Consider the following 57671-nt stretch of genomic DNA (forward strand, 5'->3'; position numbering starts at 1 on the left):
GGCCGTGCTCGCGCATTGCCGGCGTCACGGCATCTGGGTGGTCTCCGACGAGGTGTACGAACGGCTCGCGTTCGGCGCGGACGGCGCGCCGTCGTTTCTCGACATCGCGTCGCGCGACGAGCGGGTCATCGTCGTGAATTCGTTCTCGAAGGCCTGGGCGATGACGGGCTGGCGGCTCGGATGGTTAGTCGCGCCGGCGTCGATCATGGGCGATTTGTCGAAGCTGGTCGAATACAACACGTCGTGTGCGCCGGGTTTCATCCAGGCCGCGGGGGAAGTCGCGCTGCGCGACGGCGAATCGTTCGTGCAGTCGTTCGTTGCGGCGCTGCGTGGCGCGCGCGACCACCTGGTCGCCGCGCTGCGCACGTTGCCGGGCGTCGATGTGCCGCCTCCGCCGGGCGCGATGTACCTGTTCCTGCGCCTGCCGGGCGCGGACGACAGTCTCGCGTTCTGCAAGTCGGTGGTGCGCGAGGCCGGGCTTGGGCTGGCGCCGGGGCGCGCGTTCGGCCCGGAGGGGGAAGGGTTCGTGCGCTGGTGCTACGCGTGCGATCCGGTGCGGCTCGACGCAGGCGTCGAGCGCTTGCGGGCGTTCCTCGCGCGCGGCGCGGGCCTGCGTTGAAGCGGGGGCGGAGCTGCTGCGGCGTGCGGGCGACGGGCCGTTCGGCTCATCTTTACGCACCGGGCAATTTTGCGTAAGATGGCGCTCAGTCACGCGGTTCCGTCGTTGAGCCGTGCTGTTCCGTCCGGTTTGGGCCTGGCTTGAAGTTGGTTCGCCGCCCCCGGTTCGTGCTCCCATCAATATGACCGATCAGAATCGGGCGAGCGCGTCTTCCGTTCCTTTCGTCTGTTTGTTGATCCGGTTCGTTTGACCACAGGGTCTGGCCTAGCTGCATGAATACCCAAGAGGCGAAGATCGTCCTCGAGACTGCCTTGATCTGCGCGCAAGAACCGCTGAAACTCGGCGATTTGCGCAAGCTCTTTGCCGACGGCGTGTCGGCTGACACGGTCCGCACGTTGCTCGAAGATCTGAAACAGGATTGGTCCGGCCGCGGTGTCGAACTGGTGGCGCTGGCAACCGGATGGCGCTTTCAGAGCAAGCCGGCGATGCGCCATTATCTGGACCGGCTGCATCCCGAGAAGCCGCCGAAATATTCGCGCGCGGTGCTCGAAACGCTCGCGATCATCGCGTATCGGCAACCCGTCACGCGCGGCGACATCGAAGAGATTCGCGGCGTCACGGTCAATACGCAGGTGGTCAAGCAGCTCGAGGACCGCGGCTGGATCGAGGTGATTGGGCATCGCGACGTGCCGGGGCGTCCGGCGCTGTACGCGACGACCAAGCAGTTCCTCGACGATCTCGGCCTGAAGGCGCTCGACGACCTGCCGGCGCTCGAGGAGCCGGCCGCGAACATCGAGGCCGCGCTGCTCGCGCAGCAGGCGATGGACTTCGATGGCGACGCGCCGGTAGCGGACGCGGTGCCGGAAGCCGGCGAAGCGGCGGCCGACGTCTCGCACATGCAGCCGGATGAATTGCCGGGCGACGCCGCAGCGGAAGGTGCGGCGTCGCAGGAAATGCCGAACCGCGATACGCTGGAAGCTGATCGCGTTCAGATGGAACAGGGCGGCGCCGAAGTAGCGCCGGCCGGCGAGCAGCCCGAGCCGCTGCGCGCGGAAGGGAACGAGGAAGATCGCAAGCCGGCCGCCGACGCGGTTGCCGGAGACGGAGCGGAAGCGGCCGGCGACATGCCGGGCGAGCCTGGCCACGCTGACGCCTCACGCTCCCGTCCCGCGGACGGCGAACTGCTGGACGATACGTCCGACAGCCTCGCTGATGCCGTACGCAGTGCCAGCGCGCCCATCGGCGCCGACGCATTGCCGGACGACGAAGCAGAACCCGAACAGCGCCGCGCCTGATCGCGGCCGACTTCTTGCCGCGCCCGAGCCGGGCGCGAGACCTGACATTTTGAGGTTGTTTTGACTGATATCCACGATATTGAATCGTCCGCGCCTGCCGTGCAGGCCGCGCGTGCCGACGATGCGCCGGAGCAGGATGCTCCGGCCGCGGGTGGTGACGAGCGTCCCCGCCGCGGCCTGCGACGCGGCCCGCGCAGCCTGATCGCGCGCCGCCGTGCGGCGGCCAAGTCGAAGGGCGATGGCGAGTCGCAGGGCGGCGAAGGCGCGGATGCGCAGCCGGCCGCGGAAGCTCAGCCCGCACGCGCGCCGCGCAAGGAAGGCGCGGCCAAGGGCGGCCGCAAGCCGGCCGGCAAGCGCGAAGGTGCGGCCAAGGGTGCCCAGGGCGGCCAAGGCGGCCAGGCGCGGCGCGGCGGTTCGGCGAAGGCCGAGGGCGGCGCAGCGAAGGCCGACGGCGAAGCGGCGTCGCAGGACGACCTGTTCGCCTATGTGACGTCGCCGGCGTTCGATGCGGACAATTCGGCCGGCGGCAGCGGCGTACGTGCGCCGATGCTGCGTCGCGGCCGCAGCCAGCCGACGAACAAGCGCGTGCTGTCGCCGGACGACGACGCGCCGAAGCTCCACAAGGTGCTGGCGGAAGCCGGCATGGGCTCGCGCCGTGAAATGGAAGAACTGATCGTCGCCGGCCGCGTGTCGGTGAACGGTGAGCCCGCGCACATCGGCCAGCGCATCATGCCGACCGACCAGGTCCGCATCAACGGCAAGCCGGTCAAGCGCAAGCTGCCGAACAAGCCGCCGCGCGTGCTGCTGTACCACAAGCCGACGGGCGAGATCGTCAGTCACGCGGACCCGGAGGGTCGTCCGTCGGTGTTCGATCGCCTGCCGCCGATGAAGACGGCGAAATGGCTCGCGGTGGGTCGTCTCGACTTCAACACCGAAGGTCTGCTGATGCTCACGACGTCGGGCGATCTCGCAAACCGTTTCATGCATCCGCGCTACAGCGTCGAGCGCGAGTATGCGGTGCGCGTCGTCGGCGAACTGTCCGAAGGGATGCGGCAGAAGCTGCTGCACGGCGTCGAACTCGATGACGGCCCGGCGAACTTCCTGCGCATCCGCGACGGCGGCGGCGAAGGCACGAACCATTGGTATCACGTCGCGCTGGCCGAAGGCCGCAACCGCGAAGTGCGCCGGATGTTCGAGGCGGCCGGCCTGATGGTGAGCCGCCTGATCCGTACGCGTCACGGTCCGATTCCGCTGCCGCGCGGCCTGAAGCGCGGTCGTTGGGAGGAGCTCGACGAAGCGCAGGTGCGCAAGCTGATGGCGACCGTCGGCCTGAAGGCGCCGTCCGAGGAAAAGGGCAAGCGCGGTGGTGGTGGGCAGGCCGAGCGCCGCCAGCCGGATCCGATGCAGACGTCGATGGGCTTCATCGGCCGCGAGCCGGTGCTGACGACGCATGGTCAGCTCGATCAGCCGCGTCGCGGTGGTGGTCGACGTGGCGCCCCGGGCTTGCCTGGCCTGAGCGGCTACGGCAGCCTGCCGGTTTCGCCGTCGGGCTACGGCAACCGCTCGGGTGGCGGTCGCGATGTCGATGGCAATCGTGCGTCGTATGGCGCCGGCCCCAAGCGTGAAGGCGTGGGCGGCAAGCGCGGCGGCGGCAAGGGCGGCAACCGCAATCCGAACGGCAATCGCGCCGAAGGCGCCGGCAACGGTGGCGGTGGTACGCGCGGCGGCCAGCGTCCGCAGCGTAATCGCTCACGCGGTCGCTGAGCGTTTCCGGCGGTCGGCGGCGTGACGCCGCCGGTGTGCCGACAATATCGACGCGAGTCGGGTTGCGTCGGCACCTCGCGTTGCGTGGTTTGCTTTTGACTGTATATATACGCGCTGCCGGATTGTGCCGCCTGGTCGGACAGTCCGGTTTCGCATTTTTGGTCGGTAATGGCGGGCTGGGCGCTGCTTTTACCGGCTGGCTTGGCGTTTGCGCCAAAAATCGCTATAATCGCGGAGTCGCTGGGCGTACGGATTCAATGTGCGGCTCAGGTGCGACCACCAGTAAGAAGATGGGCGTTCCGCCCATTTTTTTTTGCTGAAACGGTTAGGCATCTCGGGTAGCGCTTCCTGCGCCGGCTAAGGCGCGCGCCCGCGGGTGAATCGCGAGCGGCGGGCGCGAACACCTGAGAGGACACTGTGCAACTGACGGAACTGATAGAAACCACGGTCACCGGGCTCGGCTACGAGCTGGTGGATCTCGAGCGCACCGGGCGCGGCATGCTTTGCATCTATATCGATCAGCCTGCCGGCATCTCGCTCGAAGATTGCGAAAAGGTCACGCGTCAGCTCCAGCACGTCTTGACGGTCGAAAACATCGATTACGAACGGCTCGAAGTCTCGTCCCCGGGGCTCGACCGCCCGTTGAAGAAGCTGGCCGACTTCGAGCGCTTCGCCGGCAGCGAAGTTTCCGTGACCTTGAAAAAGCCGCTGGACGGGCGCAAGACGTACCGGGGCATTCTGCACGCGCCGAATGGCGAAACGATCGGTTTGGAATTTGAGAGGAAGAAGGGCGAGGCAGCCATGCTGGAGTTCACGCTGGCCGATATCGACAAAGCCCGCCTGATTCCGCAAGTTGACTTTAGGAGCCGCAAATAATGAGTCGCGAAGTGTTGATGCTGGTGGATGCGCTGGCGCGCGAGAAAAACGTCGACAAGGATGTGGTGCTGGGCGCCCTCGAGGCTGCGCTCGCGTCCGCTTCCAAGAAGCTGTTCGACGAAGGCGCCGAAATCCGCGTCCATATCGATCGCGAAAGCGGCGAGCACGAAACCTTCCGTCGCTGGCTCGTCGTGCCCGACGAGGCAGGCTTGCAGGAGCCGGATCGCGAGATCCTGCTGTTCGAAGCGCGTGAGCAGAACCCCGACGTCGAAGTCGGCGAATTCATCGAGGAGCCGGTGCCGTCGATCGAGTTCGGCCGTATCGGCGCGCAAGCCGCCAAGCAGGTGATTCTGCAGAAGGTGCGCGATGCCGAGCGCGAGCAGATCCTGAACGATTACCTCGAGCGCGGCGAAAAGATCATGACGGGCACGGTGAAGCGCCTCGACAAGGGCAACTTCATCGTCGAATCGGGCCGTGTCGAAGCGCTGCTGCGCCGCGACCAGCTGATCCCGAAGGAAAATCTGCGCGTGGGTGACCGCGTGCGTGCATACATCGCGAAGGTCGACCGCACCGCGCGCGGCCCGCAGATCGAACTCTCGCGCACCGCGCCCGAGTTCCTGATGAAGTTGTTCGAGATGGAAGTGCCGGAAATCGAGCAGGGCCTGCTCGAGATCAAGGCAGCCGCTCGCGATCCGGGCGTGCGCGCGAAGATCGGCGTGATCGCCTACGACAAGCGGATCGATCCGATCGGCACCTGCGTCGGCATCCGCGGTTCGCGCGTGCAGGCCGTGCGCAACGAGCTCGGTGGCGAAAACATCGACATCGTGCTATGGTCCGAGGATCCCGCCCAGTTCGTGATCGGCGCGCTCGCGCCGGCAGCCGTCCAGTCGATCGTCGTCGATGAAGAAAAGCACTCGATGGACGTCGTCGTCGACGAAAACGAGCTGGCTGTCGCGATCGGCCGCAGCGGTCAGAACGTTCGCCTTGCCGGCGAGCTGACCGGCTGGCAGATCAACATCATGACGCCGGACGAATCCGCCCTGAAGCAGGGTGAAGAGCGCGATCGACTGCGTTCGCTGTTCATGGCGCGTCTCGACGTCGACGAAGAAGTTGCCGACATCCTGATCGACGAAGGCTTCACGAGCCTCGAAGAGATCGCTTACGTGCCGCTCAACGAAATGCTCGAAATCGAGGCGTTCGACGAGGACACCGTGCACGAGCTGCGCAACCGCGCACGCGATGCACTGTTGACGATGGCGATCGCGAACGAAGAAAAGGTCGAAAACGCAGCGCTGGATTTGAAGGGCCTCGACGGCGTCACGCCGGAGTTGCTCGCGAAGCTGGCCGAACACGGCATGCAGACGCGCGACGATCTCGCCGAGCTGGCTGTGGATGAACTGGTCGACATGACCGGGATGGAAGAGGATGCCGCTAAGGCGTTGATCATGAAAGCACGTGAACACTGGTTCCAGTGAGAAATGACCATGGCGCACTGATTTGATGGCGGCCGTATGGCCTGACCCGATGCTAACCGCAAGGAATCGGTCCTTGCACTAAGAGGAATGAATGGCGAGTAACAACGTAGCCCAATTTGCCGCGGAACTGAAAATGCCTGCTGGTGTGCTGCTCGAACAGCTGCAGGCAGCGGGCGTCCAGAAAGCGAGTGAAGACGATGCGCTGTCCGAGGCGGACAAGGCGCGTCTGCTCGATCATTTGCGCAAGTCGCACGGCGCAACCGACGGCGACAAGCGCAAGATCACGCTGACCCGCAAGCATACGTCGGAGATCAAGCAGTCTGACGCGACGGGCAAGGCTCGCACCATTCAGGTCGAGGTTCGCAAGAAGCGTACGTTCGTCAAGCGCGACGACGTGGCCGAGGGTGCGGAACAGGGTCAGGTGCAGGTTGCCGAAGCGGATGACGATGCGGATCTGAAGCGTCGCGAGGAAGAAGCGCGCCGCGAGGCCGAGCTGCTCGAAAAGCAGGCGCAGGAACTGCGCGAGCGTCAGGAACGCCTCGAGCGCGAGGAAGCCGAGCGCCGTGCCCGCGAGGAAGCGGCCGAAGCCGAGCGCCGTCGTGCCGAGGAAGAAGCAGCGGTGAAGCGCGCCGCTGCCGAAGCCGCAGCGGCACAGCAGGCTGCTGCCCAGCAGGCCGCCGAAGCCCAGCAGGAAGCAGCCGGTGCGCAGTCCGCGCAGGACGAAGCGCGCGCGGCCGCCGAACGTGCGGCCCAGCGTGAAGCGGCGAAGAAGGCCGAGGACGCTGCCCGCGAGGCGGCCGACAAGGCGCGGGCCGAGCAGGAAGAGATCAGCAAGCGTCGTGCGGCGGCAGAAGCCGAGGCTCGCGCGATCCGCGAAATGATGAACACGCCGCGCAAGGCCGTGGTCAAGGCAGTCGAGCCGCCGAAGCCGGTGGAACCGCCGAAGCCGGCCGAAGCGAAGGGCACGCTGCACAAGCCGGCCAAGCCAGCAGGCGCAGGCGCGCAGGCACGTCCGGCCGTGAAGAAGCCGGCCGGCGCAGCGCCGGCGACGACGCAGGCGCCGGCAGGCGCGGGCGACCGCAACAAGAAGCCGGGTGGCGGCAAGGGCGGCTGGCAGGACGACGCAGCCAAGCGCCGCGGCATCAAGACGCGCGGCGATTCGAGCGGCGGTGTCGACCGCGGTTGGCGCGGCGGCCCGAAGGGGCGCGGCCGTCACCAGGACAGCGCATCGACGTTCCAGGCGCCGACCGAGCCGATCGTGCGTGAAGTGCACGTGCCGGAAACCATCTCGGTTGCCGATCTCGCGCACAAGATGTCGATCAAGGCCTCCGAAGTCATCAAGGTGATGATGAAGATGGGCCAGATGGTCACGATCAACCAGGTGCTGGACCAGGAAACGGCGATGATCGTCGTCGAGGAACTGGGCCACCGTGCGGTCGCCGCAAAGCTGGACGATCCGGAAGCACTGCTGGTCGAAGGCGAGACCGGTACCGATGCGGAGCAACTGCCGCGTCCGCCGGTCGTCACCGTGATGGGTCACGTCGACCACGGCAAGACCTCGCTGCTCGACCACATCCGCCGCGCGAAGGTTGCAGCGGGCGAAGCGGGCGGCATTACGCAGCACATCGGCGCATACCACGTCGAAACGCCGCGCGGTGTCATCACGTTCCTCGATACGCCGGGTCACGAGGCGTTCACGGCAATGCGTGCACGCGGCGCGAAGGCGACCGACATCGTCGTGCTGGTGGTGGCTGCGGACGACGGCGTGATGCCGCAGACGAAGGAAGCCATCGCTCACGCGAAGGCGGGTGGCGTGCCGATCGTCGTGGCGATCAACAAGATCGACAAGCCGGAAGCGAACCCGGACCGCGTCAAGCAGGAACTGGTCGCGGAAGGCGTCGTGCCGGAAGAATACGGTGGCGATTCGCCGTTCGTGCCGGTGTCGGCGAAGACGGGTGCCGGTATCGACGACCTGCTCGAGAACGTGCTGCTTCAGGCCGAAGTGCTGGAACTGAAGGCACCGGTCGAGGCGCCGGCCAAGGGCATCGTGATCGAAGCGAAGCTGGACAAGGGCAAGGGCCCGGTCGCGACGATCCTGGTGCAGTCCGGTACGCTGAACCGCGGCGACATCGTGCTGGCAGGTACGGCTTATGGCCGCGTGCGTGCGATGCTCGACGAGAACGGCAAGCCGACGAAGGAAGCCGGCCCGTCGATCCCGGTCGAAATCCAGGGTCTGTCGGAAGTGCCGGGTGCGGGCGAGGAAGTGATCGTGCTGCCGGACGAGCGCAAGGCGCGCGAAATCGCGCTGTTCCGTCAGGGCAAGTTCCGCGACGTCAAGCTGGCGAAGCAGCAGGCCGCGAAGCTGGAAAGCATGCTCGAGCAGATGGGCGAAGGCGAAGTGCAGAACCTGCCGCTCATCATCAAGGCGGACGTGCAGGGCTCGCAGGAAGCACTCGTGCAGTCGCTGCTCAAGCTGTCGACCGACGAAGTGCGCGTGCAGATCGTGCACAGCGCGGTGGGCGGCATCAGCGAAAACGACGTCAACCTCGCGACGGCATCGAAGGCGGTCATCATCGGCTTCAACACGCGTGCGGATGCACAGGCGCGCAAGCTGGCCGAAGCGAACGGTATCGATATTCGCTACTACAACATCATCTACGACGCAGTGGATGAAGTGAAGGCCGCGATGTCGGGCATGCTGGCGCCGGAGAAGCGCGAAGTCGTGACGGGCATGGTCGAGGTGCGTCAGGTGTTCAAGGTGCCGAAGGTCGGTACGGTTGCCGGCTGTATGGTCACCGACGGTATCGTCAAGCGCTCGTCGTCGGTTCGCGTGCTGCGCAACAACGTCGTGATCTTCACGGGCGAACTCGAATCGCTGAAGCGCTTCAAGGACGACGTGAAGGAAGTCAAGCAAGGCTTCGAATGCGGTATGTCGGTGAAGAACTTCAACGACATCATCGAAGGCGACCAGTTCGAAGTCTTCGAAGTGACCGAAGTCGCACGTACGCTGTAATCGTCGCGTATCGGCTCGTGGGCGGGGCAGGCTTGGGCCTGTCCCGCCCATTTTCATGGTGGCGCGCCAGCGGCGCACCGCTTTATCCTGATAAACGGATCACGGATCGATCATGTCCAGGAAACGTACTTCCCCCAATCGCAACGTTCAGATTGCAGACCAGATTCAACGCGATCTGTCCGAGCTCATCATGCGCGAGGTCAAGGACCCGCGCATCGGCATCGTGACCATCCAGAGCGTGGAGCTCACGCCGGACTATGCGCACGCGAAAGTTTATTTCACGGCGCTCACCGGCGATCCGGACAAGACGCAGGAAGCGCTGAATCACGCGTCGGGTCACCTGCACAACCTGCTCTTCAAGCGCCTGCACATTCATACGGTGCCGACGCTGCATTTCCATTACGACCAGACGATCGAAAAAGCGGTGGAAATGTCGCGTCTGATCAAGGAAGCCAACTCGACGCGCGCGAAGGACGACGACGAAGCCGACGCGCCCGCGAAGGACGAGTGAGCGCGCGCGCCCCATGAAGACTGCAGCTCCTCAGCGTCCACGCGTGCCGCGGCGCGCGCTGGACGGCGTGCTCCTGCTGGACAAGCCGGTCGGCCTGTCGAGTAACGACGCCCTGATTCGCGCGAAGCGCCTGCTTCTCGCGAAGAAAGCCGGCCATACCGGCACGCTCGATCCGCTGGCCTCGGGGCTGTTGCCGCTGTGCTTCGGCGAGGCGACGAAGTTCTCGCAGGACTTGCTCGAAGCGGACAAGACCTACGAAGCGACGATGCGTCTCGGCGTGCGCACGACCACCGGCGATGCCGAAGGCGACGTGCTCGACACGCGCGTCGTCGAATGCGACCGGACGGCGGTGGAGGCGGCACTCGCGCACTTTACCGGCGAGATCGTGCAGGTGCCGCCGATGTATTCGGCGCTCAAGCGCGACGGCAAGCCGCTGTATGAATATGCGCGCGCGGGCCAGACAGTCGAACGGGAAGGCCGCAACGTGACGATCCATGCGCTCGATCTGCTGGCCTGCGACCTGCCGGACGTGACCTTTCGAGTGACTTGCAGCAAGGGGACGTATGTACGCACGCTGGCGGAGGATATCGGCGAAGCGCTCGGCTGCGGCGCGCATCTGACGATGCTGCGTCGCACGGGCGTCGGCGCGCTGACGCTCGAACATGCGGTGACGCTCGACGCGCTGTCCGACGCCGCCGAAGCGGCGCGCGACGCGTGGCTTCAGCCGGTCGACGCGCTGCTGTCGACGTTTCCGCTGGTGCGTCTCGACGAAGCCTGCGCGAAGCGGTTCCTGCACGGCCAGCGTCTGCCGCTGTCGGCGCTCGATTCGATCGACGCGGCGGAGGGCGAGCGTGTGCGCGTGTACGACGCGGCACGGCTGCTCGGCGTGGCTCGCAAGGCCAACGGCGTGCTCGCACCTGAGCGCCTCGTCGTGACGGCAGCGTGATGCGCGGCGCGCAAGCGCCGTCGGCATGAAAGAAAGCCCGGTCGAAATCGACCGGGCTTTTTGTTTGGCGTGTGCGTTCGAGCGCGGTGCTCAGTGTGCAGCCGACGCCGCCGCACCCGCATCGCCGCCGCCCGCGCGTTCGGGCTTCGTGATCCAGATCAGTCCGATCAGCAGCACGAAGATCGCCGCGGAGATGTAGAACAGGTCGTTCACGCCGAGTTGCGCGGCCTGCTGCGTGGCCATGTTGTTGATGAGACCGTGCGCCTGGTCCTGCGTCAGCCCGAGGTTGCCCATCTGCGTGACGGCCTGGTTGAACGTCGGATTGTACGGGTTGGTCTGCTCGACCAGTTGCGCGTGGTGGAAATTGTTCCGGTGGTCCCACGCGGTCTGGAAGATCGACGTGCCGATGCCGCCGCACATGATTCGCACGAAGTTCGACAAGCCCGATGCCGCGGGGATGCGGTGGCCGGGCAGGCCGGACAGCGTGATCGACACGAGCGGGATGAAGAAGCCGGCCATCGCGATGCCTTGCACGAGCGTCGGCAGCGTCAGCGACCACTCGTCGACGCCGGTCGTGTAGCGCGAGCGCATCCAGAAGCACAGCGCGAACGTCAGGAATGCGGCGGTCGCGATGTAGCGTGGGTCCGTGCGCGGCAGGAACTTGCCAGTCAGCGGCGACAGCAGGATCGCGAACAGCCCGACGGGCGCCATCACGAGGCCTGCATCGGTTGCCGTGTAGCCGATCTGGGTCTGCAGCCACAGCGGCAGCAGCACGAGGTTGCCGAAGTAGAGCCCGTAGCCGACCGCGAGGGCAATCGTGCCGCCCGTGAAGTTGCGCATCCGGAACAGCGACAAGTCGACGACCGGATGTTCGGCGGTCAGCTCCCAGATCACGAAGAACGCGAACGAAATGACCGCGATCAGCGCGAGCGCGATGATCGTCGTCGACGCGAACCAGTCGAGATCCTTGCCCTTGTCGAGCATGATTTGCAGCGAGCCGACCCACAAGACGAGCAGCGCGAGGCCGACGCCGTCGATCGGCGCGCGACGCACCGTGGATTCGCGCGTGCGATAGATCGACCAGGTGGCCAGCGCGGCGGCGATGCCGACCGGGATGTTCACGTAGAAGATCCACGGCCAAGAATAGTTATCCGAAATCCAGCCGCCGAGGATCGGGCCCGCGACCGGTGCGATCAGCGTCGTCATCGACCATAGCGCGAGCGCCATCGGCGCTTTCGCGCGAGGGTAGCTCGACAGCAGCAGCGATTGCGACAGCGGAATCATCGGCCCGGCGACCGCGCCCTGGAGCACGCGCGACGCGAGCAGGAACGGCAAGCTCGGCGCCAGCCCGCACATCCACGACGAGATGACGAACAGGATGATCGACGCGAGGAACAGACGAACCTGCCCGAAGCGGTCGGTCAGCCAGCCGGTCAGCGGCACGGAGATCGCGTTCGCGACGGCGAACGACGTGATGACCCACGTACCCTGGTCGGACGATACGCCGAGGTCGCCCGAGATGGTCGGGATCGCGACGTTCGCGATGGACGTGTCGAGCACGTTCATGAACACCGCGAGCGATACCGCGATCGTTCCGAGCACGAGTTGCCCGCCCTGCAGGGGCGGGTGGGAGACAGGAGCCTGTGCCATGTCGGTAGTTTTCCGGAATCGGAGCCGTTACATCATCTTTGCGGTGCCGTTCGACTTCGCCGCGGCCGGTGCCGGCGCGTTGCCGCCGGCATTCTCGGCGATGATGCGCGCGATCTCGGCGTCGGCTTCGTCGCCGTACTTCGCGAACACGCTGGTCTCGTAGACTGTGTTCTTTGCGTTGACCAGCTGGTCGCCGCGCTCGTCCTTGATGTCGACGTCGACCTGCATCGACAGGCCGATGCGCAGCGGGTGCTTTTCCAGGTCCTTCGGATCGATCTCGATACGCACCGGCAGGCGCTGCACGACCTTGATCCAGTTGCCCGTCGCATTCTGCGCCGGCAGCAGCGAGAACGCCGAACCCGTGCCGGCCGAGAAGCCGACGACCTTGCCGTGGTAGACGGCCGACGAGCCGTAGATGTCGGCGGTCAATTCGACCGGCTGGCCGATGCGCATGTGCTTGAGCTGGACTTCCTTGAAGTTGGCGTCGACCCACACCGCGTTCAGCGGCACGACCGACATCAGCGGGTTGCCCGGCGACACGCGCTGGCCGACCTGCACCGAGCGCTTCGCGACATAGCCGGTGACCGGCGCGGGCAGCACGTTGCGCGCGTTCGCGAGGTATGCGTCGCGAACTTTCGCTGCCGCGGCCATCACGTTCGGGTGCGACGCGATCGTCGTGTTCGCGGTCAGTGCGCGGTTCGATGCGAGCTGCTGTTGCGCCGCGTCGACCGACGCCTGCGCGGCGCGCACCGCGTCGCGTGCGTGGGAAATTTCCTCCTGCGATACGGCGCCCGTTTGCGCGACGGCCATCCGGCGGCGCAGGTCGTCCTGCGCCTTCGACAGGTCGGACTGACGCAGCGCGACCTGCGCGCGGTACTGGTCGTCGTTGACGAACAGGCCGCGCACCTGGCGTACCGTCTGCGCAAGGTTGGCCTCGGCCTGCTGCAGCGCGACTTGCGAGTCGGCCGGATCGAGCACGACCAGCGGATCGCCGGCCTTGACCGTCTGCGTGTCGTCGGCCTTCACGGCGATCACGGTACCCGTGACCTGCGGCGTGATCTGCACGACGTTGCCGTTCACGTACGCGTCGTCGGTCTCTTCATGGAAGCGCGCGACCAGGAAGTAGTACAGACCGTACGCGATGGCAGCGATCACGATGACCGCGATCAGCAGCGTCATCATCCGTTTGCGCTTCCCGTTGTTCTGCGCCTGTGCGCTGGCGGCGTTTTGTTGAGGGTCGCTCATGGCGATTTTCTCCGTCCGTTATTTCGAGTGTCTGCGTAGTGGTGGCGCCGGATCAGTTGGCGGCCTGTTTTGTCTGCTTGTCGGCGTCGGGCGCGGCGAGCCGCGTGCCGGTCGCGTCGAACCCGCCGCCGAGCGCCTTGATCAGCGCGAGCTGCATGTCGCGCCGGCGCATCTTCAGGTTCGTCACCGTCTGTTCGGACGCGAGGCGGTTGCTGTCGGCGGTCAGCACCTGGAGCTGCGGCGACAGGCCGGCCTTGTAGCGGATCACGGCAAGGTCGTATGCACGCGTCGACGCGTCGAGTGCACGCTGCGCGTCGTCCATCTGGCGATCGACCGCGCGGATCGACGCGACCTGCGTCGCGACGTCGTTCAGCGCGCTGATGAGCGTCTGGTTGTAGTTCGCGACCGACAGGTCGAAGTCTGCATAGCGGCCCTTGAGCTGCGCGCGCAACGCACCGGCATCGAAGATCGGCAGGTGGATGGCGGGGCCGAACTGCGCCTGGCGGCTCGCGAAATTCAGGAATTTGCCCCAGCCGAACGCGTCGAAGCCGAAGCCGGCAGCGAGGTTGACGTCGGGGAAGAATTCGGCCTTCGCTTCCTTCACGTCGTGCATCGCGGCCTCGACCTGCCAGCGCGCGGCGACGATGTCGGGACGGCGCGACACGAGGTCGGCTGGCAGGTTGCCGGGCAGTGCGACTTCGCCGGTCGGGTTCATCACGGGCGCGGCGATCTGCAGCCCACGGTCCGGCCCCTTGCCGAGCAGCGCGGCGAGTTGGTAGCGCACGGTCGTGATCTGGCCGTCGAGGTCGGACAGCGACGCCTGGGTCGTCGCGATGTTGCCCCGCGCGGTCTGGCGCTCCACGTTGGTGTCGAGGCCGGCCGATACGCGGCCGTCGGTGATCTTGCCGACCGTCTGACGGTTGGTGATCTCGCGCTGCGCGATGTCGCGCAGCGCATACAGTTGCGCAAGCGAGTTGTAGGTGCGGGCGACCGACGACGCGAGCGTGATGCGCGCCTGCTGCATGTCGGCTTCGGCGGCTTTTTCCTGCGACACGGCCGTATGCAGGCGCTCGCGATTCTTGCCCCACAGGTCGAGATCCCACGACGCGCTCGCGAGCGCGTTGTTCTCGCTATACCACTGGCCGCCGTACGGAGGCGGGAACAGCGCATTCGACGAATACAGCTCACGCGTCCACGAATAGCTGGCTTCGGCCTTCGGCATCAGGTTCGAGCGCGACGATTCGATGTACGACGACGCCTTCGCGATGCGCGCCTGTGCCTGCGCGATCGACGGGCTGCCCTGGAGCGCCTCGTCGATCAGCTTCGGCAGCTGCGGATCGCCGAACTGGTTCGCCCAGTCGAGTGCCGGCCACTGGCCGCCCTGGGCGGGCAGGCTCTGGGCGGTTTCGAATTGCGACGCGGGAGCGATCTGCTTGTCGCTCTTGATGCCGATGTAGTTTGCGCAGCCCGCCAGTGCCAGCGCGGCGACCGCGGCGGCAACGGCGGCGCGGCACGACCCGGCGCGCACGGACAACGGGGAGGATTTCATCGCGCTGTTCCCTGACTCGGAATGAATGATGGACACTGCAAGGATTTCCTTACATTAATCTGTCAAAAGTAATTGTTATGGCAACTATTCCGTGACGCTACCGCCGGCGGTCTCGCAATAGTTGCTGAGAATGCGGCGCAGCATGCTCTTCAGGAACCCGACTTCTTCAGGCGTAAAACCGTCCAGCAATTGGTCCAGTACGCTGCGAAACACCGGCGGCAGCCGCTCTGCCAGCGCGCGGCCTTCGTCGGTCAGCTCGAGACGCACGACCCGCCGATCCTCGATGCTGCGCACACGGGACAGCAGGCCGCGCTTCTCGACGCGATCGAGCAGGCGCGTGACCGCGCTCGCGTCGATCCCGTATTCCCGAGCGAGTTCCGCGGCCGTCGAGCATTTGCCGACCGCGATCATGAACAGCATGCTCGCCTGCGTGCCCGTGATGCCGAGCTCTTCCTGCGTGCGCTGTGTGACGAGGTTGGTCATCACCGATTTCACGCGCGACATCAGATAACCGACGCTGTCGTTCATCTGGTACGAGGACAGCGGCGAAACAGGCGATTGGGAAGGAGAATCCGACATAAAACCCTGAGGCTGCAATAGTTGACTAGGCAGCAGTATAGGCACAATTGCTTGCCGCGGCAAATGTTAATCGAACGGGCGAGGGCGCGCTCCGCGTCCCGAAATTCCCGTGTCGTCGTCAGGGTTTTCGGTTTGCCGTCGGCGGTGTCGGCCGGTCGATCTGCCGGCTCGATTTACCCGTCTGCGACGAGGACAGGGAGGCGTCGTTTGCTGCGTTGCAAAGGCAGTCCGGCTTTCGACATCCTCACGTGCTATAATTTGCGGTTTCCAAGCTGCAACGCGCGCGCACGTGTCCCGGTGACTGACGAGCGTGCGCGTTTGCGCGTTCAACGATTTCCAGGTTTCTATGACCCGCGCCCTTCGTAACATCGCCATCATCGCTCACGTCGACCACGGCAAGACCACGCTCGTCGACCAACTGCTTCGCCAGTCCGGCACCTTCCGCGAGAACCAGCAGATTGCCGAGCGGGTGATGGACTCGAACGACATCGAAAAAGAGCGCGGGATCACGATTCTCGCGAAGAACTGCGCGGTCGAATACGAAGGCACGCACATCAACATCGTCGACACGCCGGGGCACGCGGACTTCGGTGGCGAGGTGGAGCGCGTGCTGTCGATGGTCGACTCGGTGCTGCTGCTGGTCGACGCCGTCGAGGGTCCGATGCCGCAAACGCGCTTCGTCACGAAGAAGGCGCTCGCGCTCGGTCTGAAGCCGATCGTCGTCATCAACAAGATCGACCGTCCGGGCGCGCGGATCGACTGGGTCATCAACCAGACCTTCGATCTGTTCGACAAGCTTGGCGCGACCGAAGAGCAGCTCGACTTCCCGATCGTCTACGCATCGGGCCTGAACGGCTACGCCTCGCTCGATCCGGCGACCCGCGAAGGCGACATGCGTCCGCTGTTCGAGGCGATCCTCGCGCACGTGCCGGTTCGCCCGGCCGACCCGGAAGCGCCGCTGCAGCTCCAGATCACGTCGCTCGACTTTTCGACGTACGTCGGCCGGATCGGCGTCGGCCGCATCACGCGCGGCCGCATCAAGCCGGGTCAACCGGTCGTGATGCGCTTCGGTCCGGAGGGCGACGTGCTGAACCGCAAGATCAACCAGGTGCTGTCGTTCAAGGGCCTCGAGCGCGTGCAGGTCGAGTCGGCGGAAGCCGGCGACATCGTGCTGATCAACGGTATCGAAGACGTCGGCATCGGCGCGACGATCTGCGCGGTCGATACGCCGGAAGCGCTGCCGATGATCACCGTCGACGAGCCGACGCTGACGATGAACTTCCTCGTCAACTCGTCGCCGCTGGCCGGTCGCGAAGGCAAGTTCGTGACGAGCCGCCAGATCCGCGACCGCCTGATGAAGGAACTGAATCACAACGTCGCGCTGCGCGTGAAGGATACCGGTGACGAAACGGTGTTCGAAGTGTCGGGCCGCGGCGAACTGCACCTGACGATTCTCGTCGAGAACATGCGCCGTGAAGGCTACGAACTGGCCGTGTCGCGTCCGCGCGTCGTGATGCAGGAAATCGACGGCGTGCGGCACGAGCCGTACGAGCTGCTGACCGTCGACGTTGAGGACGAGCATCAGGGCGGCGTGATGGAAGAGCTCGGTCGCCGCAAGGGCGAAATGCTCGACATGGCGTCGGATGGCCGCGGTCGCACGCGTCTGGAATACAAGATCTCGGCGCGTGGCCTGATCGGCTTCCAGAGCGAATTCCTGACGCTGACGCGCGGCACGGGCCTGATGAGCCACATCTTCGACTCGTACGCACCGGTCAAGGACGGCTCGGTGTTCGAGCGCCGCAACGGCGTGCTGATCTCGCAGGACGACGGCGCTGCCGTGGCGTACGCACTGTGGAAGCTGCAGGATCGCGGCCGCATGTTCGTGAAACCGGGCGATGCGCTGTATGAGGGCATGATCATCGGTATCCACAGCCGCGACAACGACCTCGTCGTGAACCCGATCAAGGGCAAGCAGCTGACCAACGTGCGTGCGTCGGGCACCGACGAAGCCGTGCGTCTCGTGCCGCCGGTCCAGATGTCGCTCGAATACGCGGTCGAATTCATCGACGACGACGAACTCGTGGAAGTGACGCCGCAGTCGATCCGTCTGCGCAAGCGCTTCCTGAAGGAGCACGAGCGTCGCCGCGCGAGCCGCGAAGGCGCGGTCGACTAAGCATCGGCTGTTCCCGTGCATGACGAAAAAGGCTGCCTTCGGGCGGCCTTTTTTGCATCTGCGCAGTGTGCAATCGAGCGGGTTGCAAAACACTGTTCCCGCGAGTCGCGGCAATCCGGCGAAACCCCGTCACGCGGCGCTTTCAGCCGCATTTCGCCGTGAACTTCGGTATCGGTTCTGTGATATGCTGCGCGCACGCAAGTTTTAGGTCCTTCCAAGCAAGACTTGATTCGCAATCCGCTAAACGGTCAGGCCGTGTCGCGGAAGGTTGAGTAACCCGCTATTTCTCGAGAAGCTCGAAGAAAGGTGAGCGTAAAATGTCAGATGTAATGAAGCAGTTTCAGCTGAACTCCTATCTGTTCGGCGGCAATGCTTCGTACGTTGAAGAACTGTACGATGCATACCTCAACAATCCGGCATCGGTGCCGGAGAACTGGCGAGAGTATTTCGACGCGCTGCAGAACGTGCCTGCAACCGACGGCTCGAACGCCAATGACGTTGCTCATTTCCCGATCGTCGAATCGTTTGCCGAGCGTGCGAAGGCCAATGCCTTCATCCCGCGCGAAAGCACGAGCAATCTGGCGACCGCGCGCAAGCAGGTCCACGTCCAGTCTCTCATCAGCGCATATCGCTTCCTCGGCTCGCAATGGGCCAATCTGGATCCGCTGAAGCGTCGCGAACGTCCCGCCATCCCCGAACTCGAACCCGCGTTCTACGACTTCTCCGAAGGCGACCTCGACCAGACGTACAGCGCAAGCAACCTGTATTTCGGTTTCGACCAGGCTTCGCTGCGCGACATCGTCAAGGGCCTGCGTGACACGTACTGCGGCACGATCGGCGCCGAATACATGTACATCAGCGATCCGGAGCAGAAGCGCTGGTGGCAGGAGCGCCTGGAATCGACCCGCGCGACGCCGTCCTTCTCGATCGACAAGAAGAAGCACATCCTGAATCGCCTGACGGCAGCGGAAGGCCTCGAGCGCTATCTGCACACCAAGTACGTCGGCCAGAAGCGCTTCTCGCTCGAAGGCGGCGAAAGCTTCATCGCGGCGATGGACGAAGTCGTCCAGCACGCAGGCAAGACCGGCGTGCAGGAAATCATCATCGGCATGGCGCACCGCGGCCGTCTGAACGTGCTGGTCAACACGCTGGGCAAGATGCCGGCCGACCTGTTCGCCGAATTCGAAGGCAAGCACGTCGACGACCTGCCGGCAGGTGACGTGAAGTACCACAAGGGCTTCTCGTCGGACGTGTCGACCGAAGGCGGTCCGGTCCACCTGTCGCTCGCGTTCAACCCGTCGCACCTCGAAATCGTGAACCCGGTGGTCGAAGGTTCGGCGAAGGCACGGATGGACCGCCGCGGCGACGAAGACGGCCTGCAGGTGCTGCCGGTGCAGATCCACGGTGACGCGGCCTTCGCTGGCCAGGGCGTCGTGATGGAAACGCTGAACCTCGCGCAGACGCGCGGTTACGGCACGCACGGCACGCTGCACATCGTCATCAACAACCAGATCGGCTTCACGACGTCCGACCCGCGCGACGCGCGCTCGACGCTGTACTGTACCGACGTGGTCAAGATGATCGAAGCGCCGGTGCTGCACGTGAACGGCGACGATCCGGAAGCCGTCGTGCTCGCGATCCAGATCGCGATCGACTACCGGATGCAGTTCCACAAGGATGTCGTGATCGACATCGTCTGCTTCCGCAAGCTGGGTCACAACGAGCAGGACACGCCGGCGGTCACGCAGCCGCTGATGTACAAGAAGATCGCGCAGCACCCGGGCACTCGTGCGCTGTACGCCGAGAAGCTCGTGCAGCAGGGCGTGATCACCGCCGAAGACGCCGACAACTACGTGAAGGCGTACCGCAAGGCGATGGACGACGGCCACCACACCGTCGATCCGGTCCTGTCGAACTACAAGAGCAAGTATGCGGTCGACTGGGTTCCGTTCCTGAACCGCAAGTGGACGGATGCAGCCGATACGGCCGTGCCGCTCGCCGAACTGAAGCGCCTCGGCGAACGCATCACGACGGTCCCGGAAAACTTCAAGGTCCACCCGCTCGTCGAGCGCGTGATCAACGACCGCCGCAACATGGCGCGCGGCGACCAGCCGCTCGACTGGGGCATGGGCGAACACCTCGCATTCGCGTCGCTCGTCGCATCGGGCTACTCGGTGCGCCTGACGGGCCAGGACTCGGGCCGCGGCACGTTCACGCACCGTCACGCGGTGCTGCACGACCAGAACCGCGAGCGCTGGAACGACGGCACGTACGTGCCGCTGCAGAACATCGCCGACGGTCAGGCGAAGTTCACGGTGATCGACTCGGTGCTGTCGGAAGAAGCGGTGCTGGGCTTCGAATACGGTTACTCGACCGCCGAGCCGAACACGCTCGTGCTGTGGGAAGCCCAGTTCGGCGACTTCGTCAACGGCGCGCAGGTCGTGATCGACCAGTTCATCTCGTCGGGCGAAGTGAAGTGGGGCCGCGTGTCGGGTCTCACGATGCTGCTGCCGCACGGCTACGAAGGCCAGGGTCCGGAACACTCGTCTACGCGTATCGAGCGTTTCCTGCAGCTGTGTGCCGATCACAACATGCAGGTCGTTCAACCGACGACGCCGGCACAGATTTTCCACCTGCTGCGTCGCCAGATGATCCGTCTGTTCCGCAAGCCGCTGATCGTCGCAACGCCGAAGTCGCTGCTGCGCCACAAGGAAGCGGTGTCGGACCTGTCGGAACTCGCGAAGGGTTCGTTCCAGCCGGTGCTGGGCGAAACCGACGGCGGCATCGACGCGAAGAAGGTCAAGCGCGTGCTGGCGTGTTCGGGCCGCGTGTACTACGACCTCGTCGCGCATCGCCGCGAAGCGAAGGCGAACGACGTCGCGATCATCCGTATCGAGCAGCTGTATCCGTTCGCGCACAAGCAGTTCGAAGCCGAAATGAAGAAGTACGAGAACGCGACTGAAGTGGTCTGGGTGCAGGACGAGCCGCAGAACCAGGGCCCCTGGTTCTACGTCGAGCACCACCTGAAGGAAGGCATGAAGGAAGGGCAGAAGCTGGCATACAGCGGCCGTCCGGCTTCGGCCTCGCCGGCGGTTGGCTACTACGCGAAGCACTACGAGCAGCAGAAGGCCCTCATCGAAGGTGCGTTCGGCCGCCTGAAGAGCGCATCGATCGCGAAATAATCGACGTCAAGCGAAACGGGAAGGCGCGCAGCGCTTTCCCGTGTCTTTTGGCCCGCCGGGCGCGTCGCGCGCCGCATCGGCCGAAGGAATCGCACGAACCTCGTCATTACCCAGATTAAGCATCCAGGAAAATCACATGGCTATCGTAGAAGTCAAAGTCCCCCAGCTTTCGGAGTCGGTTTCGGAAGCCACCATGCTGCAGTGGAAGAAGAAGCCGGGCGAAGCAGTCGCGCAGGACGAAATCCTGATCGAACTCGAGACCGACAAGGTCGTGCTCGAAGTGCCGGCACCGGCCGCGGGCGTGCTCGCGCAAGTGCTGCAGAACGACGGTGACACGGTCGTCGCCGACCAGATCATCGCGACGATCGACACCGAAGCGAAGGCAGGTGCTGCCGAAGCAGCGGCGGGCGCCGCCGAAGTGAAGCCGGCCGCAGCACCCGCTGCAGCCGCACCGGCAGCACAGCCGGCTGCCGCGGTTGCATCGAGCTCGGCAGCCGCATCGCCGGCCGCAGCGAAGCTGCTGGCCGAGAAGGGCCTGTCGGCAGGCGACGTCGCCGGTTCGGGCCGCGACGGCCGCGTCACGAAGGGCGACGCGCTGGCCGCAGGCAGCGCACCGAAGGCTGCTCCGGCCGCCGCACCGGCGAAGACCGCCGCTGCAAAGCCGTCGCTGCCGGAAGTGAAGGTGCCGGCGTCGGCCACGACGTGGCTCAACGATCGTCCGGAACAGCGCGTGCCGATGTCGCGTCTGCGTGCGCGTATCGCCGAGCGTCTGCTCGAGTCGCAGCAGACCAACGCGATCCTGACGACGTTCAACGAAGTCAACATGGCTCCGGTCATGGAGCTGCGCAACAAGTACAAGGACAAGTTCGAGAAGGAACATGGCGTGAAGCTCGGCTTCATGTCGTTCTTCGTGAAGGCGGCCGTGCATGCGCTGAAGAAGTTCCCGCTCGTGAACGCGTCGATCGACGGTAACGACATCGTCTATCACGGTTACTTCGACATCGGTATCGCCGTCGGCTCGCCGCGCGGCCTCGTGGTGCCGATCCTGCGCAATGCCGATCAACTGAGTCTCGCGGACATCGAGAAGAAGATCGCCGAATTCGGCCAGAAGGCGAAGGACGGCAAGCTGTCGATCGAGGAAATGACGGGCGGTACGTTCTCGATCTCGAACGGCGGCGTGTTCGGCTCGATGCTGTCGACGCCGATCATCAACCCGCCGCAGTCGGCCATCCTCGGCGTGCACGCGACGAAGGAGCGCCCGGTCGTCGAAAACGGCCAGATCGTGATCCGTCCGATCAACTACCTGGCACTGTCGTACGACCACCGGATCATCGACGGCCGCGAAGCCGTCCTGTCGCTCGTCGCGATGAAGGATGCGCTGGAAGATCCGGCACGCCTGCTGCTCGACCTGTAAGCCGAGTCTCACTGCATTGACCCGCTCCGCACGCTCGCGTACACGCGCGGCCGTGCGGGCGTACAAGTAGAAAGGATTGTCATGTCCAAGGAATTTGACGTCGTCGTGATCGGCGCCGGCCCCGGCGGCTACATCGCCGCGATTCGCGCCGCGCAGCTCGGCAAGACCGTTGCCTGTATCGAGAAGTGGAAGAACCCGGCCGGCGCGCTGAAGCTCGGCGGTACCTGCCTGAACGTCGGCTGCATCCCGTCGAAGGCGCTGCTCGCCTCGTCGGAAGAGTTCGAGAACACGTCGCATCACCTGGCCGACCACGGCATCACGGTCGACGGCGTGAAGATCGACGTCGCGAAGATGCTCGGCCGCAAGGATGCGATCGTCGAGAAGATGACGAGCGGGATCGAGTTCCTGTTCAAGAAGAACAAGATCACCTGGCTGAAGGGCCATGGCAAGTTCACCGGCAAGACCGACGCCGGCGTGCAGATCGAAGTGAGCGGCGAGGGCGAGGCCGAAGTCGTCACCGCGAAGAACGTGATCATCGCGACGGGTTCGAAGGCGCGTCACCTGCCGAACATCCCGGTCGACAACAAGATCGTGTCGGACAACGAAGGCGCGCTGACGTTCGACTCGGTGCCGAAGAAGCTCGCCGTGATCGGCGCAGGCGTGATCGGCCTCGAACTCGGCTCGGTGTGGCGTCGCCTGGGCGCCGAAGTGACGGTGCTCGAAGCGCTGCCGGCGTTCCTCGGCGCAGCCGACGAAGCGCTCGCGAAGGAAGCGGCCAAGCTGTTCAAGAAGCAAGGCCTCGACATCCATCTCGGCGTGAAGATCGGTGACGTGAAGACGACGGCGAACGGCGTGTCGATCGCCTACACCGACAAGGACGGCAACGCGCAGACGCTCGACGCCGACCGCCTGATCGTGTCGGTCGGCCGCGTGCCGAACACCGACAACCTCGGCCTCGAGGCGATCGGCCTGAAGGCGAACGAGCGCGGTTTCATCGACGTGGACGACCACTGCCGTACCGCGGTGCCGAACGTCTATGCGATCGGCGACGTGGTGCGTGGCCCGATGCTCGCGCACAAGGCGGAAGACGAAGGCGTGCTGGTCGCGGAAGTGATCGACGGCCAGAAGCCGCACATCGACTACAACTGCATTCCGTGGGTGATCTACACGTACCCGGAAATCGCATGGGTCGGCAAGACGGAACAGCAACTGAAGGCCGAAGGCCGCGAGATCAAGTCGGGCAAGTTCCCGTTCTCGATCAACGGCCGCGCGCTCGGCATGAACGCGCCGGACGGTTTCGTGAAGATGATCGCGGACGCGAAGACCGACGAACTGCTCGGCGTGCACGTGATCGCCGCGAACGCGTCGGACCTGATCGCGGAAGCCGTGGTGGCGATGGAGTTCAAGGCGGCGTCGGAAGACATCGCCCGCATCTGCCATCCGCACCCGTCGATGTCGGAAGTGATGCGCGAAGCGGCGCTCGCCGTCGACAAGCGCTCGCTGAACAGCTGAGCGCGATATAGCGCCGGCCGACCATCGGCCGGCGCAGCCGTCTCATGACGAAGGCGGGCGGGGTTTCCCGTCCGCCTTCGTTTTTTCCGGTTTGCCCGATGAACGTCACCGAATACTACACGCGCGAACTGACCACGCGCGGCTATCAGTCCGATCCCGCCCAGCGCGCGGCCGTCGATCGCCTGCAGTGCTGTTTCGACGAGTGGGTCGAATACAAGGCGCGTCGCTCGAACGCATTCAAGAAGCTCATCAATCATCCGGACCTCCCGCGCGGCGTCTATATGTGGGGCGGCGTCGGTCGCGGCAAGAGCTTCCTGATGGACAGCTTCTACGCGGTGGTGCCCGTGCAGCGCAAGACGCGCCTGCATTTCCACGAATTCATGCGTGAGGTACACCGCGAACTCGAGGAGCTGAAAGGGCAGGCCGATCCGCTCGACGAGCTCGCGCGACGCATCGCGAAGCGCTACCGGCTGATCTGCTTCGACGAATTCCATGTGTCGGACATCGCGGACGCGATGATCCTGTACCGGCTGCTCGATCGCCTGTTCAACAACGGCGTGCAGTTCGTGATGACGTCCAACTACGATCCCGACGATCTGTATCCCGACGGCCTGCATCGCGACCGCATGCTGCCGGCGATCGCGCTGATCAAGCAGAAGCTCGACGTGCTGAATGTCGACGCGGGCGTTGACTATCGCCAGCGCACGCTCGCGCAGGTGCAGATGTACCACACGCCGCTCGGCGCGGATGCCGATCGCGAACTGCGTCATGCATTCGCGAAGCTTGCCGCGGTGCCGGACGAAAGCCCGATCCTGCATATCGAGAAGCGCGAGCTGAAGGCGCTGCGCAAGGCCGACGGGGTCGTCTGGTTCGATTTCGCGACGCTGTGCGGCGGCCCGCGTTCGCAGAACGATTATCTCGAGCTTGCCAGCCGCTTCCATGCGATCGTGCTGTCGGAAGTGCCGCAGATGTCGCCGCGGATGGCGTCCGAGGCGCGGCGCTTCACGTGGCTCATCGACGTGCTGTACGACCACAAGGTCAAGCTGCTGATGTCCGCGGCGGTACCGGCGGAGCAGTTGTACGTCGAAGGGCCGATGGCGAACGAATTCGCGCGCACGGTTTCGCGGATCGTCGAGATGCAGTCGAAGGAATACCTCGAGACGCCGCGCCGCATCGTCGATACTTCGCTGACCTGATCGCGGTTTTCGGCAAATGACGGACTTCAAACGTCAATTCCGGTTAAATTATCGCGATCTCGGGGTAATTTCGGATTTGTCTTATATTCATGGTTGAGGGCTGTCGATATCGTTGAGTCATGGTTCCTAAGGCTGGAGATGTCCATGACACCGTATCGCGATCTGACCGACCATGAGTGGCGCTGCGTCGTACCGCTTCTGCCCGAAATGCAGCCGCGCACCGAGTTGCGCGGCCGTCCGTTGGCCAACACGCGCGCCGTCCTGAACGGCGTACTCTGGGTGATTTACAGCGGCGCGACCTGGTCCGCGATGCCGCGTCGCTACCCGTCGTACCAGACGTGCCATCGCCGCTTCAAGGTGTGGCACGAGACCGGCACGTTGATGCAGGTGATGCGCGAGCTGTATGGCGACGCCGGCGTGAATCTGTGCAAGGAGCTGGCCACGCGGATGCGCAAGCACGCGCAGTCGAAGGCGGCGGAGGTGCGCAGTGCTGCGGCGCCGGCGTATCGTGCACCGGGCAGCTATGCGGCGGATGCGCTGAAGCGTGCGGCATGACGTTGGTCGAATTCATTCGCGCCCGCATCAAAACAAAATCGGCCTGACGACATCGTCGCAGGCCGATTTTTCATTACGTTGCGCGTATCGACGCGCGTCGCGTTATTGCGCGCGAACCCAGGTCTGCGACCGGCCGAGCAGCGACACGCCGATATAGCCGCGCACGACGAGCTTCTGGCCGCCGTCTTCCAGCGACATCTTGCACTTGTAGACCTTGCCGTTTTCCGGGTCGAGGATATTGCCGCCGTCCCAGTGGTCGCCGTCCTTCTTCATCGCCTTGATGATCGTCATGCCCTTGATGAGCTGATCCTTGCGCTCGTCCGTGCATGCGGTGCAGCGGCGATCGGGCGTGTCGTTGGCGCCGAGGCCCTTGACGACCTTCCCCGCCAGCGAGCCTTCGCCGTCATCGGCGATCTGCACGAGCGCCTTCGGCTGATGCGTGTTGTCGTCGATCGTCTGCCACATGCCGACGGGGCTGTCGGCTTGGGCGAACGTAGGGGCGGCGCAAGCGAGCAGCGCGCTTGCAATGGCCAGCGTGCGCAACGGGCGGGTCAGTTGAATCATCGTCTTCCTCCTTGTTTCATGTCGTATTCGATGCGCTCGCACGACCGTCTGCATGGGGCGGTGGCATGTTGCGAGCTTTGCCAGAATACGTGAAACCGCGCGCTGCGTTTGATAGAGGGGGCTCTAATCCAAACGGCCCGCGCGACGCGGGCTGTTTGGTGACCGATCAGTTGAGCTGATACGAGAACGCGGCATTCACGCGCGGGCTGCGCGATGCGCTTTCAACCGGCGCATCGCCGACCGGCTTCGCGATATTCAGGTCGAGACTGTAGTAACGGCTGTCCGTAAACCGCACGCCGATACCGACCGACGACAGGCGGCTCGGCGACGGCGTGCCAGTATGCAGATACACGCGCGCCATGTCGTACGCAATGTACGGCGTGATGGATTTCATATACGTCCAGCCCGGCGTGAATCCGCGGTTGACCTCCAGCGACATCCCCCAGCCCGAGTCGCCGGACGTTTCGCCGGGCTGGTAGCCGAGCGCATAGCGCGTCGAACCGAACGAGATCTGCTCCGACGTCGGCAGCGAGTCGGGGCTGTACTGGCCGGTCAGCGAGACCGACGTGCCGATTTTGAACGGCCATTCGTTGGTCTGCGCGAAGGTTGCGCCGGTGCGCACGAACGTCAGCGAGATCGGGCTGTCAACCGATGTCGTGTTCGAGCCGATCGTGATGTCCTGCGATTTCGACGCGCCGAGAATGTTGAAACCCTTCGCGACGTTGACGCTCAGCTTCTGTACCTGCTTGGCCGACACGCTCGTGTAGTCGAGCTGCATTTGCAGCACGCGGACCTGCGAGCGCGTGTCGATGCTGTTGCCGCTGATCTTGTTCTGGTAACGGTCCTCGTTGTGTGACGCATAGCCCGACACGGTGCCGAGCAGGCTGCGCTGGTTGTTCAGCAGCAACGGATAGGACGCCGAAAGACCGAGCTTCTCGTTCTTGACCGTACGCTCGACGGTCGACGGCAGGCCCGGGTTGTCGGTCGGCTTGCCGCGATACGTGCTGGCGTCGAGGCGTGTGACCAGCCCGCTGCTGCCGACCGGCACCGCACCGCTGAACGCGACGTAGGTTTGCTTGTCGCGTCCGGGCGGCACCAGCGCGGAAATGCTCAATTGCTCGCCGAACGACGTGAGGCCGTTCTCCGTCGCGGTGATGAGGCCCTGGACGCCGGGGTGATTGAAGTCGATGCCGGTGCTGATGTTGAATGCTTTGCGGTCGACGGCCAGTTCGAGCGTCGTGGCGCCGTCGGTCGTTTGCGGCGGCGGCACGTTGGCCTTCACCGTCACGCCGGGCAGGAGGCCGAACGTGTTCACGTAGCGTTCGAACGTCGCGCGGCGCAGCGGGCGATCGGCCGTGATGTGCGCGGCGATCGCGCGGATTTTCGATTCCATCGCGCCGGGCTTGCCGGTGACCTTGACGTCCGACACATAGCCTTCGACGACCGTGACGCGCACGACGCCGTTCTCGAATGTCTGCGCTGGAATGAACGCGAACGACAACGCATAGCCGCGATCCTGATACAGCTTGGTCACGCCGTTCGCGGTTTCGATCAGTTCGCCGATCGTGATGTCCTTGCCGACGAGCGGCGTGAAGCGACGCGAGATTTCGTCGAAGGGCACCGACTTCACGCCTTCGACCTGGAACGTCGTCGGTGTCAGGTGCCGCGACAGCAACTCCTGGAGTTGCGGTGCCTGCGGCGCGACCTGCACGGTAACGCTCGGGCCTTTCTTTGGTGCGTTGATCTGGGGGAGGGAATCGAGCGGGTTACCTGCCGCGCGCGTCTGTGCTTGTGCCGTGCCTGCTGCCGCGATGGCGAGCAGCATCATCCATCTGTCGAGTCTGGATTTCATTGTTCTTCCTCGTAGGCCTTGCTTTTCGTCTTCTTTCTAATGCAGGCGCGCGACACCAGGGTGTCGCGCGCCGCTTGCCGCATTGCCGGTTGTGTTTGTACGGCCGCGCCTCATGCTCCGGCTGCAAAGGCGCGACCGTCCTCCTTACTTGCCAACGCTACCCAGCGTGCCCAGCAACCCCGTTACCGGCGCGAGGAGCCCCGTCGAGCTGCCCGACGATGCCGTCCCCGTCGCGCCGCCAACGAGCGACGTGACCGGTGCGAGCGGATTCGACGAAGCCCCGGACCCCGCCGCACCGCCGACTGCTCCGGTGACAGTATTCAGCAAACCGGTGACGGGCGCGAGAGGGTTTGCCCCGCCTGCGCCACCCGTTGCGCCGCCGAGCGTGCCCGTCAGCGTCGACACGAGACCGGTGACCGGTGCGAGCGGGCTGCTGCCCGAGCTGCCCGTTGCGCCACCGACTGCGCCGGTGAGCGAACCGAGCGGCGTCGAACCGAGACCGGACAGCAGGCCGCCGAGCGGGTTCGTCGAGCTGGAGCCCGACGACGAGCCGTTCTGTACGTTAGCCGTCGAGCCACCGACGAGGCTCGTGATCAGGCCGGGGATCGGCGCCGCGCCGTTCGGCCCGTTCGGGTTCACGAGGCCGCCTGCATTGGTCACGGTGTTGCCGACCGCGGTGACGAGCTGGCCGACATCGCCGACGAGCGGCTGATTCGACGTGCTGCCGACCTGCTTGCCCGCCGAGCTGATTGCGCCGCCGATCTGGCCCAGCAGGCCCGACACCGGTTGTCCGAGACCCGTGGTCGTGCCGACCTGCTGCGTGACCTGGCCCGCGGTGATCACCAGCGGCGTGATGGCCGAGCTGAGCGGCTGCGTCACTTGCTGCACGGCGCCCGACGACAGCGTCGAGCCGATCGTCGTGCCCGCGGCCGACAGGCCGTTGGCGACCGTGTCGAGCACGGTGCCGACCGGCGTCGTGACGGGGGCGAGCGGTGCGAGCGGACCCGTGCCGAGCGCCTTGACCGTCGAGCTCAGCCCGGACACGGTATTGCTCGTCGCGCCGACGACATTCCCGAGGCCGGCGACCGTCGTGCCGACGGGATCCTTGATCGAGCCGGTCTGTCCGAGCCCGTTGCTCAACGCATCGGCGGCCGCGTTGATGATCGTGCCGGTGCTCGAGACGGTGCTGCCGACGCCCTTCGTCACGCCGTCGCCGAGACCCGGCAGGCTGACGTTGCCGATCGTGCTGCCGAGATCCGTTGCGGTCTGGCCGACCGTGCTGACAGCGCCCTTGGTGCCGGTGGACGAGCCACTGGTGCCGCTCGTGCCGCTGGTACCGCTCGTGCCGCTGGAGCTGCCGCCGTTGCTGCTGGTCGGCGGCGTGCTGACGCTGTTGCCGCCGCAGGCAGCCAGCAGGCACGCCGCGGCGAAGGCGGTGAGGGGCACGCGCCACTGGCGCAGGACGACCGTCGTGATGGAACGTTGCTGGGACATGATGGACTCCTCGCTGTCTTGTCGATGAATGGATGTTCGATTACTTGCCGTGCGTGCCGCCGAGCAGGCCGCCGATCAGCGACGTGACAGGCGCGAGCAGGTTCGAGCCCGAGCCCGAGTTCGTGACACCGCCCGTGCTGCCGCTCAGTGCCGGTACGCCGACCGTGCTGGTGACGGAGGACACGGCGCCCGTCACGGGGGCGAGCGGGTTGCCGGCGCCTGCGCCGCCCGTTGCGCTGCCGAGCGCGCCGGTGACCGTGGAGACCAGGCCCGTGACCGGCGCGAGCGGACCACTGCTGCCGCCGGCCACGCCGCCGAGTGCGCCCGTGACGGTGGAGACAAGGCCGGTGACCGGCGCGAGCGGACCGCCGCTGGTGCCGCCCGCCGCGCCGCCGAGTGCGCCGGTGACGGTGGAGAGAAGGCCGGTGACCGGCGCGAGCGGACCGCCGCTGGTGCCGCCCGTCGCGCCGCCGAGTGCGCCGGTGACGGTCGAGACGAGGCCCGTAACCGGGGCAAGCGGACCGCCGCTGGCGCCGCCCGTCGCGCCGCCGAGTGCGCCGGTGACGGTCGAGACGAGGCCCGTAACCGGGGCAAGCGGGCCGCCGCTGGTGCCGCCCGCTGCACCGCCGAGCGTGCCGGTGACCGTCGTGAGGAGGCCCGTGAGCGGCGCGAGCGGGTTGGTTGCGCCGCTGGTGCCGCCCGTGAACAGGCCGCCGACAGACTTCACGGTATTGCCGGTCGACGAGACGGTGTTGCCGAGGCCGGTCGTGACGGGGTTGCCGCCCGTCGATGCGATCAGCGCGCCGCCCTGGTTCAGGCCGTTGCCGATCGTGCCGAGCAGCATGTTGAGCGGGGCGCCGAGGCCGGTGGCCGTCCCGATCGTCTGCGTCGTCTGACCGACCATCGTCGTGATCGGCGTGATCGCCGAGCTGACCGTCTGCGTGACCTGCTGGATCGGGCCGGTCGACAATACGTTGGACAGCGTGGTGCCGCCGTTCGATACGGCGTTGCCGACCTGCGTCACGAGGCCACCGACGGCGCCGGTGACGGGCGCGAGCGGCGACAGCGGGCCGGTGCCGAGGCTCGTGACCAGGTTGCCGGTTTGCGTGACGGCGCCACCGAGCTGGTTCACCACGCCGCCGGTGCTGGCGACCGTGACGCCGATCGGGTCCTTCGTCGCGCCGAGTTGGCCGAGACCGTTGCCGAGGCCATTGCCGAGCGCCGTTACCGCGCCGCCGACGTTCTGCACGATGCCGCCTGCCGCCTGCGTCGTGCCCGGGTTGACGCCGGGCAGCGACTGGCCGGCGATCACGGAGCCGAGGCCGGATACGGTGCCGCCGAGATTCGTGACGAGATTGCTGCTGCTTGCGAGGACGGTTCCCACCGCGTTCGACGACACACCGGAGGTGCCGCTCGTGCCGCTGCTCGTTCCACTCGTGGTGCCGCTGGTGCTGCCGCTCGTCGAACCGCTCGTCGAGCCGCTCGTGCTGCCGCTGGTCGAGCCGCTGGTGCTACCCGACGTGCTGCCGCTCGTCGAACCGGACGTGCCGCCCGAGGTGCCGCCGCCCGACGTGGAGATCGAATCGCCACCGCCCGAGCTGGAGCCGCCGCTGAGCCCCTTGCTGATGGAGCCGGAGCCGCCGCACGCGGAGAGGGAAAGCATGGCTGCCACGGTGGCCGCGATCATTGTCGTCCGGAGCGTGCCATGAGGGATAACCTGAATGTCCATTTCGTCCTCGCATTGAAGCTGATGTTGTGTTGAGTGATGCGCGGATTACTCTGCAACTGTCGTGCCATTTCGATGGCCGACAGTTCGATGATTGGTTTTAAACGAGGCAATTCCTTGTCGGAAAAGGGATTTAGGCAAATTGAAAGATTGTTGAATCTGTTTAAGGGCAGTCAAATGAGAACGGTTTCGGCCGTTTCGTAACGTAACGTCACAACATTGGCGTTACGCGTGCGGCGTAACGTGAGGGGCGGGCAGGGCTGGCGGGCGGTCTGATTGTTTTACTGGTGGATTAGGTGTGCACATCTAACCTATCGTAAATCCTATGTGTAAATCGTACCGAAACACCGTACAAATACGTTGTGCTCCCGGAAAGTTTTTTCGGTTCGGTCTTAAAAGAGGTTGGAAGTTAAATAGGAACGGATATAGAATCCGGAGCAGGTGTAAGGAAATGTACAGTTCGGTACACGACGTTCGAGGAGGGTCACTATCGCGAATGTTAACTTGCATCAAATTGTGATACGCACCCCTCGGGGTGACATATAAAGAAAGCGCACTCGGCTGTCGTTTCACATGTGTAACGAACGGCGCGAGGCAAGGGCCAGATATACGGGGACGCACAACGTATAAAAGGCCAAAGAACGTACACACAGGCACGAGGAATTAAAAAATGAAAGCACTCATCAAGCGCTTCCTTAAGGAAGAAGACGGGGTTACCGCGATCGAGTATGGTCTGATTGCGGGGCTGGTCGCTGTCGCCATCATCGCCGGTGTATCGTCGCTCGGCACCAATCTCAATTCGATGTTCTCGACCATCGGCACGTGCGTCAGCACGGTCGGTAGCTCGGGCACGGCCGCGGCGTGCAAATTGGGTTAAGCAGTCCCAATCATTGTCTTTCGGCGTGATATCGGGCGGCTTGCTGCGGCGAGCCGCTCAACTTATATCCGCGACCGGTCTGGCGCGATGGCATATCTATTTTCTATCGGGGCGTTCCTGGCCTGGGCAGTGCTCGTCACGGCCAGTGATATTCATTCCCGGCGTATTCCGAATTTGCTCGTTGTCGGCGGGTTGGTCGCCGCATTTGCAAGCGCCTTTTACGGTGCAAATCCGTTCGGCATCGGACGCGTCCAGGCGCTGTTCGGCACGTTCGTCGGTCTGGTGGGCCTTCTCCCGTTCTTTTTCCTGGGGGTGATGGGCGCGGCCGACGTGAAGGTGTTTGCCGTCCTCGGCGCGTGGTGCGGCGTTCATGGCCTGATGTGGCTCTGGATCGCCGCAAGCCTTGTAGCGGGGATTCACGCGCTTGCCGTGCTGTTGTTGTCTCGCACGCCGCTCGGTACGTTGTGGCGGCGTGGCGCACCGGCGTCGACGATCGGTCGATATCGCGCGACGCCTTATGGCGCGTGCCTTGCAATCCCTGCGGCTGTATGGCTCGTCTGCCTCGTCGCGGGTGGGAGCGTGCGATGAAGCGGCAGAGAAAGCGGTGCGGATACGGGCGGCAGCGCGGAGCGACTGCAGTCGAATTCGCAATCATATTTCCGCTTTTCTTCGTGATCTGCTACGGGATCATTTGTTTCGGAATGGTTTTCGTGATTCAGCAAAGTTTGACGTTCGCCGCCAGTGAGGGCGCGCGCGCGGCCTTGAATTACGCCCCGGATTTGACGACGCGAACCGCGAAGGCGCAGGCGACCGCGAAAGACGTCGTCGGCTGGCTGAATATCAGCGCGCCGAATGTCGTGGTGAAGGCACCTGCATGCAAATACGACGCGTCGCTGTATTGCCTGTCGGTAACGGTGAGCTATTCGCCGCAAGCTTGGGTAACGACCATGCCCTTCGTGGGCACCATTCTGACCCAACCGCTGACAAGCACGGCAGTCGTCCAGATTTCGCAGTCGTTGCTTCAATGAGTTGCGCATCGCGACGAGGCGGTTTTTTGTCGTGTTAATTGTCAGACAAAAAGATTTGCACGGACCTTATCCGGTATCCATACGACAACATGGCCAATAACGTAACGAAGATCATCGCGGGGCTGCTGATTGCGATCGCCGTTCTGCTCGGAATCTACGCGTGGATGCTCGGGCGCAGTTCGTCTAGTCCTGTCCCGGCGCAACCGGCAGCGGCCGCGACCCCGGTGCCGGTCGTGGTCGCGACGCGCACGCTGTCGGTCGGTCAGCCGATCGCCGCAGACGCGTTGAAGATTCAGCCGACCGCACCAGCGCCGGCAGGGGCGTTTTCCGATCCGGCCACACTGGTCGGTCGCGTACCGGCGCGCGACATTCCAGCATCGGCACCCGTCGTCTCGGGCGCACTGGTGTCGGGTCTTGCCGAGGACGTCGAGCCGGGCGAACGCGCAATCGCGGTTCGCGTCGACGAGACCAATGCGGTCGGCAACCGCCTTCGGCCCGGTAATTTCGTCGACGTGTTCCTGAACCTGAAGCGGGAAGGAGGTGGCGCGATGTTCGACGGTGAAGTCTCGCAGACGCAGGCACGGCTCCTGATGTCGAAGGTTCGCGTGCTGTCGTTCGGCGATGCGACGCCGGATCGCGACAGCGGCAACAACACGAACGGCAGCAATGGCCAGCCGAGCAACACGCGCATCGCGGTACTCGCGGTGCCGACCGCGCAGGTCGATGCGTTGACTCTCGGCGAGGCGAGCGGCCGGTTGACGCTCGCGCTGCGCAACCCGCGCGACGACGAGCTCGCGACGCAGACGGTGGCGGTGCGCACGGACAACAAGCTGTCGCCGTCGGCGCTTGCCGCGGCCGGCGTATCGCTGCAACAGCTGTCCGGCACGTCGAGGACCGCAGTGGCCAACGTGAACGTGCCGCCGCTGCCGTCGCGCTTGCCGCCGGCGATGCGACCAGGCGGCAGCGGGGGCGGGGGCAGCATCGAGGTGATCCGCGGCGGCCGGTCGGAAACGGTCGCGTATTGAACAACATCGATGGAAATCGATATCGGCGACGACAAGTAAAGGCCGTGCGACGGTCCAACAAACAATGAAAAACACACTGATTGCATTCGCGATTGCGCTCTGGACCCTGACATTCGCCTCCATTGCAAGCGCGAGCGGCACGATCGAGCTCGCCGTCGGCGCGCAGCGGCAGATTTCCGCCGGCCACGCGCTGCAGCGGGTCGCCGTCGGTGATCCGGCAATCGCCGATGTGCTGATCATGAAGGGCAGTCGTTCCGGTTCCGTGCTGCTGACCGCGAAAGCGCCGGGCGCGACGAACGTGATGTTGTGGGAGCGCGGTCGCGACGAGCCGACGGTGTGGAGCGTGGAAGTCGTCGACGCGGCGGCGCAAGCGGTACTCGACGGTTCTACGCCGCAGGTGAAGGCGTACGGCGGGACGTCGGTGCTGCGGGGAACGTCGGCATCGCTCGATGCTCACGAACGGGCCGCGGCGGTCGCCAAAAACATGAGCCCCAAAGGCACGGTGATCGATCGCTCGACGCTGGCCGGCAAGAACGTCGTGCAGGTCGATGTGCGGGTGGTGGAATTCAGCCGTTCGGTGCTCAAGCAGATCGGCTTCAATTTCTTCAAGCAGAGCAACGGCTTTTCGTTCGGTTCGTTCGCACCGGGCGGCGTGCAATCGTATAACGGCGCAGCGGGCCCGGGCACGGGCTCATACATTCCGACGCTCGGCGCGCCGGTCGCGTCAGCGTTCAACCTGGTTGTGAACGCAGCAGGACGAGGCATCTTCGCCGACCTGTCGCTGCTCGAAGCAAACAACATGGCGCGCGTGCTCGCGGAGCCGACGCTCGTCGCGCTGTCCGGTCAGAGCGCCAGCTTCCTCGCGGGCGGCGAGATTCCGGTGCCCGCGCCGCAGGGACTCGGCTCGACCGCGATCCAGTGGAAGCAATACGGCGTCGGGCTGTCGCTGACCCCGACGGTGCTGAGTCCGAGCCGGATCGCGCTGAAGGTCGCACCGGAATCGAGCCAGCTCGACTTCGTGAACAGCGTGACGATCAGCGGCGTCGCCGTGCCGGGGATCACGACGCGTCGTGCCGATACGACGGTCGAACTCGGTGACGGCGAGAGCTTCGTGATCGGCGGACTGATCGATCGCCAGACATTGTCGAACGTGAGCAAGGTGCCGCTGCTCGGCGACCTGCCGATCATCGGCACGTTCTTCAAGAACCTGAACTACCAGCAGAACGACAAGGAATTGCTGATCATCGTGACACCGCATCTCGTCGCACCGATCGCGAAGGGGGCGGTACTGCCTGCGACGCCCGGCGAGTTGTCGGAGCAGCGTGACGGGCCGGTGTGGCGATCCTATCTGGGCGGTGCGGCGTCGCCGGATGCGGCACCGGGGTTTTCGAAATGAATCTGAAGCATTGCGCGTCGCGGCACGTCGCTACGCCATGCGTAATCGGGGGTGTTCGACATGAATGCACGAACCCAATCATTGTGTGAACCCGCCGTGACCGACTACTTCGTTTGTGCGTCGACAAAGGAAGCGCATGTGCGCTGGTTGGCCGATACGCTGGTTTCGGCCGGTGCGGTCGAGGCCGCGTCGCTGGAACCGGGTGTGCTGGCACAGCGCATCACCGGGCTCAATCCGGCCCTCGTGTTCATCGACTTCTCCGAACGCAGCGAAGCGGCGAGCGTCGCCGCGGCCACGGTACGTGCGGTGCATCCGGGGTTGCCGATCGTCGCGCTCGGCTCGCTCACCCAGCCGGAGAGCACGCTCGCCGCACTGCGTGCGGGCGTGCGCGACTTCATCGACGTATCGGCATCGGCCGAGGATGCGCTGCGAACGACGCGTGGATTGCTCTCCCACGTCGGCGAGCCGACGAGCCGCCACGGCAAGGTCGTCGCGTTGCTCGGCGCGCGCGCGGGCATGGGCGTCAGCACGCTTGCCGCGAATCTCGCGGTCTGGCTGCAGAAGCGGGCGCTCGGCCCGGGCGCGACGGGCGGCCCGGACGGCGGCGCGCCGGCCGGGCGCCAGACCGCGCTGATCGACCTGGGGCTGCCGGCCGGTGACGGCGCGCTGTTCCTGAACACGCGCTGCGAATTCCATTTCATCGATGCCGTGCAGAATCTGCGCCGCATCGATCGCACGTTCGTGAACACCGCGCTCACGCGACACCAGAGCGGCGTCGCACTGACGACGCTGCCGCCGGACCTCGGCGGACTGCGCGATGTGTCCTATGCGTCGTGCATCGGCTTGCTGAACCGTTTCCGTGCATTCTTCGACCAGCAGGTCGTCGATCTCGGCGGGTTCTCGAATCGGGAGTTCGTCACGCAGATCGCGGCATCGGCCGACGAGGCGTGGCTTGTCTGCGATCAGGGCGTCGCGTCGATCGTTTCGGCCGCCGACCTGCTCACCGGGTTGCGCGATGCGGGCGTCGATACCGATCGCGTCAAGCTCGTGGTCAACCAGTACGATTCCGCGCTGGATCTGATGCCCGGTCAGATCGCCGAGCGTCTCGGGTTGTCGTTGGTGGGCACCTTGCCGGCACGTCGCGTCGCGATCGGCCATGCGGCAAACCAAGGACGCCTCATCATCGACGCGGCGGAGCGCGATCCGTATGTGCGCGCACTCGAATCCCTCGCCACGCGGCTGCCCGGCGTATCGGGCGTGGCGGGCGCGTCGCGCGCGGCGCCCGGCCTGTCGGCGCTCAAACGCTTCATTCAACCCTCGTCCAAGCGGTCATAACCGATGGCACACGACATTCAATTCGCCGACGGCGCAGCGCCGTTCTCCCAGACGCAGCAATTCCACGACATCAAGAATGCGGCGCACGAGCACCTGCTGACGCGTATCGAGGAACTGGGCGCCGAGTTCGGCCGATGGTCGCGCCAGGCGATCAATCAGTTCGTCGATCTCGAGATCGACAGCTTCGTCCGCCTGCGCCGCATTCCGCTCAACGAGAACGAGGTGCGGGCGATCGCCGAGGCCCTGACGAAGGAACTCGCCGGCTTCGGACCGATCGAGGACCTGCTCGCGGATCCGGCGGTCGAGGACATCCTGATCAACGGCTACAACGACGTGTACGTGTCGCGGCACGGGATTCTCGCGAAGCTGCCTGTGCGTTTCACCGATAACGCGCATTTGCTGCGGATCGTGCGCCGGATCCTCGCGCCGATCGGGCGTCGTCTCGACGAATCGAACCCGATGGTCGACGCGCGACTGCCCGATGGCGGCCGCGTGAACGTCGTGATCGAGCCGCTGTCGATCGACGGACCGATCGTGTCGATCCGCAAATTCCGCAAGGATCCGCTCAAGCCCTCGGACCTGCTCGGCAATGGCACGTACAACGACGAGATCGGCGCGCTGCTCGAGGCGGCGGTCGAGGCACGCTGCAACGTGCTCGTGTCGGGCGGCACGAGTTCGGGCAAGACGTCGCTGCTCAACGCGCTCGCGTTCCACATTCCGGAGGCCGAGCGCGTCGTGACGATCGAGGATACGGCGGAGCTGTCGCTGAACCACCCGCACGTCGTGCGGCTCGAAAGCCGTCCCGGCGGATTCGACGGCAGCGGTGTCGTGACGATTCGCGACCTGCTGCGCAACACGTTGCGGATGCGTCCGGACCGGATCATCGTCGGCGAAGTGCGCGGCGGTGAAGTGCTCGAAATGCTGCAGGCCATGAACACGGGCCACGACGGCTCGATGGGCACCGTGCACGCGAGTTCGCCGCGCGAGTGCCTGTACCGTCTCGAGATGCTCGCCGGGTTCGCCGGCTTCCAGGGGACCGAGTCGAGCTTGCGTCGCCAGATCGCGAACGCGATCGATTTCATCGTGCAGATCGGCCGGCTGTCGAATGGACGCCGCCGGATTCTGTCGATCACCGAGGTGACAGGGCTGTCCGACAACATCATCGCGACGCAGGAGCTGTATCGCTACGAAGCGCGCGTGACGCCGGAAGGCGAGGAAATCGATCACTGGGAATCGCTCGGCATCCATCCGCATTCGCCGAAGCTTGCGCGCTTCCGCCAGACGCTGACGAACAGCGCGATGGGCGGGGGCGGTTTCGGTGGCGGCTTTGGTGGCGGCGGTTTCGGCCGCGGCGGGGGCTTCAATGTATAGCGCGATGATCTGGGTGCTCGCGGTCGCGATGCTGTGCGTGGCATCGGCACTGATGCTGTGGCGACATGCGGAAACCCGGCGCGTGCGCACCGATGCGAAGCGCTTCATCGACAGTCGGCTCGAACCCGGCGTGCGCGTGGCGGCACCGGCTGCACGATCGGCGGCATCTGCCGCGTCGCGGGCCGTGTCGTCGTCCGGTGGCGCGCACAATGCCGCGTCTCGTGCTTTCTGGGCGCACTGGTATGCGCTCGCAACGGAGTATCTGACCAACCTCGTGAACCGTGCGGGGATCGAAGGCGCACGCGGCAAGGCGATCGTCGCGCTGGCCGCTCTCGCCGCGGTGGCGGCAATCGCGGGCAGCCGCGGCGGCGTGCTTGCGTGTTTCGCGGCGCTTGCGTGCGGCGGCGCGATCTTCGGTGTCTGGCTCACGTCGCGAATCCAGAAGCGGCGACTGAAAATCGTCCGGCAGATCCCGTCGTTTCTCGACGGGATCGTGCGACTGGTGACGCTCGGCAACAGCGTGCCGGCCGCATTCCAGGCCGCGCTGCTGACGACGGAGGAGCCGCTGCGGGGGTGTCTCGATCACGTGTCCCGGATGCTGCGCTCGGGTGTCGAGATCGATCGCGCGATGCTTCACATCGCCAAGATCTACCGGACCGAGGAGTTCGAATTGCTCGGCTCGGTACTGCGGTTGTCGGTCAAGTACGGCGGTCGTGCGGACGTCATGCTGGAGCGGATGGCCGTCTTCATGCGCGACCTCGAGCAAGCGGAGCGCGAGCTGACGGCGATGTCGGCGGAAACGCGGCTGTCGGCATTCGTGCTCGTGATGTTGCCGATCGGGATCGGCAGCTTTGTCGTGATGACCAATCCGAAGTACCTGGAAGGGATGTGGAACGATCCGAGCGGGCAAATGCTCCTCATGTTCGCGTTCCTGGCGCAGGTTGCGGGTAGCGTATGGCTGTATCGAATGGCTCGACTCAGGTGATGCGATGACAGCAACTCAGATCGGATCGGTCGCACTGGCACTTGGCGCGCTGGGCGTGCTGTTGTTTGGAATGATCGCGTTGTTGCGTGCGAGTGCCGCGTCGCGTGCAGAACGTGCGCTGGCCGATGCGCTCGATCAGCGCATGGCGGCGCTGGAAGCAGCCAAGGCGCGCACCGCGGCGGACGCGGTTCCGTCCGTGAAATCGGACACGCGCGGGCGCGAGCGCATCGAGCGCATGCTTGCGCGATTCTCGGCAACAGGGATGCGCTGGCTCGATACCGGTTTCGGCAAGCACGTCGTCGCGGAAGAGGACCGTCGTCTGCTCGAGCAATGCGGTTACGTCGACGCGCGTACGCGCGGGCTGTTCCTGATCGCGCGAATTGCCTGCGGGATCGCGTTGCCGTTGCTGTTCGCGATATTCGCGAGCGGACGAACGACGAGAGGATTCTGGATGATCGGCATGTTCGCCGCATTCGGGGTCGGTTTCATGCTGCCGAAGCTCTATCTGCAGCGTCGTGCCGCCGCGCGGCGCCAGAGTGTCATCGACGAACTGCCGTTGCTCGTCGACATGCTGCGCTTGTTGCAGGGCGTCGGATTGTCACTGGATCAAAGCCTGCAGGTCGTGACGAATGATTTCCGCGGGATGATGCCGGTGCTGTCGTCGGAGGTCGGAATCGCACAGCGTCAATTCGCAGCGGGCCGCACGCGCGAGCAGTCGATGCAACGGTTGTCGAGCGGATTCGACAACGAGGACTTGCGCGCGATCGCGCGGCTGATGGTGCAGGTCGACAAGCACGGCGGCGCGGTTCAGGAGCCGCTCAAGCAGTTCGGCGACCGGCTTCGGGAAACGCGCCGCGCGATGCTGCGCGATCGGATCGGTCGGCTGACCGTAAAGATGACCGGTGTGATGGTGGTGACATTGCTGCCCGCACTGCTGATCGTGACGGCCGGACCGGGGTTGTTGGCCGTGATGCGTGCGCTGACGGCGCATCATCATTGACGGACGGAAGGAAAGACGATGAAGCGGATCGGCGGAATGGCGAGGCACGCTGGCGTGGTGGCGTTGGTAGCGCTGCTCGGCGCATGTGCGACCAAGGAGGGCGGGTACGGCGTGAACGCGCAGGCAGAACGCGCGGCGCTGATTCAGGCGGCCGACCAGAAGCAGGCGGTGCCGGATACGCCTGCGATGTATCTCGGTCTGATCCAGCGGATGCAGGCGCAGGGCCTCTATTACGCGTCGCTCGCGCACATCGACGCTTACGACAAGGCCTACGGCGTGTCGCCGGACACGATTCTGCTGCGCGCGGACGCGCTGCGGATGACCGACCAACCGGCTGCCGGCGCGGCTGCGTATACGCAGTTACTGAGGACGCCGCTCGCGTCGCGTGGTTATCGCGGGCTGGGGTTGATCGCCGGTGCGGCCGGTGATTTCGGTCTGGCTGTACAGGCACTGACGCAGGCGTCGGAGCTTGCGCCGACCGACGCGTCGCTGCTGTCCGATCTCGCTTATGCGAAATTGCGTAACGGCGATGTGGTCGGCGCGCGGGTGCCGTTGATGAAGGCAGCGGAACTGGATCAACGCAATCCGAAGATCGTCAGCAACCTCGCACTGTATCTGCTCGCGTCCGGGCGCACGCAGGATGCGCAGCGACTGATGAATCAGCAGCGTCTACCGGCGGATATCCGCAAGGACATCATTGGCGACGCCGCAAAGATTACGGCCGCGGCGCGTGCACAGCAGCGTGCGGTCGCGACGCCGCCGGTGGTGTCGCGGCACGCCGCGACCGCGCCGATCACGCCGATGGCAAACAATTTCGGCTATGACCAGACCGTGCCGCTGCTGCAACGGTTTGCACAATGAACAGAATGAACAGGCGGGGGAACGACATGAACAACAATGCTCGTCGGAACATGCATGCGGGGCGCGTTGCGATGCTGGCGGCGGTTGCCTGCATGGCGCTGGGAACCGTCACCGCATACGCACAGCAGGATGCGGCACCGGTGGCGTCCGACGTGGGGCGCTCGACCAGGGACTGGCTCACGATGCAGGGCGAAAATCGGGCGGCAGCTCCGACGCAACCGTTGCTTGGCGACGTCGCGTCGTTGATCTACCAGCGTTATCTCGATTCGTTCAAGAACAAGATTCCTGAGTCGATGAGCACGCAGCTCGGTTCGTCAGGTGGGATGTCGGGTAACGGACAGGGTGCGCAGTAAGCGAAATGGCGATGCGCGCGGATCAATCACGGGTGGGGCGGCGACACGGTACTGACGGGCCGGCGGGGCAGCGTCAGCGCGGCTCCATCGCGATCATGGCGGCGATCTGGCTGTCGGTGGCCGTCATCGTACTCAGCGGGATCGACATCGGCCGCTTTTATTCCGAACGACGCCATATGCAGGCGGCTGCCGATCTGGCCGCGCTGTCGTCGGTCATGAAAGCCAGCGCGGATACGACCTGTTCGGCGGCGAAGACGGCGGCCCAGCAGGTCGCCAGCCCTTCGGCGAATTCCGTACCGGCAAACGCCACCATTTCCGTGACGTGCGGCGTGTGGACTGCGCCTCAAACCAGTGGCGGTGCCGCGCTGTTTACGCCGACCGCGGGCGACCCGATGAACGGTCAATGCGGCGGCTTGTCGGCAGGGCCGGCCGGATCAACGACCGGACAGTCGGCCAACGCCGTGTGCGTGAGCGTTTCCGAACCGGTGACAGGCTTTTTCCGCGGCGGAAAGTCGATCGGTGCGTCGGCCATGGCGAAGAGCACGCCGACCGATACCTTTACGCTGACCACGTCGCTCGCCGCATTGAATGGCGGGCTGGCCAATCAATTGCTCCAGACGCTGACCGGTTCGCCCAAAACGTTGAGCCTCAACGCTGTCGATTATCAGGGGCTGGCGCAGGTCAACCTGAAGCTGGCGGGCATTCTCGCCAATTTGCCGGTCGGCTCGAGCACGGCCGTACTGAACGGCTCCGTGACCCTTGGTCAGTTGGCCAACGCGGTGGTGCAGGCGGCGACCCAACAGAACCTGGTAGGCGCGAACCTGAACGTGCTGAATGCGATCGTCGTCGCGCTTTGTTCCGGCAGTGTCTGCGGCGGGCCGCAGATCGCGCTTAACCAGCTGGTTTCAGCCGCAGTGGCCAATGGCAGCTCTGCAGTCGACGCCAGCGTCAACGCGCTCGGACTGTTGTCGACCGCGCTACAGGTCGCGAACGGCACGAATGCCGTTGCCATCCCGAGCATCACGGTCCAGACGCCGACCGCGCTCGCGCCGCTGCTGAACGCGACGGTGTCGGGTTCCGTATCCCTCGCCGGAACGCCGCCGGCCACCGCAAGCGGCCCGCCCGGACCGTCGAATTGCGGGACGTCGAATTGCTTGACCAATACGTCGACAGCGCAAGGGAACGTGTTCCTGAATACGTCGATATCGCTGCTGTCGACGTGCTCGAACGGATCCTTGGTCTATCCGGGGGGCACCTGCCCGTCAGGCAATGCGACGCCGCTGGCCGCCGTGCAACTGCCGATTACCGCGTATGTCGCGCCGGCGAAGGCCGGGCTCGCCTCCGTCACCTGTTCCGCGAGCGGCACGAAGGGCGCGACGGTGAACGTGCAGACCGGGGTGGTCGCCGTCTATATCGGTGGGACGGCGAATACGCCGATCAACCTCAATGCGTCCAGCGGTTATGTTCCGAACGGCGGCGCATCGCCGATCACGTTGGTGTCCGTCAACTTGCAGAGCCTGCTGAATCTGCTCAACCTCGGCGGCTTGACATCGGCGCTGACAACGTTGCTCAGCGTCGCCACGCTCGGACTCCTCAACGTGAACGACATCTCGGTCAACGTCAATTTGCAGCCCGGCCAGTTGACGGTTCCGGTCGCCAATCAAAATCCGACGTCGCTGGTGTTCACCTATCCTGGGCCTGGATCATCCGCGTCGCCGAGTCCGGCATCGCCGTACATGCTTTCCGTGGGAACCGATCAGTTCCTGTCGCCCGCGGTTCAGGGTATCGCCAACGGTGGTCTGACGCTGTCACTGTCTGCCCCACAGGGCAGTCTGGCAGGATTGCTGGCCGGTATATTGAATCCGGTGGTGAGCCTCATCACCGGGCCGCTTCTGACCGCACTGGCGAGCACACTCGTTCCGCTCGTCCTGCAACCGATCGATTCCCTGCTGACGTCGGTCACCGGCTTGCTCGGCTTGAGTCTTGGGAACGCCTATGTCACAAATACACCGGATTCGATCAAATGCGGCAATCCGATGCTCGTGCAATGAAAACCGCGGCGTCCACTTGCGTCGGGAGCGCGGGCAGCGCTTCGGCCCATGCCCCACGCCTGACCCGCAGTGCCGCATCACTCGTCAATAACCGTAGCCGCACCTGAATCATGAGAACCACCTCCGCAATCGCAGAACTCGACCTGTACGTCTGGGAAGGCAAGGCGGACATCGTCGACCGCGTTGCCCGCTGCATGGCGAGCTTCGACGTCGAAGTGATCCGCGCCGACAATGCGGAAATCTCGCCGGAGCGCGCCGCGTTGCGGCCGTCGCTCGCGATCATCAGCGTGACGATGATCGAAACCGGTGCGGCGTTCCTGCGCGACTGGCAGGCCAACATCGGCATGCCGGTCGTCTGGGTCGGCGCGGCGCGCGACCACGACGCGTCGCAGTATCCGCCCGACTATTCGCACATCCTGCCGCTCGACTTCACCTGCGCCGAACTGCGCGGGATGATCGGCAAGCTCGTCACGCAGCTGCGCGCGCACGCGGCCGATACGCTGCAGCCGTCCGAACTCGTCGCGCACTCGGAGTCGATGCAGGCGCTGCTGCACGAGGTCGATACGTTCGCCGACTGCGACACCAACGTGTTGCTGCACGGCGAAACCGGCGTCGGCAAGGAACGTATCGCGCAATTGCTCCACGAAAAGCATTCGCGCTACCGGACCGGCGAATTCGTGCCGGTCAACTGCGGCGCGATTCCGGACGGCCTGTTCGAGTCGCTGTTCTTCGGGCACGCGAAGGGTTCGTTCACCGGCGCGGTTGTTGCGCATAAAGGCTATTTCGAACAGGCGGCGGGCGGCACGTTGTTCCTCGACGAAGTCGGCGACCTGCCGTTGTACCAGCAGGTCAAGCTGCTGCGCGTGCTGGAGGACGGCGCCGTGCTGCGGGTCGGCGCGACGACGCCGATCAAGGTCGATTTCCGTCTCGTCGCGGCCAGCAACAAGAAGCTGCCGCAGCTCGTGAAGGAGGGCCTGTTCCGCGCGGATCTTTACTATCGGCTCGCGGTGATCGAGCTGAGCATTCCGTCGCTGGAAGAGCGGGGCGCGGTCGACAAGATCGCGCTGTTCAAGTCGTTCGTCGCGGAGGTGGTGGGCGACGAGCGGCTCGCGCAGTTGTCCGACCTGCCTTACTGGCTCGCGGACGCGGTGGCGGACAGCTATTTCCCCGGCAACGTGCGCGAACTGCGCAACCTCGCGGAGCGCGTCGGGGTGACGGTGCGGCAAACGGGCGGCTGGGATGCCGCGCGACTGCAGCGGCTGGTCGCGCACGCGCGCAATTCGGCGCAGCCAGTGCCGGTGGAGAGTGCGGCAGAGGTCTTCGTCGACCGCAGCAAGTGGGACATGAACGAGCGCAGCCGCGTGATCGCCGCCCTCGACGCAAACGGTTGGCGGCGCCAGGATACGGCGCAGCAGCTCGGCATCAGCCGGAAAGTCCTGTGGGAAAAGATGCGCAAGTATCAGATATTCGACGAAGAGCCCGAGACTCGCGAAAGCGAATAATTAATGAGATAAAATCGCGCTGAATTACAACGACACGGGCGGGGAATCGAAATTCATGAGCCATATGACGGGGTTGGGGCGGGCGTGTGTGTTGCTCGCCATGATGGGAGGCATGCAGGGCGCGTTCGCGCAGGGGTTGGCCGGCAATGCATCGCCGGCGGTGCAGCAGGCGTCGGCGCCGGTTGCGGCGATTCCGGTGATCGATCAGCAGGTTCAGACGTCGGTACAGCCGCAGGCGGGCGAGACGACCGGGCAGAGCACGGTCGACGAACTGCAGCGTCAGATCCAGGCGCATTCGCTGACGGAAATGCGCACCAGCTATAACGGCAGCTACGGCGCGAGCCTGCTGTTCAGCGTGAAGGACGGTTCCTATTTCGTCGCGCTGTTCCAGCAGAAGGCGTTCTGGCGGGTGATCAAGACTTACGACGAAACGCGGGCCGAGACGATCTATCGCGATTTCTCACGTCAGGCGGAACGGCTGGCCGTCAACGAACTGCGTGCGGCGAAGCTGGAATCGCAAAAGGCGCAGATGGACCGGCAGATCGAAGTCACGCAGGAACGGGCGCGGCGTCTGCAGGCGGACATCTCGATCGCACGCGAGCAGCAGGCAGCGGTCGCGGATCGCCAGAAGAGCGTCCGCACCGAAACGGCGGCGTTGCAGGCGCAACAGGCGCAGCTTCAGTCGCAACTGCGCGCATTGCAGCAGCAGGTGCGTTCGCTGCAGCGCGAGGCCGACGCAGGCTTGCCGACGACGGCGCACTGAGCGATCACGGCAAGGCCGGTGCGGCGACATGCCGCGCCGACCCACCAGAAAAAAGGGCAAGCCGCTTGGCTTGCCCTTTCGTTTTACTGGCCGTCCGGCACGATTCGCCGGCGGCGCGTGACGATCACCGGCCCGTTGCCGCCGCGTGCGTCGGACGGCGACGTGTTGCCCGATGCGTCGCCGGCGTCGCGCGGTGCGCCGTAGCTTTCGCGCGGTGCGCCGTAGCCTTCGCGGGGCTCGCGCGGCGCGCCATAACCCTCGCGCGGTTCGCGCGAGCCATAGCCTTCGCGCGGTTCACGGGAACCGTAACCTTCACGCGGTTCGCGCGAGCCGTAGCCGCCGCCGTCGCCGCGCGATTCGCGGGCGCCGCCGTGCGAGCCGTACGGGCTGTGGCCGCCGCCTTCGCGGCCGCCCGGCCGACCGCCGGTACGCGGGCCGCGGGGGCCGCCGCCGCCCGGGCGCGAGCCGCCCGTGTCGAGCTGGATCGTGGAAATCGCACGCTTGTAGATGCCTTGCAGACCCACGGGGGTGCGCAGCATCACCAGGTACTGGTCGAACGACTCGATACACCCCGTCAGACGAATGCCGTTGACGAGATAGATTTCAACACGCTTACGTTCCTTGCGCGCCGAATTGATGAAGTCGTTTTGCGGATGGGATTCTGCGGGATTGGCCATTGAGGTGCGGCAGGAGCCTGCGTCAGAGAATATGTTGTGCGTGTGTGGCGTGGTTGCCCACCAAGTGTTTGGCGGGATTTTACCCTGTTCGTTCCACCAGTGCGCAGTCGCGATTGTGTCGAACCGTAACCCACTATAGACGTTCCCGTGCATTTTCGCGATTCGGTCGAATGGCTAATGCCGTTTCGTTACGTCGCGTTACGACTCTCGCAACGGCGTAGCACCTGGCGGCGCGCGGCGCGATTACATTCGACGCGCGTGCCGGGCTGGCCGGCGGATCCGGGAAGGGGAACATGAACAAGAGGGGATTGGCGGTGTGGATCGGGAGTGTGGCGTTGCTCGCTTCCGGCAGTGCAATGGCGGGACACGTCGACCTGTCGGTGGGCATCGGCGTGCCGGTCGCGCCGGTCTATGTCGAGCCGGCACCGGTCTATGTGGCGCCGCAGCCGGCGGTGGTCGCCTATCCGGGTTACGGATACGGCTACTACGGCGAAGAGGACGACGACGGTTACCGGAAATGGCGCAAGCACTATTACAAGCATTGGCGCAAGCATCACGACGATGACGACGATTGAGCGCGACCTGCGCGGCGCCGGTGACGTTCAGAACGCGTAATCCGGATTCTTCGGGTCAAACGCGGATTCGTCGAGCGTCACCGGCGCGATTTTCTCGATGACGATTCGTTCGAAGATCTTGCCGTCGTTGTCATACGATTCGACGGTCCTGAAGTACGGCGCGTGCAGGTCGAGCCCGAGGGTTTCCTTCTTCGCGTAGAACTGCGGGCGGCCGGTCGGCGTCTCGTAGGTGAGCGCGACGACGCGCACGCCGCCGATCGTCTTCGCTTCCACTTGCGTCGGCCGCTGCACGCCGGCTTCCTGGTATTTCTTTCCTTCGGTCAGGTACAGGTTCGTGATGAACTCGGTGCCGAGATCCTTAACCTGGTGATTCGACTGCGCGCGTGCGAGTGCGCCGTCGAGCGCCGTCCACAGCGGAATCTTGCCGAGCAGGCCGCCGAGATGGCCGTACATCTCGTCCTTGCGCTGGGTCGTGTCGTAGATCGTCTCCTGTCCGGTATGCGCGCCGCCCGGCAGCCATTTCGCATACACCCGCAACGGTTCGCGGGTCGTCTTCACGAGCATGCGGTCGGGCGTGTCGGACCATTTCCCGCTGATGCGCTCCTGGCGCACCATCGTGAACTGGTACGACGGATAGCCATTGGGACCGTTGCGGATATAGAGCGGGACGGCGAGCGGATCGAGCGTCTTGAACAGCGCCGTGAGCGTCGCGTCGTCAAGTTGTGCGAGCGTGCCGCGCTGGGCGGCCGTGCGCAGCCAGCGCGCCTGCTGCGCGACCGGCTCACGCGTGACCTTCGCCAGGTCCGCCGGCAGTGCGGCCTCCTGGGCCGCGCTCGCGGCGGCGGCGGTTTCCTGCGCATGCAGGCCAGCTTGCGCGAGCGACAGCATGCACGCGACGGCCGCGGCGGCGTGCCGCGTGCGGCGCTTCGTTCCTTCGTTCATCGACAGCGTCTCCCGGGGCGATGGATCGTTCAGCCTTGCTTCGCGGCCTTGAGCTTGGCGAGTTCCTCGTCGCGCAGCGCGCGGCGCAGGATCTTGCCGACGTTCGTCTGCGGCAGCGCGTCGCGGAATTCGACGAACTTCGGCATCTTGTAGCCGGTCAGGTTCTTGCGGCAATGCGCGAGCACGTCGTCGACCGTCAACGTCGGGTCGCGGCGCACGACGAAGACCTTGATCCGTTCGCCCTGGACTTCGTCCGGGATGCCGATCGCGGCGGCTTCGCTGATGCCCGGATGCATGACCAGCACTGCCTCGATCTCGTTCGGATACACGTTGAAGCCCGAGACGAGGATCATGTCCTTCTTGCGGTCGATCAGGCGGATGAAGCCGCGCTCGTCCATCACGCCGATGTCGCCGGTGCCGAGCCAGCCGTCGGCGTCGATCACCTTCGCGGTCTCGTCGGGCCGCTGCCAGTAGCCGCGCATCACCTGCGGGCCGTGCACGCACAGCTCGCCCGGCTCGCCGACGGCGGCCCAGGTGCCGTCCTCGCGCCGGAAGCGCACGAGCGTCGACGGGGCGGGCAGGCCGATCGAGCCGCTGAACGCGGCCATGTCGGTCAGATCCACCGGATTCATCGTGACGATCGGCGAGCATTCGGTGAGCCCGTAGCCTTCGACGACCGGCCGCCCCGTGACCTCCTGAAAGCGCTCCGCGACCGCGCGCTGCATCGCCATGCCGCCCGCCATCGCGAGCTTGAGCTTCGAGAAGTCGCGCTTGCGGAATTCCTCGTTGTCGAGGAACGCGTTGTACAGCGTGTTGATCCCGGTGATTCCGGTGAACGTCTCGTTGCGGATGATCTTCATCACCATGTTCATGTCGCGCGGATTCGCGATCAGGATGTTGCGCCCGCCGAGCCCCATGAAGATGAACGCGTTCACCGTCAGCGAATAGATGTGATAAAGCGGCAGCGGCGTCAGCACGGTCTCGACGTCGCCCGAGACCTGGTCGGCGATCCACGCCTTGGCCTGCAGCAGGTTCGCGATCAGGTTGCCGTGCGTGAGCATCGCGCCTTTCGCGACGCCGGTCGTGCCGCCCGTGTATTGCAGGAACGCGAGATCGTCGCGTGTCGTCTGCACCGGTTGCGGTTTGCCGCGTGCGCCGAGCGCGAGGGCGGCGCGCAGCCGGATCGCCTGCGGCAGGCTGTAGGCCGGCACGAGCTTCTTCACGTGCTTCAGCACGAAATTGATCAGGCGTCCTTTTGCATTGAAGCCGTCGGCGAGCAGGTCGCCGAGCGCGGTGACGACGATGTTCTTCACCTGCGTTTCCGGCAACGCGTCCTGCAGCGTGCGCGCGAAGTTCTCGAATACGACGATCGTCTGCGCGCCGCTGTCCTTCAGCTGGTGCGCGAGTTCGCGCGCGGTATAGAGCGGGTTGACGTTGACGACGATCGCGCCGGCCTTCAGCGTTCCGAACAGCGCGACCGGGTACTGGAACGTATTCGGCAGCATGATGGCGACGCGGTCGCCCGGTTTCACGCCGGTGCTTTGCAGATACGACGCGAACGCATCGACTTTTTGCGCGAGCGTGCGATAGGTCATCGATGCGCCTGCGCTCACGTAGGCGACGCGCTCGGCGAAGCGCGTCGTGCATTCGTCGAAGAATTGCACGAGCGATGCGTATTGCGTGACGTCGATTTCATGCGGCACGCCGGGCGGATACGAGGCGTACCAGATGCCGTCGGTGTTCGGCGGGAGCTGGGCCGCTGCGGTTGCTGCGGATGAGGACATGATGTATCTCCGGTGTCGACGAGCGTTAGCGCTTCAGCGCTTACGCTCGTCCCATGCTTCGCGGTCGACAAGAGTTAGCGCTTCAGCGCTAACTCTCGCCCCATGCTTTTTCGTCGACGAGCGCAAGCCAGACTTGGCTCCCGCCGCATGACATTCGTTCGGCCCGGGCCAGCGTGTCAACGCCGGCCCGGGCCGCCAAAATCGTGAATCGCCGCCTGCGCGGCCTCGTGCGATCAGCTCGCCGAATGCACCGTCGCCGGATCGGCGGCCGGCGCGCTCGACGGCAGCCCGAACGCCTCGCTCGCACCCGCATCGTCGAGCACGGCCGCGAAGATCGACAGCTGCGCGCTGTCGGGCATCGGCGCCTTCAGCGCGGCGACGATCAGCGAGGACAACCGCGCGATCATCTGCACGTCGTTCATCGTGCGGCCTTGCGAGAATTCGTCGATGAGGCTTTCGGTTTCGGCCCCGGCCAGCGCGCCGGACAGCGCACCGATCGCGAAGTGCAGCCGCCAGCCGAGCTCCGTGCGCGGCAGGTGCGGCAGCGCGCGCTGGAATGCGTCGAAGAAGCGGCCCGCGACGCTCGCGTAGTGCGCGGTCAGGAAGTTGCGCACGAACGGCGACGGGTCGGTGTACGCGCGGCCGATCAGCCGCAGGAACGCGGGGCCGCCGCGCTCGGGGTCCCGCGACGCCTTCAGCGCGGGAATGAACATCGCGCCGAGCACGTGTTCGCAGGTGATGTGTGCACCGAGCTGCGCATCGAAGCGGTCGAGGATGCCGAGACGTTCCTGGTTGAGCTGATCGAGCCGACGCGACAGCATCGCGTGGATCAACGCTTCCTTGCTGCCGAAGTGGTAGTTGACCGCGGCGAGGTTCACCGCCGCGCGCGACGTGATCTGCCGCATCGACATCGCTTCGAAGCCATGTTCGATGAACAGGTCCTCGGCCGCATCGAGAATGCGCGCCTTCGTCCCGCCGGTCTGCCGATTTCCGGATGACCGCGTCCCGGACGGCCGTCCCGCCGACGGTCGCCCCTCCTGACTGACTGCCATGTCCCGCCTCCCAATGCCGGTCGCCCGGCCGCGAACAGGTGATTTGATTATCTGATTCAAACAGCCGTTTTTATTAAGATAAAAAAACGCGGGCAGCGCGGGCAAGCGAGGAATCTGGACAAATTCCTCTAGTTCGATGTGCGAATGCGGAAAGTCTGTCGCGCGGCCCCGGCGGGATGGGGCGCGCGCGATGGTGCGATGCGGCAATGCGCAGGCTCAGCCGGCGGTGGTACGCGTATTGACCGATTGCGTCATGTCGATGCCGCGCCGTTCGCGGCTGAACAGGATCAGCACGGCGATCACGACGGCCACGATGCCGGCCACGAGCGCCAGCGCGAAACCGTAGTTGTTGCCCTGGGAAACCGCGAGCGACGCCTGCATCGTCGCGTTGCCGGACGCGAGCAGGTTGCCGAGCTGGTAGACGACGCCGGGGAACGTCGCGCGAATCTCGTCGGGCGAGATCTCGTTCAGGTGGACGGGGATCACGCCCCACGCACCCTGTACGGAGATCTGCATCAGGAACGCGCCGGCGGCGAGCGCGACCGGGCCGCTCGAGAACGCCCACAGCGGCAGCACCGGCAGCGCGATCAGCGCGGCGACGAAGATCGCGCGACGGCGGCCGATCTTCTCCGAGATCGCGCCGAACGACAGGCCGCCGACGATCGCGCCGATGTTCAGCACGATCGTGATCCACGACACGGTATGCGGATCGAAGTGATGCTGTTCGCGCAGGAAGGTGGGGTAGAGGTCCTGCGTGCCGTGCGAGAAGAAGTTGAACGCGGTCATCAGCACGATCGCGTAGATCGTGAGTTTCCAGTTCTGCTGGATCGTGGCCGCGAGACTCGGCCGCGGACGCTTTTCCATCTGCTTCCAGGCCGGCGATTCGGGCACGTGCGTGCGCACATACAGCACGAGCAGCGCGGGCAGCACGCCGACCATGAACATGCCGCGCCAGCCGATGTACTGGTAGAACAGGCCGAACACGACGGACGCGAGCAGGTAGCCGCTCGGATAGCCGGCCTGCAGCAAGCCCGACACGAAGCCGCGCGCGTGGGTCGGCACGGTTTCCATCGTCAGCGCGGAGCCGACGCCCCATTCACCGCCCATCGCGATGCCGAACAGCGCGCGCAGCGCCAGCAGCGCGGCGAGGCTCGGCGCGAAGCCCGACGCGAGTTCGAGCAGCGAATAGCACGCGATGTTGACCATCAGCGTCGGACGGCGGCCGAATCGGTCGGCGAGCCGGCCGAAGATCAGCGCGCCGATCGGGCGCATCGCAAGCGTGAGCGTCAGCGCAAACGCGACCGCGGGGATCGTCGACGCGAATTCGGCGGCGATGTCCTTCAGCACGAAGACCATCAGGAAAAAATCGAACGCGTCGAGTGTCCAGCCCAGGTAGGCGGCGATCGTGACGTTGCGTTGTTCGCGGGTCCAGCTCATGTCCGAGGTCTCCTCGTAGGCTTGCGCGCTCACGATCCGCCGGCGGATGCCGGCCCGGCTTGCGCGCGGTGCGGGGCCATGGATCGAGTGTAGGCCGCGGCACCGTACGATGTGGGGTGCGATAACCGCGAATCGGGAATAATCCCTATGAAATGGATTGTTGAGAAAACGGAAATGAGCGTGCGCGAGACAGGCGACAGGCATCTGTATCATTCCGGAAGGCTTTTTGTATCAGTCATGTAATGTGCGCGACGCGCATCGCCACCGAATCAGGAGTCCCGATGACCGAACCATCCGTTGCCGCGTTGCCCGTCCTGGAGACCGGGCGGCTGTGGCTGCGCCCGCGCGTGCTGGCCGATCTCGACGCGAGCATCGAGATGGATCGCGATCCCGATGTCACGCGCTACATCGCGGGCCCGTGGCACGACCCGGACGAACATCGCCGCTTCGTCACGCATCGGATCACGCGCGCGTATCCGCCGGGCCTCGGCTACTGGTCGATCTTCGAGAAGGCCGCGCCCGATGCGTTCATCGGATGGATCCTGCTGATTCCCGACTATGCGGGTGGCGCGCGCGACGTCGAGATCGGCTGGCGGCTCGTGCGTGCCGCGTGGGGGCGCGGCATCGCATGCGAGGCTGCCGCGGCCGTCGTGCGTCATGCGTTCGACACCGTGCGGCTGCCGCGCGTGATCGCCGATATCGCCGAGGCGAACAAGGGGTCGCTGAACGTCGCACGCAAGCTCGGGATGCGGCGCGTGAGCGTCGTTCACGACGGGATTCCTTACGTGCGCCACCGTCTCGAGCGCGACGACCTGCGTACATAGTGTTGCGTCCGGTTGTCAGAGACGGTCAAGCACATGCACATCGAAGCCGTGATGTATTAACGGCTCGTCAGATCAGGAGTATCGTTGCCGGAAATTCGTAACATGGGGTACGACCATGGCACTCGGCAACGACGTTCATCTCATTCCCGTCCAGCTCGACGCACTGCGTCCGACGCAAATGACGGTCGGCTATCGCGAAGTGAAAGCGAAGCGCAAGCACTGGAAGACGCTCGATAAGCGCGCGCGCAAAGCCGCGATCGAGTCGCACTGGTTTCCGGCCGTCCTCGGTCCGGGCGGGCTGCACTACATCACCGATCATCACCACCTCGGCCTCGCGCTGATCGAGGAAGGGGAGACGCGTGTGAACGCGATGCTGCTGAAGGATCTGTCCTGGCTCGACGACACGATCTTCTGGCGGATGATGGAACACAACCAGTGGGTGCATCCGTTCGGCGCGGACGGTTCGCGTCGCGACTACGCGCGTCTGCCGAAGGCGCTGACGGGGCTCGAGGACGATCCGTACCGGAGCCTTGCGGGCGAGCTGCGCACGGCCGGCGGCTACGCGAAGGATGCGACGCCGTTCAGCGAATTCCTGTGGGCCGACTACCTGCGCCAGCACGTGACGCTCGACCAGATCCGCAAGAACTTCTCGAAGGCGCTCGACCTCTCGCTGCGCCATGCGCACGAGCAGGACGCGCGCTATCTGCCCGGCTGGTCGGGCGTCATTGCCGTCAAGCCCTGATACGCGCCTGGTGCCTGCCACTTCATGACGACCGTCCCACCCCGTCCGGATGCCGGCCCGCAGCATCCCGAGCATTTCGCTGCACTCGATGCGGCAACGTCGCCGCCCATGCGGCGCATCGGCCTCGATGCGCTGGCCGGCGTATCGATCGCCGGGCTGCTGATTCCCGAGGCGGTCGCGTACGCGGGTCTCGCCAACCTGCCGCCGCAGGCCGGTCTCATCGCGCTCCTGTCGGGGCTCGTCGTCTATGCGCTGACCGGCAGCAGCCGCTTTGCGATCGTGTCGTCGACATCGTCGTCGGCGGCCGTGCTCGCCGCGACCGTGCTGGCCGAGTCCGGGATGGCGCTTGCCGCGCAGCTCGCGCTGGCGGCCGCGCTCGTCGCGATGACCGGCGTGCTGTTCATCCTGGCGGGCGCCGCGCGACTGGGCGGCATGTCGGATTTCGTTGCGCGTCCGGTCCTGCGCGGTTTCACGTTCGGCCTGGCGCTGACGATCGTCATCAAGCAGTTGCCGAAGATTCTCGCGATCTCCGTGCAGCACAGCGACGCGCCGCATGTCGCGCTCGAGCTCGTCACCGGCGCGCCGCACGCGAACCTCGCGAGCGTCGCGCTCGGCGCGACCGCGCTCGCATTGCTGTTCGTGCTCGGCCGGCGCTCGCGCGTGCCCGCGACACTGGTCGTGATCGTGCTGTCGATCGCGGCCGGGTATATGGTCGACTGGCAGCATTACGGGATCGCGATCGTCGGGCACATCGATTTCCGGCACATCGAATTCGGCCTGCCGCATCTCGACCGCAATGCATGGATGCAGACGGTCGAACTTGCTTTCGCGCTGATGCTGATCCTGTATGCGGAGTCGTACGGATCGATTCGCAACTTCGCGCTGAAGCATGGCGACAGCGTGTCGCCGAACCGCGACCTCGTCGCGCTCGGCTGCGCGAACCTCGTGTCGGGGCTGCTGCACGGGATGCCGGTCGGCGCCGGCTATTCGGCGACGTCCGCGAACGAGGCGGCCGGTGCACGGTCGCGTTTCGCGGGCTTGTGGGCAGCCGGCGTGGTCGCGCTGATCGTGTGGCTGCTGCTGCCGCAGCTTGCGCGCACGCCGGAGCCCGTGCTCGCGGCGATCGTGATCTTTGCGGTCAGCCACTCGCTGCATCCGACGGTGTTCCGGCCGTACTGGGTCTGGCATCGCGACCGGCTCGTCGTGATCGCCGCGTTGCTCGCGGTGCTCGTGCTCGGCGTGCTGCACGGCCTGCTCGCGGCCATCGGCGTGAGCCTGCTGCTGACGCTGCGTAAGTTGTCGGAGCCGAACGTGAGCGTGCTCGGCCGGTTGCGCGACGGGCACGACTTCGTCGACGTCGCGAATCATGCCGATGCGAAGCCGGTGCCCGGCGTGCTGATCGTGCGGCCCGAGGCGCAGCTGTTCTTCGCGAACGCGGACCGGATGCTCAATCGCGTGCGTGCGCTGATGAAGGCCGCGCCCGATACGCGTACCGTGCTGCTGAGTCTCGAGGAAACGCCGGACGTGGACGGCACGACGATCGAGTCGTTGCGTACGTTCGCGGCCGAATGCGCGGCCCGTGGGCTGCAGTTCGCGATCGTGCGGCTCAAGGAGCACGCGTTGCATGCGCTGCGCCGCGCGGCCGACGAGACGCTGCGCGACGACGCGATGTCCGAACTGAGTGTCGACGAGAGCCTGCAAGCGCTGCAGGCGCGAAGCAATGGCGGAAAGGGCGCGCAGGGCGGTGCGTGACGAACGCGCCGTCCAGCGCGTTCCGGTGCTGTCTAGTCCGATAGCGCGGCGTCGGCCGCTTCGGCAGCCACGGGATTTGCCATGACCTCTGCCACCTCGGCAGCCGTCGGCGCATACGCGCCCGCGTGCGCGCAGGCGACCGCCGCGCACGCTGCCGCGTAGCGCAGATGTTCGGCGGCCGATGCGCCGGGGCGCGTGAGCTGGCTGGCGAGCCAGCCACCGATGCTGGCGTCGCCGCAGCCGACGGTATCGGCGACCTCGGTCGCGAACGCCGGTTGGAACAGCGCGGAATCGCGATGCAGGAGTTGCATGCCGGCCGCGCCGCGCGTGACGAGCACGCTCGCATCGGGCGCCCACGCGCGCAATTGCGCGAGCGCGGCGGCTTCGTCGAGTTCGGGGAACAGGCCGCGCAGATCTTCGTCGGAAACCTTGATCCAGTCGGCGAGACTTGCCAGCCGGCGCAGTGTGGCGCGATACGACGGCGCGGCCATCGGCGCGCGATAGTTGGGATCGAACGAGATTCGTTTGCCGGCGGCGCGTGCCGCCTGCACGACGTCGATCAGGCGCGACGCAAGCGGCTCGCGCACGACGCCGAGCGAGCCGACGTGCACGATCTCGGCCGCGTCGAGCGCGCCGTCGGGCAAGTCGGCCGGATCGAACGCGAGGTCGGCGCTGTTTTCGCCGATGAAGAAATAGTCGGGTGGCTGCTTCGACACGACCATCGCGAGCAGCGGCGCACGATCGACCTGCCGGATGAAGCGCGGGTCGAGCCCGGCATCAGCGCTCCTGCGCATCAGTTCGTCGCCGAAGATGTCGCGGCTGACCGTGCCGGCGAAGGCGGTCGGCACGCCGAGCCGCGCGCCGACGCGCGCCACGTTCCAGCACGAGCCGCCGGCGACGCTGCGCCAGTGCTGCGCGTCGTCGCGGATGAAATCGGTCAGCGCTTCGCCGAATACGATCAGGCGGGGGAGCGTCGTCGTCATGTCGAAAACCTTGTGCCGCGGCGTGTCGCGCGGCGGTGCAGCGGTTGAGGTGAGCGGACGGGCAGGGCCGGGCGCCGCGCGCGGCGATACGGCGGCGTGGCCCGGCACCGCCCGGGATCGCGGGTGGCGTCGCGCGATCAGCGCGGGCTGCTCCAGCCCTTGTAGCCCTTCACGTTGTCGCGCGTGACGAGCGTCGGCTCGATCAGGATCATCGGGTTGGCCGGCTTCTGGCCGTTCATGATCCCGTAGCCGACGTTGACGGCCTGCTGCGCCATCGCCCACGGGTCCTGGCTCGACGACGCCTGCACGAGCGTGTTGGACTTCAGCGCCACCTCGATGTCCGGCGCACCGTCGACCGACGTGATCACGATGTTCGGGCGATTCAGCTGCTTCGCCGCGAGATCGCTGCCGATCGCCTGCGGGTCGTTGATCGTGAACACGCCGTCGAGCTTCGGAAAGCGCGTCAGGTAGCCTTGCATCGCGTTCATCCCGCCTTCGCGCGAGCCCTTGCCGTCCTGGTCGCTCGACAGCAGCTTGATGCCCGGGTTTTTCGCGAGCACGGCCTTGCAGCCGTTCACGCGATCGATCACGGCCGACACCTGCGGGCCGTTCTCGATGATCACGTTGCCCTTGCCGCTGAGCTTCTTCGCGAGGTAGTCGCACGCCAGCTCGCCGGCCTTCACGTTGTTGGTCTGCACGGTCGCGTTCGCGCCGGCTGCCGCGACGTCCACCGCGACGACCGTGATGCCGGCCGCCTGCGCCTTCTTCACCGCCGGCTCGATCGCCTTCGGATCGGTCGCGTTGAGCAGGATCATGTCGACGTGCGCGGAGATGAAGTTGTCGATCTGCGTGAACTGCTTGTTCAGGTCGTAATCGGCGGAAACCGCAGTGACCTTCGCATTCGGGTTGAGCTGTTTGGCGCGTGCTTCGGCGCCCTTCACGATCGTGACGAAGTACGGGTTGCCGAGCGACCCGACCGTGACGCCGATCGATTTCAGCGGCTTGTCGGCTGCGTGGGCGGCGGTGGCGCCGAAGGCGAGCGCGCAGGTGATGGCGGTCAGGGCGGCTTTGTGCTTGAACATGTCGTTGTGTCTCCGGAAGGTCCGTTGGCGGACGGGCGCAGGAGGACCTGCCTGCGCCCTGATGGTTGAATGGTGAGGAATGCG

The 57671-nt window shown here is 65.3% G+C and carries 47 protein-coding genes (1 of these 47 running past the window's edge); 32 read left to right on the forward strand and 15 right to left on the reverse strand.

What is annotated here, in order from left to right; genetic code table 11:
- The 8 genes from HWX25_RS08885 to truB all read left to right on the forward strand — a co-directional run.
- Window positions 1–619, forward strand: partial view of a pyridoxal phosphate-dependent aminotransferase gene (locus tag HWX25_RS08885; RefSeq protein WP_175908254.1) — the 3' portion only. It extends 584 nt beyond the left edge of the window; the window shows 619 of its 1203 coding nt (coding positions 585–1203); the start codon falls outside the window, past its left edge; it ends in the stop codon at window positions 617–619.
- Window positions 620–891: 272 nt separating this feature from the next.
- Window positions 892–1914, forward strand: a complete 1023-nt coding sequence (gene scpB, locus HWX25_RS08890) for an SMC-Scp complex subunit ScpB (RefSeq protein WP_059701467.1) — start codon at window positions 892–894, stop codon at window positions 1912–1914.
- 60 nt (window positions 1915–1974) lie between these two features.
- Entirely contained in the window at window positions 1975–3678 is a 1704-nt protein-coding gene (gene rluB / locus HWX25_RS08895) for a 23S rRNA pseudouridine(2605) synthase RluB (protein ID WP_175908256.1), read from the forward strand.
- Window positions 3679–4095: 417 nt separating this feature from the next.
- Window positions 4096–4554 carry a ribosome maturation factor RimP gene (rimP, locus tag HWX25_RS08900; protein WP_175908258.1) on the forward strand — a complete coding sequence of 153 codons (459 nt, stop codon included), beginning with the start codon at window positions 4096–4098 and terminating at the stop codon, window positions 4552–4554.
- Window positions 4554–6029: a transcription termination factor NusA gene (gene nusA, locus HWX25_RS08905; protein WP_059533060.1), complete on the forward strand. Its 1476-nt coding sequence runs from the start codon at window positions 4554–4556 to the stop codon at window positions 6027–6029. Before rimP ends, nusA begins: the two co-directional genes overlap by 1 nt.
- Before the next feature lie 91 nt (window positions 6030–6120).
- Window positions 6121–9042: a translation initiation factor IF-2 gene (infB, locus tag HWX25_RS08910; protein ID WP_175908260.1), complete on the forward strand. Its 2922-nt coding sequence runs from the start codon at window positions 6121–6123 to the stop codon at window positions 9040–9042.
- A 112-nt stretch (window positions 9043–9154) separates the two neighbouring features.
- Window positions 9155–9553, forward strand: a complete 399-nt coding sequence (gene rbfA, locus HWX25_RS08915) for a 30S ribosome-binding factor RbfA (protein WP_059533054.1) — start codon at window positions 9155–9157, stop codon at window positions 9551–9553.
- 13 nt (window positions 9554–9566) lie between these two features.
- Window positions 9567–10499, forward strand: a complete 933-nt coding sequence (gene truB, locus HWX25_RS08920; protein ID WP_175908262.1) for a tRNA pseudouridine(55) synthase TruB — start codon at window positions 9567–9569, stop codon at window positions 10497–10499.
- 90 nt (window positions 10500–10589) lie between these two features.
- Here truB and HWX25_RS08925 read toward each other — a convergent pair whose 3' ends face one another.
- The 4 genes from HWX25_RS08925 to HWX25_RS08940 form a co-directional block, all read right to left on the reverse strand.
- The gene (locus tag HWX25_RS08925; protein WP_057924316.1) at window positions 10590–12149 is read right to left on the reverse strand and encodes a DHA2 family efflux MFS transporter permease subunit; all 1560 of its coding nucleotides are present in this window, start codon (window positions 12147–12149) and stop codon (window positions 10590–10592) included.
- A 27-nt stretch (window positions 12150–12176) separates the two neighbouring features.
- Entirely contained in the window at window positions 12177–13394 is a 1218-nt protein-coding gene (locus tag HWX25_RS08930) for an HlyD family secretion protein (protein WP_059701462.1), read from the reverse strand.
- Between the two features lie 52 nt (window positions 13395–13446).
- Window positions 13447–14943 (reverse strand): efflux transporter outer membrane subunit, encoded by a 1497-nt coding sequence (locus tag HWX25_RS08935; RefSeq protein ID WP_059691811.1) that lies wholly within the window; start codon window positions 14941–14943, stop codon window positions 13447–13449.
- 84 nt (window positions 14944–15027) lie between these two features.
- Window positions 15028–15522: a MarR family transcriptional regulator gene (locus tag HWX25_RS08940; RefSeq protein WP_175908264.1), complete on the reverse strand. Its 495-nt coding sequence runs from the start codon at window positions 15520–15522 to the stop codon at window positions 15028–15030.
- 346 nt (window positions 15523–15868) lie between these two features.
- Here HWX25_RS08940 and typA point away from each other — a divergent pair, with 346 nt between their 5' ends.
- The 6 genes from typA to HWX25_RS08970 all read left to right on the forward strand — a co-directional run bounded on the left by typA (window position 15869) and on the right by HWX25_RS08970 (window position 25554).
- Window positions 15869–17695: a translational GTPase TypA gene (gene typA / locus HWX25_RS08945; protein ID WP_059533039.1), complete on the forward strand. Its 1827-nt coding sequence runs from the start codon at window positions 15869–15871 to the stop codon at window positions 17693–17695.
- A gap of 317 nt (window positions 17696–18012) precedes the next feature.
- Window positions 18013–20877: a 2-oxoglutarate dehydrogenase E1 component gene (locus HWX25_RS08950; protein ID WP_059818071.1), complete on the forward strand. Its 2865-nt coding sequence runs from the start codon at window positions 18013–18015 to the stop codon at window positions 20875–20877.
- 136 nt (window positions 20878–21013) lie between these two features.
- A complete protein-coding gene (gene odhB / locus HWX25_RS08955) occupies window positions 21014–22291 on the forward strand; it encodes a 2-oxoglutarate dehydrogenase complex dihydrolipoyllysine-residue succinyltransferase (RefSeq protein WP_059691809.1) in 1278 nt (425 codons plus the stop codon).
- Between the two features lie 81 nt (window positions 22292–22372).
- Complete coding sequence (lpdA, locus tag HWX25_RS08960; protein ID WP_057924323.1) at window positions 22373–23803, forward strand: dihydrolipoyl dehydrogenase; 1431 nt, start codon at window positions 22373–22375, stop codon at window positions 23801–23803.
- A gap of 98 nt (window positions 23804–23901) precedes the next feature.
- The gene (gene zapE, locus HWX25_RS08965) at window positions 23902–24999 is read left to right on the forward strand and encodes a cell division protein ZapE (protein ID WP_059533030.1); all 1098 of its coding nucleotides are present in this window, start codon (window positions 23902–23904) and stop codon (window positions 24997–24999) included.
- A 144-nt stretch (window positions 25000–25143) separates the two neighbouring features.
- The gene (locus tag HWX25_RS08970) at window positions 25144–25554 is read left to right on the forward strand and encodes a transposase (RefSeq protein WP_175908266.1); all 411 of its coding nucleotides are present in this window, start codon (window positions 25144–25146) and stop codon (window positions 25552–25554) included.
- Window positions 25555–25656: 102 nt separating this feature from the next.
- On the opposite strand, the gene HWX25_RS08975 is transcribed toward HWX25_RS08970, so the two are convergent.
- The 4 genes from HWX25_RS08975 to HWX25_RS08990 form a co-directional block, all read right to left on the reverse strand.
- Window positions 25657–26118: a DUF2147 domain-containing protein gene (locus tag HWX25_RS08975; protein WP_059818074.1), complete on the reverse strand. Its 462-nt coding sequence runs from the start codon at window positions 26116–26118 to the stop codon at window positions 25657–25659.
- Between the two features lie 166 nt (window positions 26119–26284).
- Entirely contained in the window at window positions 26285–27970 is a 1686-nt protein-coding gene (locus HWX25_RS08980; RefSeq protein WP_175908268.1) for a ShlB/FhaC/HecB family hemolysin secretion/activation protein, read from the reverse strand.
- Window positions 27971–28114: 144 nt separating this feature from the next.
- Window positions 28115–29464: a collagen-like triple helix repeat-containing protein gene (locus HWX25_RS08985; protein WP_059818077.1), complete on the reverse strand. Its 1350-nt coding sequence runs from the start codon at window positions 29462–29464 to the stop codon at window positions 28115–28117.
- Window positions 29465–29504: 40 nt separating this feature from the next.
- Window positions 29505–31193: a collagen-like triple helix repeat-containing protein gene (locus HWX25_RS08990; RefSeq protein ID WP_175908270.1), complete on the reverse strand. Its 1689-nt coding sequence runs from the start codon at window positions 31191–31193 to the stop codon at window positions 29505–29507.
- Between the two features lie 667 nt (window positions 31194–31860).
- Between HWX25_RS08990 and HWX25_RS08995 the strand changes: the two genes are divergently transcribed.
- The 14 genes from HWX25_RS08995 to HWX25_RS09060 all read left to right on the forward strand — a co-directional run bounded on the left by HWX25_RS08995 (window position 31861) and on the right by HWX25_RS09060 (window position 45737).
- Window positions 31861–32067 carry a Flp family type IVb pilin gene (locus HWX25_RS08995; RefSeq protein ID WP_059533012.1) on the forward strand — a complete coding sequence of 69 codons (207 nt, stop codon included), beginning with the start codon at window positions 31861–31863 and terminating at the stop codon, window positions 32065–32067.
- A gap of 87 nt (window positions 32068–32154) precedes the next feature.
- Entirely contained in the window at window positions 32155–32655 is a 501-nt protein-coding gene (locus tag HWX25_RS09000; protein ID WP_175908272.1) for a prepilin peptidase, read from the forward strand.
- Entirely contained in the window at window positions 32652–33095 is a 444-nt protein-coding gene (locus HWX25_RS09005) for a TadE family protein (protein ID WP_059533005.1), read from the forward strand. Before HWX25_RS09000 ends, HWX25_RS09005 begins: the two co-directional genes overlap by 4 nt.
- An 89-nt stretch (window positions 33096–33184) precedes the next feature.
- Complete coding sequence (cpaB, locus tag HWX25_RS09010; protein WP_059818082.1) at window positions 33185–34120, forward strand: Flp pilus assembly protein CpaB; 936 nt, start codon at window positions 33185–33187, stop codon at window positions 34118–34120.
- A gap of 64 nt (window positions 34121–34184) precedes the next feature.
- Complete coding sequence (locus tag HWX25_RS09015; protein ID WP_059532999.1) at window positions 34185–35516, forward strand: type II and III secretion system protein family protein; 1332 nt, start codon at window positions 34185–34187, stop codon at window positions 35514–35516.
- Between the two features lie 60 nt (window positions 35517–35576).
- Window positions 35577–36851, forward strand: a complete 1275-nt coding sequence (locus HWX25_RS09020) for a fimbrial protein (protein ID WP_175908273.1) — start codon at window positions 35577–35579, stop codon at window positions 36849–36851.
- 3 nt (window positions 36852–36854) lie between these two features.
- Window positions 36855–38222: a CpaF family protein gene (locus HWX25_RS09025; RefSeq protein ID WP_059818084.1), complete on the forward strand. Its 1368-nt coding sequence runs from the start codon at window positions 36855–36857 to the stop codon at window positions 38220–38222.
- Window positions 38215–39207, forward strand: a complete 993-nt coding sequence (locus HWX25_RS09030) for a type II secretion system F family protein (protein ID WP_059532993.1) — start codon at window positions 38215–38217, stop codon at window positions 39205–39207. Before HWX25_RS09025 ends, HWX25_RS09030 begins: the two co-directional genes overlap by 8 nt.
- Window positions 39208–39211: 4 nt before the next feature.
- The gene (locus HWX25_RS09035; RefSeq protein ID WP_175908274.1) at window positions 39212–40207 is read left to right on the forward strand and encodes a type II secretion system F family protein; all 996 of its coding nucleotides are present in this window, start codon (window positions 39212–39214) and stop codon (window positions 40205–40207) included.
- Between the two features lie 18 nt (window positions 40208–40225).
- Window positions 40226–41068: a pilus assembly protein gene (locus tag HWX25_RS09040; RefSeq protein ID WP_175908275.1), complete on the forward strand. Its 843-nt coding sequence runs from the start codon at window positions 40226–40228 to the stop codon at window positions 41066–41068.
- A gap of 26 nt (window positions 41069–41094) precedes the next feature.
- Window positions 41095–41421, forward strand: a complete 327-nt coding sequence (locus tag HWX25_RS09045) for a DUF3613 domain-containing protein (protein WP_059818088.1) — start codon at window positions 41095–41097, stop codon at window positions 41419–41421.
- Window positions 41422–41432: 11 nt separating this feature from the next.
- Window positions 41433–43472: a pilus assembly protein TadG-related protein gene (locus HWX25_RS09050; RefSeq protein WP_244138748.1), complete on the forward strand. Its 2040-nt coding sequence runs from the start codon at window positions 41433–41435 to the stop codon at window positions 43470–43472.
- Between the two features lie 110 nt (window positions 43473–43582).
- Window positions 43583–44974, forward strand: coding sequence for a sigma-54 dependent transcriptional regulator (locus tag HWX25_RS09055; protein WP_059818091.1), 1392 nt, complete (start codon window positions 43583–43585; stop codon window positions 44972–44974).
- Window positions 44975–45029: 55 nt separating this feature from the next.
- Window positions 45030–45737: a DUF2968 domain-containing protein gene (locus tag HWX25_RS09060; protein WP_059701437.1), complete on the forward strand. Its 708-nt coding sequence runs from the start codon at window positions 45030–45032 to the stop codon at window positions 45735–45737.
- Window positions 45738–45820: 83 nt separating this feature from the next.
- Here HWX25_RS09060 and hfq read toward each other — a convergent pair whose 3' ends face one another.
- Complete coding sequence (hfq, locus tag HWX25_RS09065; RefSeq protein ID WP_175908365.1) at window positions 45821–46414, reverse strand: RNA chaperone Hfq; 594 nt, start codon at window positions 46412–46414, stop codon at window positions 45821–45823.
- Window positions 46415–46707: 293 nt separating this feature from the next.
- Here hfq and HWX25_RS09070 point away from each other — a divergent pair, with 293 nt between their 5' ends.
- A complete protein-coding gene (locus tag HWX25_RS09070; RefSeq protein ID WP_059533118.1) occupies window positions 46708–46989 on the forward strand; it encodes a PXPV repeat protein in 282 nt (93 codons plus the stop codon).
- A 27-nt stretch (window positions 46990–47016) separates the two neighbouring features.
- Here the strand turns inward: HWX25_RS09070 and HWX25_RS09075 are convergent, their stop codons facing one another.
- The 4 genes from HWX25_RS09075 to HWX25_RS09090 all read right to left on the reverse strand — a co-directional run bounded on the left by HWX25_RS09075 (window position 47017) and on the right by HWX25_RS09090 (window position 52204).
- Window positions 47017–47931: a DUF1571 domain-containing protein gene (locus HWX25_RS09075; RefSeq protein ID WP_175908276.1), complete on the reverse strand. Its 915-nt coding sequence runs from the start codon at window positions 47929–47931 to the stop codon at window positions 47017–47019.
- A 29-nt stretch (window positions 47932–47960) separates the two neighbouring features.
- The gene (locus HWX25_RS09080; RefSeq protein WP_175908277.1) at window positions 47961–49715 is read right to left on the reverse strand and encodes an AMP-binding protein; all 1755 of its coding nucleotides are present in this window, start codon (window positions 49713–49715) and stop codon (window positions 47961–47963) included.
- A gap of 233 nt (window positions 49716–49948) precedes the next feature.
- Window positions 49949–50767 carry a TetR/AcrR family transcriptional regulator gene (locus HWX25_RS09085; protein WP_059532963.1) on the reverse strand — a complete coding sequence of 273 codons (819 nt, stop codon included), beginning with the start codon at window positions 50765–50767 and terminating at the stop codon, window positions 49949–49951.
- Window positions 50768–50983: 216 nt separating this feature from the next.
- Window positions 50984–52204: an MFS transporter gene (locus HWX25_RS09090; RefSeq protein ID WP_175908278.1), complete on the reverse strand. Its 1221-nt coding sequence runs from the start codon at window positions 52202–52204 to the stop codon at window positions 50984–50986.
- Between the two features lie 281 nt (window positions 52205–52485).
- On the opposite strand from HWX25_RS09090, the gene HWX25_RS09095 reads away from it, so the two are divergent.
- The 3 genes from HWX25_RS09095 to HWX25_RS09105 all read left to right on the forward strand — a co-directional run bounded on the left by HWX25_RS09095 (window position 52486) and on the right by HWX25_RS09105 (window position 55522).
- On the forward strand, window positions 52486–53028 hold the full coding sequence (locus HWX25_RS09095) for a GNAT family N-acetyltransferase (protein ID WP_175908279.1): 543 nt from the start codon (window positions 52486–52488) through the stop codon (window positions 53026–53028).
- Between the two features lie 115 nt (window positions 53029–53143).
- On the forward strand, window positions 53144–53770 hold the full coding sequence (locus tag HWX25_RS09100; protein ID WP_059818096.1) for a ParB-like protein: 627 nt from the start codon (window positions 53144–53146) through the stop codon (window positions 53768–53770).
- Window positions 53771–53794: 24 nt separating this feature from the next.
- Window positions 53795–55522, forward strand: coding sequence for a SulP family inorganic anion transporter (locus HWX25_RS09105; protein WP_175908281.1), 1728 nt, complete (start codon window positions 53795–53797; stop codon window positions 55520–55522).
- Window positions 55523–55554: 32 nt separating this feature from the next.
- Here HWX25_RS09105 and HWX25_RS09110 read toward each other — a convergent pair whose 3' ends face one another.
- On the reverse strand, window positions 55555–56505 hold the full coding sequence (locus tag HWX25_RS09110; protein WP_175908284.1) for a carbohydrate kinase: 951 nt from the start codon (window positions 56503–56505) through the stop codon (window positions 55555–55557).
- A gap of 137 nt (window positions 56506–56642) precedes the next feature.
- Window positions 56643–57587 (reverse strand): ABC transporter substrate-binding protein, encoded by a 945-nt coding sequence (locus tag HWX25_RS09115; protein WP_175908285.1) that lies wholly within the window; start codon window positions 57585–57587, stop codon window positions 56643–56645.
- Window positions 57588–57671: the final 84 nt, after the last annotated feature.

The sequence above is a fragment of the Burkholderia sp. BCC1640 genome (assembly GCF_902833125.1).
Taxonomy (GTDB): Bacteria; Pseudomonadota; Gammaproteobacteria; order Burkholderiales; family Burkholderiaceae; genus Burkholderia; species Burkholderia diffusa.

Excerpts from the sequence above, each read along its gene's own strand:
- zapE (WP_059533030.1), top strand. The coding sequence starts at position 23,902 with ATGAACGTCACCGAATACTACACGCGCGAACTGACCACGCGCGGCTAT.
- HWX25_RS09105 (WP_175908281.1), top strand. The coding sequence starts at position 53,795 with ATGACGACCGTCCCACCCCGTCCGGATGCCGGCCCGCAGCATCCCGAG.
- odhB (WP_059691809.1), top strand. The coding sequence starts at position 21,014 with ATGGCTATCGTAGAAGTCAAAGTCCCCCAGCTTTCGGAGTCGGTTTCG.
- truB (WP_175908262.1), top strand. The coding sequence starts at position 9,567 with ATGAAGACTGCAGCTCCTCAGCGTCCACGCGTGCCGCGGCGCGCGCTG.
- HWX25_RS08990 (WP_175908270.1), bottom strand. The coding sequence starts at position 31,193 with ATGGACATTCAGGTTATCCCTCATGGCACGCTCCGGACGACAATGATC.
- HWX25_RS09000 (WP_175908272.1), top strand. The coding sequence starts at position 32,155 with ATGGCATATCTATTTTCTATCGGGGCGTTCCTGGCCTGGGCAGTGCTC.
- scpB (WP_059701467.1), top strand. The coding sequence starts at position 892 with ATGAATACCCAAGAGGCGAAGATCGTCCTCGAGACTGCCTTGATCTGC.
- HWX25_RS08930 (WP_059701462.1), bottom strand. The coding sequence starts at position 13,394 with ATGAGCGACCCTCAACAAAACGCCGCCAGCGCACAGGCGCAGAACAAC.
- HWX25_RS09080 (WP_175908277.1), bottom strand. The coding sequence starts at position 49,715 with ATGTCCTCATCCGCAGCAACCGCAGCGGCCCAGCTCCCGCCGAACACC.
- HWX25_RS08985 (WP_059818077.1), bottom strand. The coding sequence starts at position 29,464 with ATGTCCCAGCAACGTTCCATCACGACGGTCGTCCTGCGCCAGTGGCGC.
- hfq (WP_175908365.1), bottom strand. The coding sequence starts at position 46,414 with ATGGCCAATCCCGCAGAATCCCATCCGCAAAACGACTTCATCAATTCG.
- HWX25_RS08970 (WP_175908266.1), top strand. The coding sequence starts at position 25,144 with ATGACACCGTATCGCGATCTGACCGACCATGAGTGGCGCTGCGTCGTA.
- HWX25_RS09060 (WP_059701437.1), top strand. The coding sequence starts at position 45,030 with ATGAGCCATATGACGGGGTTGGGGCGGGCGTGTGTGTTGCTCGCCATG.
- HWX25_RS09100 (WP_059818096.1), top strand. The coding sequence starts at position 53,144 with ATGGCACTCGGCAACGACGTTCATCTCATTCCCGTCCAGCTCGACGCA.
- HWX25_RS09050 (WP_244138748.1), top strand. The coding sequence starts at position 41,433 with ATGCGCGCGGATCAATCACGGGTGGGGCGGCGACACGGTACTGACGGG.
- HWX25_RS09025 (WP_059818084.1), top strand. The coding sequence starts at position 36,855 with ATGGCACACGACATTCAATTCGCCGACGGCGCAGCGCCGTTCTCCCAG.
- HWX25_RS09095 (WP_175908279.1), top strand. The coding sequence starts at position 52,486 with ATGACCGAACCATCCGTTGCCGCGTTGCCCGTCCTGGAGACCGGGCGG.
- HWX25_RS09090 (WP_175908278.1), bottom strand. The coding sequence starts at position 52,204 with ATGAGCTGGACCCGCGAACAACGCAACGTCACGATCGCCGCCTACCTG.
- HWX25_RS09110 (WP_175908284.1), bottom strand. The coding sequence starts at position 56,505 with ATGACGACGACGCTCCCCCGCCTGATCGTATTCGGCGAAGCGCTGACC.
- HWX25_RS09035 (WP_175908274.1), top strand. The coding sequence starts at position 39,212 with ATGACAGCAACTCAGATCGGATCGGTCGCACTGGCACTTGGCGCGCTG.
- cpaB (WP_059818082.1), top strand. The coding sequence starts at position 33,185 with ATGGCCAATAACGTAACGAAGATCATCGCGGGGCTGCTGATTGCGATC.
- nusA (WP_059533060.1), top strand. The coding sequence starts at position 4,554 with ATGAGTCGCGAAGTGTTGATGCTGGTGGATGCGCTGGCGCGCGAGAAA.
- HWX25_RS09005 (WP_059533005.1), top strand. The coding sequence starts at position 32,652 with ATGAAGCGGCAGAGAAAGCGGTGCGGATACGGGCGGCAGCGCGGAGCG.
- HWX25_RS09115 (WP_175908285.1), bottom strand. The coding sequence starts at position 57,587 with ATGTTCAAGCACAAAGCCGCCCTGACCGCCATCACCTGCGCGCTCGCC.
- HWX25_RS08950 (WP_059818071.1), top strand. The coding sequence starts at position 18,013 with ATGTCAGATGTAATGAAGCAGTTTCAGCTGAACTCCTATCTGTTCGGC.
- HWX25_RS09045 (WP_059818088.1), top strand. The coding sequence starts at position 41,095 with ATGAACAACAATGCTCGTCGGAACATGCATGCGGGGCGCGTTGCGATG.
- HWX25_RS09030 (WP_059532993.1), top strand. The coding sequence starts at position 38,215 with ATGTATAGCGCGATGATCTGGGTGCTCGCGGTCGCGATGCTGTGCGTG.
- typA (WP_059533039.1), top strand. The coding sequence starts at position 15,869 with ATGACCCGCGCCCTTCGTAACATCGCCATCATCGCTCACGTCGACCAC.
- HWX25_RS08980 (WP_175908268.1), bottom strand. The coding sequence starts at position 27,970 with ATGAAATCCAGACTCGACAGATGGATGATGCTGCTCGCCATCGCGGCA.
- rbfA (WP_059533054.1), top strand. The coding sequence starts at position 9,155 with ATGTCCAGGAAACGTACTTCCCCCAATCGCAACGTTCAGATTGCAGAC.
- HWX25_RS09020 (WP_175908273.1), top strand. The coding sequence starts at position 35,577 with ATGAATGCACGAACCCAATCATTGTGTGAACCCGCCGTGACCGACTAC.
- HWX25_RS09015 (WP_059532999.1), top strand. The coding sequence starts at position 34,185 with ATGAAAAACACACTGATTGCATTCGCGATTGCGCTCTGGACCCTGACA.
- HWX25_RS08995 (WP_059533012.1), top strand. The coding sequence starts at position 31,861 with ATGAAAGCACTCATCAAGCGCTTCCTTAAGGAAGAAGACGGGGTTACC.
- HWX25_RS08975 (WP_059818074.1), bottom strand. The coding sequence starts at position 26,118 with ATGATTCAACTGACCCGCCCGTTGCGCACGCTGGCCATTGCAAGCGCG.
- infB (WP_175908260.1), top strand. The coding sequence starts at position 6,121 with ATGGCGAGTAACAACGTAGCCCAATTTGCCGCGGAACTGAAAATGCCT.
- HWX25_RS09085 (WP_059532963.1), bottom strand. The coding sequence starts at position 50,767 with ATGGCAGTCAGTCAGGAGGGGCGACCGTCGGCGGGACGGCCGTCCGGG.
- HWX25_RS09055 (WP_059818091.1), top strand. The coding sequence starts at position 43,583 with ATGAGAACCACCTCCGCAATCGCAGAACTCGACCTGTACGTCTGGGAA.
- HWX25_RS09070 (WP_059533118.1), top strand. The coding sequence starts at position 46,708 with ATGAACAAGAGGGGATTGGCGGTGTGGATCGGGAGTGTGGCGTTGCTC.
- HWX25_RS09075 (WP_175908276.1), bottom strand. The coding sequence starts at position 47,931 with ATGAACGAAGGAACGAAGCGCCGCACGCGGCACGCCGCCGCGGCCGTC.
- HWX25_RS08935 (WP_059691811.1), bottom strand. The coding sequence starts at position 14,943 with ATGAAATCCTCCCCGTTGTCCGTGCGCGCCGGGTCGTGCCGCGCCGCC.
- lpdA (WP_057924323.1), top strand. The coding sequence starts at position 22,373 with ATGTCCAAGGAATTTGACGTCGTCGTGATCGGCGCCGGCCCCGGCGGC.
- HWX25_RS08925 (WP_057924316.1), bottom strand. The coding sequence starts at position 12,149 with ATGGCACAGGCTCCTGTCTCCCACCCGCCCCTGCAGGGCGGGCAACTC.
- HWX25_RS08940 (WP_175908264.1), bottom strand. The coding sequence starts at position 15,522 with ATGTCGGATTCTCCTTCCCAATCGCCTGTTTCGCCGCTGTCCTCGTAC.
- HWX25_RS09040 (WP_175908275.1), top strand. The coding sequence starts at position 40,226 with ATGAAGCGGATCGGCGGAATGGCGAGGCACGCTGGCGTGGTGGCGTTG.